Genomic DNA, 55744 nt, shown 5'->3' on the forward strand with positions numbered 1-55744 from the left:
TAGGTTCTGGCCGTCTTTGACAAAAAACGACACATGGGTAAAAAAAATTTTCAGCTCTATTACCAATGAAGCACTACAAAACACAGTCATTTGTGCCGGTTTTTAGTGCTTAGCCGAGATAATACACGTTTACGTTAACGAACGGCTAACTCATCAGACATTTCTGTGAGATTTAGAGAGATTTTACCCCTATTTCTTGTGCTAGGAAGATATTTGTTGCGAGAAAAGGTATAAATATTGGTAAAGTCAGTTGGATCGGCTGAGACCGGCGGCACGAAAACACCATTCAACCGCCATCAAAGCGGCCAGTTGGGCGATAGAGCCTGGGAAGAGTAGTGTGGAAGAACCGAGGAAATCGATGTCGTGCGAATTGTAGTACCAGCCGAGCTGGCGGCGAATCTCGTCCGGCGTGGGCGGAGGACGGCGGTCGCACTCACGCTGGTGCATATAGGCGCGAACCTGCTCCTTGCTGGGATGGGAAGTGGCTGTCATACCCATGGCTCCTTCGTGAGATGGCTAACAATATCGTATCATGTGCAGACTTGATTGATATAGCTCATACAAATTACGTTGCCATTTTGGCACAAACCCCACGGAAACGACTTGCATTAGTGTAATTTCCGTCCCGTCTTTACTTGTTTTTACATACTCCCATGACCTACGAAGAATTCCTCGACGAAGTAACGACGCTGCTCCACGAAATCTACGACCTCGACGACGCCGCCGCCATCAAGCTGGTGGTCGACGCCCAGGACGCCGAATATTTCGTGGCCCACGACAATGATCCGGAACTGCGCACGCCGGAACAGGCCCGCAAGGACGCCGTCGCCCTGCACGAAGCCAAGCAGAACAAAGTGCAAACCCAGAAGAAGCAACAACAGCGGGTGCAGCAGAAGAAACGCCCGCCGCGCGCCTGATCAGCCCTTCAACATCTGCGCCACGCTGACGTAGCGCAGCCGTACGCCCAGTTCGCGCTTGATGCGGCCGTTGCTCAGCCGCCGCGACTCCGACATGAACGACAGCAAGGCCGGCGTCACCACCTGCTGCAACGCCGCGCGCACCAGGCGCGGCGGGCGCGGCAGCTGGAAGGCGTCCGCCACCGCATCGAAATACTCCGCCATCTTCATATCGCTGTCGTCCACCGCGTGATACACCCGGTTGGGCAAGCCGCGGAACAGCGCGCGCGCGATGATGGCGGCCAGGTCGTCCGCATGGATGTGGTTGGTGTACACATCCTCCGCCGCGACCAGCGCCGGCGTGCCGGCCTGCAAGCGCTTCAACGGCAGGCGGTCGGCGGCATAAATTCCCGGTACCCGCAGGATCGACAAATGCGCGCCGGCGCGCCGCGCCCAGCCCCGCAACACCCGCTCGGCATCCACCCGGCGCAAGGCGCGCGCGTTGCGCGGCGCCACCGGACGGCTCTCGTCAAACAACACTCCGCCGCAATCTCCGTAGACGCCGGTGGTGCTGACATAAACCAGACGGGCGTGCTCAGGTAAAATGGCGGTCAGATTGCGCGTGCGGCGGTCCAGCGGCCCCTCGGCGGGCGGCGGCGCCAGGTGCACGACGTGGCTCGCCAGGCCGGACAGGCGCCGCAAAGTGGCAGGCTGGTCCAGGTCGACCACCAGCGGCACGGCGCCCAGCGCGCGCAATTCGGCGCAGCGCGACGGCTGGCTGGTGGTGGCGAACACGCGAAAGTGCGGACGCAACAGCGGCACCAGCCGCATGCCGACGTCGCCGCAGCCCACGATCAACAGCCGCGGCAGCTTGAATTTTTGGATAGTAAGTTTTTTCATTGAAGGATTGTATGACGTTTCAAATCACTGTACAGCCTAGCGGCCATCAATTCAGCTGCGAGGAAGACGAAACCGTGCTGGCCGCGGCCATGCGCGCCGGTGTCGGCCTGCCCTACGGCTGCAAGAATGGCGCATGCAGCTCCTGCAAAGGCAAAGTCATTTCCGGCGCGGTCACGCACAAGGCGCACCAGGAGCGCGCGCTGACCAAGGACGAGGAAGCGGCCGGTTACTCGCTGTTCTGCTGCGCCACCGCGCAGGGCGACCTGGTGATCGAGGCGCGCGAAGTGGCGGGCAGCGACGACTACCCGATCCGCAAGATGCCGTCGCGCGTGGCGACGCTGGAAAAACTGGCGCCCGACGTGATCGTCATGACCCTGCAACTGCCGGCCAACGAGACGCTGAAATTCCGCGCCGGCCAGTACATCGAATTCATGCTGCGCGACGGCAAGCGCCGCAGCTACAGCCTGGCTTCGCCGCCTGACCAGGATCAACCGCTGAGCCTGCACATCCGCCACATGCCGGGCGGCCTGTTCACCGACCAGGTGTTCAGCACCCTGAAGGAACGCGACATCCTGCGCTTCGAAGGCCCGATGGGCACCTTCTTCGTGCGCGAGGACAGCGACAAGCCGATGGTGCTGCTGGCCTCCGGCACCGGCTTCGCGCCGATCAAGGCCATCATCGAACACCTGCGCGCGCAGGATTCGCAGCGTCCGATGACCTTGTACTGGGGCGGCCGCCGCCCGCAGGACCTGTATATGGACGCGCTGTGCCGCCAATGGGAAGCGATCCTGCCGAACTTCACCTACGTGCCGGTGATCTCGGCCGCGCAGGAGGAAGACCACTGGAGCGGCCGCACCGGCTTCGTGCACGCCGCCGTCATGGCCGACCTGCCCGACCTGTCCGGCCACCAGGTGTATGCCTGCGGCGCGCCGATCGTGGTCGATTCCGCCAAGCGCGATTTCGTCGCGCAATGCCGTTTGCCGGAGGATGAATTCTACGCCGACGCCTTCACCACCGAAGCCGACATCAACAAGCCCTAACACCGGGAGCGGACAGGGATGCGGAGTCCCAAGGCTCTGCTCCCTGAAAGCTCAAATGACCGCCAGTCCCAGTTCCGCCAACGGCTTCAGCGTCCTGCGCCACCGCAATTTCGCCCTCTACCTGTCCTCCCGCACCCTCGCCACCCTGGCGGTCCAGATGCAAAACGTCGCCATCGGCTGGCAAGTCTATGCGATGACCCACAACCTGTTCGACCTCGGCCTGATCGGGCTGGCGCAGTTCGCGCCCTTCCTGCTGCTGATCCTGTTCGCCGGCCACGCCGCCGACCGCTACGACCGCCGCAACCTGATCGCGCTGACGATGGCCGCGCAACTGCTGTGCGGGCTGATGCTGCTGGCCTTCACCGTCGCCGGGCTCAGCGCCGTGTGGCCGGTGTTTGCCGTACTGGTGCTGTTCGGCAGCGCGCGCGCCTTCATGGGGCCGGCCACGCAAGCCATCCTGGTCAACCTGGTGCCGGCCGAGAGCTTCAGCAAGGCCGTGGCGCTGAGTTCGTCGAGCTTCCACGTCGCCGTCATCCTCGGCCCCACCTTGGGCGGCCTGCTCTACCTGGCCGGGCCGAAAACGGTGTATATGATTTCCTCGGCGCTGCTGGTGGCGGCGGTGGTGATGATGTCGCTGGTCAAATCCGTCAAGCAGCCCAGCAACCGCGAGCCGGCCACCTGGCACACCGTGCTGGAGGGGCTGCGCTTCGTCTGCTCCAAGCCGGTGGTGCTGGGGGCGATCTCGCTCGACCTGTTTGCCGTGCTGTTCGGCGGCGCCACCGCGCTGCTGCCGGCGCTGGCGCACGACGTGCTGCACGTCGGCCCGACCGGCCTCGGCATGCTGCGCACCGCGCCCGGCGCCGGCGCCGCCCTGTGCTCGATCGCGCTGGCCTTCTTCCCGATCACGCGCCGGGTCGGCCTGTGGATGCTGGGCGGGGTCGGCGTGTTCGGCGTCTGCACGCTGGTGCTGGGCGCCACCACCACCTTCGTGGTCGCGCTGGCGGCGCTGTTCCTGATGGGCGCCGGCGACATGATCAGCGTCTACGTGCGACACCTGCTGGTGCAGTACGAAACGCCGGATGCGATCCGCGGCCGCGTCAGCGCGGTGAACTCGGTGTTCATCGGCGCCTCCAACGAGCTGGGCGAATTTGAATCCGGCCTGACCGCCGGCTGGATGGGCCTGACGCGCGCGGTACTGTTCGGCGGCGCCGCCACGCTGGCCGTGACCGGCGCCTGGGCGGTGCTGTTCCCTGTACTGTCGCGCATGGACCGCTTCCCACACGAGGATAAACAATGAGCTTACGCGTACCGCTGCCCGGCATCATCCACAGCCGCCCGCACCTGAGTCTGGCGGTCGCGCTGGGCGCCATCGTCGGGCCACTGCTGCCGCCAAGCTGGCCATTGCTGGAGCGCCTGCTGACGGGCTGGAACATCGCCGTCTGGTCCTATCTGCTGATGATGGGCTGGATGATGGTGCGCGCCGACCAGCACGACATCAAGCGCGCCGCCTGCCGCCAGGATGAAAAGGGGCCGGTGATCCTGGCCACGCTGTCGGTGGCGATCCTGATCAGCCTGGCGGCCATCGTCTCGCAACTGTCGACGCTGAAGGAATTGAAGGCCAGCGACATGGCGCTGCACTACGGTTTCGTGGTGCTGACGCTGACCGGTTCCTGGTTCATGATCGGCGTGATGTTCTGTTCGCACTACGCCCATCTGTACTACATCAAGGATGACGGCGAACGGCCGCTGCAATTCCCGGACGAGAAGCTGGTGCCGAACTACTGGGATTTCCTGTACTTCTCGTTCACGATCTCGGTGGCGGTGCAGACCTCGGACGTGGCCGTGCGCAGCCGCGCCATGCGCCAGGTGGTGCTGGGGCAGTCGGTGCTGTGCTTCTTCTACAACCTGGCCATCCTTGGGTTGTCGATCAACATTGCCGCTTCGCTCATCAATGCGTAGCCCTTCGTGCGCTTCTTAACGAGAACATAAGGAGAAAAGGAGTAATATTGAATTGCAGTTCAACAAACAGGAGCAAGCTTATGCAAATCAATATCAATGCCGACAAAACCATCGACCGCCACGCCGGTCTGGATGAACATGTACATACGGTCGTGAGCAATGCCCTCCACCGCTTCGGCGAGCAGATCACCCGCGTCGAAGTCCACCTGAGCGACAACCTGACGCAAAAATCGGCCGACGGCGACAATCGCTGCCTGATGGAAGCCCGCGTCACCGGGTATCAACCGATCGCCGTCAGCGATCACGCCGCCACGCTGCACCAGGCCATCGGCGGTTCGGCGGACAAACTCAAACGCGCCATCGACAGCGCCCTGGGCCGCCTGCATGACAAAGACAAGCGTCACACCAACGGCACCGTAGCAGCCGAAGCCGAAGCCGACGACACCGAATAATTCTGCAATGGGCGGAGCTAGCGCCGTGCTAGCTCCCGCAAATATCCCAGTCCTTGCAGCGACCTGCTGCCATACCAGGACATCATCTCCCCATCGACCAGCAGCACCGGCTTGCCGATCTGCTTTTCCAGCGCATCCGCATGGGCTTCCGTGAAGCGATACGGTTCGCTCGACAGCAACACCCCGTCCACTTGCGCGATCAATTCCGACGACCATTCGAAGCGCGGATAGCGCTGTCCGCCCAGGTCCGGCACGCGCCAGCCGATTTCCTCCAGCATGCGGGCGATGTAGGTGTCCGGCGAGATCGTCATCCACGGGTCTTGCCAGATGCAGTACAACATGGTCTGCGGCCGGCCCGGCGGCATGGCGCGCAGCCGCGCATATTCCGCCTCGAACGCCGCGCACCAGTCGGCCGCCGCCTGCTCGCGGCAGAACACGCCGCCCAGCAGGCGCGCCAGCGCCAGATTGTCGCGCGGACGCAGCGGATGCGTGACGACGATGTTCGGAATGAATTCCGCCAGCAGCTCGACGGTCGGTTTTTCATTTTCGTCGATATTCACCACCAGATGGGTCGGCGCCAGCTTGCGGATTTTCTCGATATTCACATCCTTGGTGCCGCCGATCTTGGGTATGGCTTGCACCACCCCGGCCGGATGGATGCAGAAGCCGGTGCGGCCCACCAGCTGCCCGGCCAGCCCCAGCTCGCACAGCAGCTCGGTGATCGACGGCACCAGCGAGACGATGCGCGCGTTCGGATCGGCCTGGTGCGTCGTGCCGATCGCGTCGGTATATTCCATGTCGTCATCCAATCTAAGCAATGCGACATTGAAGCATCTGCGGATACAACGCGCAACAACTGCGGGATGAAATTTACACTGGATACAGGGCAGTTCAGCTATGATTACTGTGCTTGCCCATCAGCATCCTGAAAGACCATTTTGAAACAAATCAGCACATTCGGCGCCTCCCGCTACCAGATCAGCGACCTGCAGCTGCTGCGCAACGCCGACGACGACAGCGCCATCGCCAAACTGCTGGCGCCCTGCCCCGTGATGCAACTGGAAGCCGGGCAGGCGGTCACCGACTCCAGCCGCGCCCGCCTCTACATCGTGTTGCGCGGCGCGCTGTCGGTCGCCACCGACACCCGCACCGGCATGGCCGACGGCACCGTCAGCAAGATACTGCCGGGCGAAAGCGTGGGCGAACAGTCGGTATTGGACGAGGAAGCCAACCTGTCCAGCATCACCGCGCTGGAGCAGAGCGAGGTGCTGGTGATCGAGGCCGACATCGTCTGGAAGCTGATCGACGAATCGAATGTGCTGGCGCGTAACCTGCTGCGGCTGCTGTCCTTCCGTATCCGCGCCGCCAACGCGCAGCTGCGCCGGCGCCAGAAGCTGGGCGAGTTCTACCGCCAGCTGTCGATGATCGACGGCCTGACCGGCCTGTACAACCGCGCCTGGCTCAACGACCTGCTGCCGACCATGATCGCCACCGCGCAGGCCTCGCACGCGCCGCTGGCGCTGATCATGATCGACCTCGACCACTTCAAGAAATTCAACGACAGCCACGGCCACCTGGCCGGCGACCAGGCCTTGCGCACCGCCGCGCACGTGCTCAGCAGCGCGCTGCGGCCGACCGATTTCGCGGTGCGCTACGGTGGCGAGGAAATGATGGTGCTGTTGCCGGACACCAGCGACAAGGTGGCGGTGGCGGTGGCCGAGCGCCTGTGCGAACGCATGCAGCAGGCGGTGGTGTTTGCCGACATGCGCGTGGCGCTGCCGCAGATCACCGCCTCATTCGGCGTGGCGACGCTGCAGCCGGGCCAGGACGACCACGCGCTGATCGCCGCCGCCGACGGCGCGCTCTACCGCGCCAAGGACCTGGGCCGCAACCGCGTGGCCCATCACGAGGCGCAGGCCTGAACTGAGCGCGCCTGGCGGCCGATCAGCGCGCGGCCGGCCGGTCGGCGCCCAGCGTCAGCGTGGCCGACACCGCGTAGTGGTCGGACGCATAGCCTTTGCCGTCCTGCCCGTCGACGAGCACCTCGGCCCGCGCGACGCTGGCGTCGGGCGGCACCATGATGTAGTCGATGCGGCACTGGTTCGTTTCCTTGCCAAACGCGTGGAAGCTGCCGCTGTCGGCGCCGCCGTGCAGCGCGCGATAGCTGTCGCGCAGCGCCAGCGGCGCACCCGCCTGGCCGAGCAGGTGGCGCACCGCCGGCTCCTGCTCGCAGGCGTTCAGGTCGCCGGTGAGCACGACCGGGTCGCCCGGATGCTGGCGGGCCACGATCAGCCCGGCGAGCAAGCGCGCCGCGCGCTCGCGCTCCTCCGGCTTCAGCGGGAAATGGGTGTTGTAGACGTACAGGCCACGGCCGCTGGCGCGCTCGCGCAGATGCGCCCACGTCGCGATGCGCGGCCACTGCAGGCCCCAGTCGTTGGAGCCGACGACCTCCGGCGTGGACGACAACTGGAACGTGCCGTGGTCGGCCGCATCGAGATCCCAGCGCGCCTTGCGGTAAAAGATCTGCGTGCCCTCGCCGCCGCCATCGCTTTCGCGTCCGCGTCCCACGCTGGCGTAGTCGCCGAGCGCAAGCTTGAGGTCGGCGATCACCGCCGGCACCGCTTCCTGCACGCCCAGGAAATCCGGGTGCTGCCGGCGCACCAGCGCGGCCACGCGCGCCTTGCGGGATGCCCAGTCATGCGGCGCCGGATCGACGGGAACCCTGACGTTAAAGGACATCACGTCGATCGTCAGCGCCTGCGCGCAGCCGGCGCCATGCAAGCCTAACAAGGCGGCGAGGCAGGCGGAAAGCCGCAACAAGCGGATAGGTGTGTTGCGGCGCAAGGCTGTGGGCATGGCTACTTCCTCTTTCTGGGTGGGTGAGCGGCGTGCATCATGGCGTGAGCTCGTGCCGGTAGGGGATCGACGGCTGGGCGCCGGCGCGCGTGACGCACAGCGCGCTGGCGCTTTGGCCGAAGGCGGCCGCTTCGTCCAGCGTCCAGCCTTCGCACAGGGCGGTCGCGAGCGCGCCGATGAAGGTGTCGCCGGCCGCCGTGGTATCGACCGCGCTGACCGCGCGCGCATGCAGATGCCGTGGCCCCTGCTCGTCCAGCAGCACCACGCCCTTGTCGCTGAGCGTGATCAGCACGCGGCGCGCGCCGCGCGCGCGCAGCTGCTCGGCGGCCTGGCAGGCGCTGGCCACGTCGGCCACGTTGATTCCGGTCAGCAGGGTCGCTTCGCTTTCGTTGGGCACCAGGATATCGATGAGGGGCCAGAACCGATCGGGCAAGGCCTGCGCCGGCGCGGGGTTGAGCAGCACCGGCACGCCGGCGGCCGCGGCCAGCCGCATCGCCCGCAGCACCGCCGCCAGCGGCACTTCCAGCTGGACGATGAGCAGGGCCGCGCCGGCGATCGCCTCCCCGGCCGCGTCGACGTCGGCCGGGCACAGCAGGCCGTTCGCTCCGGCGGCGAGCACGATGCGGTTCTGGCCCCGGTCCTCGACCAGGATCACCGCCACGCCGGTCGCGGCCTCGGCTATCCTGCCGACATGGCGGATATCGACGCCGTCGGCAAGCAGGGTCTCGCACAGCGTATCGCCATAGCCGTCCCGGCCGGCCTGGCCGACCAGCGCGACCTGGCAGCCGAGACGGGCGCAGGCCACGGCCTGGTTGGCGCCCTTGCCGCCCGGCGAGGTCGTGTAGCCATGGCCTTGCAGCGTTTCGCCGGCCGCCGGCATGCGCGGCATGCGGAACACCAGGTCCATGTTGAGCGAGCCGACCACCACCACCGGTTTGCCGCCGGCGACGGCGGCAGGGATTTTATTCATGCGCCCCCTCTGGCCGCAGGTAGGGCGCGGTCGAGCAGCGGGCTTTCAGCTCGGCGGCCAGCACCACATGGCGCGGCGTGTCGCGATGCGCTTCCACCCGCTCCAGCAGCAGCTCGGCGGCCAGCGTGCCGATGGCCAGCTTGGGCTGCACCACGGTCGACAGCGGCGGCGCCGAATACGCCGCCAGCTCGATATCGTCGAAGCCGACGATGGACAGTTGCTCGGGAACGCGGACGCCGGCCTCGCGCGCGGCCGCCAGCGCGCCGATCGCCATCAGGTCGTTGCACACGAACACCGCGCTCGGCGCCGGCGTACACTGGAGCAGCTCCTGCATGGCCAGGTAGCCGCCGCCCGGCGTGAAGTCGCCGCGCACCAGGTCGCTGTCGAAGCGCTCGACGCCCGCCTCGGCCAGCGCCTGCTTCCAGCCCGCGTTGCGCTGCGAGCTGGGCGACAAGCCCGACGGGCCGCTGATGCAGGCGACGCGCGGATGGCCCAGTTCCAGCAAGTGGCGCGTGGCGATCAGGCCGCCGGCGACGTGATCGACCTCGACCAGGTCGCAGTTCAGGTCGGCCACCGCGCGGTCGAGCAGCACCAGCGGGATCTTCAGTTCGCCGATGGTGGCGCGGACCATCTCGTCGCTGCCGGCGACCACCAGGATCAGGCCGTCGACGCGCTTTTCGGCCAGCACCCGGATGTAGCTGGCCTGGCGCTCGGGATCGTCGTTGGAGTTGCAGACAATGACGTTGTAGCCGGCGGCGTAGCAGCGCTCCTCCACGCCCTGGATGATCTCGGCGAAGTACGGGTTGGAGTTATTCGGTATCACCATGCCGAAGGTCCGCGTGTTGTTGCTCTTCAAACTGCGGGCCACGGCGCTGGGCACATAGCCCAGGACACGAACCGCCTCCTCCACGCTTTCCCGCGTCTCCTTGCTGACGAAGCGGGTGCCGTTGACGACATGCGAGACGGTCGACACGGACACCCCGGCACGGAGTGCGACATCCTTGATATTGGCCATAGATTGCTGCTCACTTCCCTGCGAATAAATTGATTGGTCGGGCCGGCTCGTTACGGCCCCGGCCCCGGCGCTGCGGCTACTTGCCGGCGGCTTTACTCAAACGATAGGTGTCGAGCACGACCGCGAGAATGATCACCACGCCAGTGATCATCTGCCGCACGAAGTCGCCCACCTCGACCAGCACCAGGCCATTGGCCAGCACGCCGATGATGCAGGCTCCCAGCAAGGTGCCGATGATCGAGCCGCGGCCGCCGGCCAGGCTGGTGCCGCCGATGACGACGGCGGCGATGGCGTTGAGCTCGAAGCCCACGCCCAGGATCGGGCTGGCCACCGTCAGGCGCGTCATGTACAGCACGGCGGCCACGCCGACGGCGGCGCCGCAAATCGTAAAGGCCAGGATCTTATAACGAAAAATATCATGGCCCGCCAGGCGCACCGCTTCTTCGTTGTTGCCTATGGCGTAAATGATACGGCCGAACACGGTGCGCGTGAGCACCACCCAGGCCAAGCCCACCAGCGCCAGCGACACCAGGAACAGCGCCGGCATGCCGGCCACCGTGGCCGTGCCGAACTCGTTGAACAGGTCGGGGAATTCGTAGATGGAGCGGGCCTCGGTCCACTGCAGCGCGGCGCCGCGCGCGACGTACAGCATGCCCAGCGTGACGATGAAGGACGGCACGCCCCAGTGGCTCGACACGCTGCCGTTGATCAGCCCGCACACGGCGCCGACCGCGACGCTGGCCGCCACCGCCAGCGCGATGGCGGCGCCGACACTCAGGCCGTCGAGCTTGAGCACGGTTCCGGCCACGACCGCGCACAGGGCGATCAGCGAGCCGACCGACAAGTCGATGCCGCCGATCAGCACCACGAAGGTCATGCCGACCGCCAGGCAGATATTGATCGCGATCTGCGTGAAGATGTTGCTGACGTTGTCGGCCGTCAGGAACAGCGGCGACAGCATGGAGAACACGGCGATCAGGATCAGCAGCGCGAAGGCGATGCCCGATTCGCGCAACAGCCCGCGCAGGCGGGCCGGCAGCAGGCCGGCCGCGCTGGCAGGGATAGCCGCCGCCGGGAGGGCGGTGTCAGACGGTTTCGACATCAGGTTCTCCAGAGTTCATCAGTTCGCTGTAAGCCAGCTCAAGAATGCGGGTTTCGTCAAAGTCGGCGCGCGCCACCTCGCCCGCCACGGTGCCGCGCGACAGCACGATGATGCGGTCGGCGATCTCCATCAGCTCGGCCAGGTCGGACGATGCGACAACCAAGGCCTTGCCGCTGTCGGCGGCCGTCAGCAGCAGACGGTGGATCTCGGCGCGCGCCACCACGTCGACGCCGCGGGTGGGCTCGTCGAGCAGCAGCACCGCCGGCTCGCGCAACAGCCATTTTCCGAGCACGACCTTCTGTTGATTGCCGCCGGACAGGGTGCGCGGCGCCTGCTCGATGCCGCTCATGCGGATCTGCAGCGCGCGCGCCATGGCTTCGGCGGCCGCCGCCTCGCGCGAGCGTTGCAGCCAGCCGCCACGGGAACAATTGCCGAGCGTGGCCAGCGACAGGTTGGCACGGATCGGCAGGTCCAGCAACAGGCCTTCGTGGCGGCGGTCTTCCGTCACCAGGCAGATGCCCTGCGCGATGGCGTCGGCCGGGCTGCGCACCGTGACCGCCCGGCCGTCGCGCAGCAGCCGGCCGGCCGCCATCCGGTCGGCGCCGAAGATGGCGCGCAGGGTTTCGGTGCGGCCGCTGCCGACCAGGCCGGCGATGCCGACGATCTCGCCCTGCTGCACCGCGAAGTCGATGGCCTTGCCCGGCGCCTGGCCACGGAAGCGCAGGCCTTCCACGCGCAGGGCCGCCGCCGCACAGGGCGCAGCGTTGCGCGTGCGCGCCGGCAGCGCCGGCACGTCGCGCCCGGCCATCAGGTTGACCAGCTTGCGCGGCGTGACGGCGTCGATCGGCTCGGTGGTCACCGTGCGGCCGTTGCGCAGCACCGTCACGCGGTCGCAGACCGCGAACAATTCCTGCAAATGATGGGACACAAACAGGATCGCCACGCCGCTGTCGCGCAGCCGTACCATCAGCTCCAGCAGGCGCGTGCTTTCGCGCGCGGTCAGCGTCGCGGTCGGCTCGTCGAGCACGATGATGCGGCTGGAACCGGACAGCGCCTTGGCGATCTCGATCAACTGGCGTTGCGCGATGCCCAGCGTGTGGACGGTCTGCGTGGGCGAGACGTCCTCCAGCCCGACCAGGCTGAGCAGCTCGGTGGCGCGGCGGTTCAGCTGCTTGCGGTCGATCAGGCCCAGACGCGTGCGCGGCAGCGCCGCGAACTGCAGGTTTTCGGCCACCGTCAGGTGCTCCAGCATCAGCAACTCCTGATGCACGACGCGGATGCCGCGCTGGATGGCGTCGAGCGGACTGCGCGGGCGATACGCCGCGCCGGCAAGCGACATGGCGCCGCCGTCGGGCGCGATGGTGCCGCACAGCACCCGGATCAGGCTCGATTTGCCGGCGCCGTTCTCGCCGGCGAGCGCGTGTACGCTGCCGGCGTGCAGATCCAGGTCGACGTGGTCGAGCGCGATCACGCCGGAGTAGCGCTTGCTGATGCCGCGCAGGCGCAGCGCGGGAGCGCCGGCCGGCGCGCTCGGGCCGGCCGCGGCGATGGAAGCGTGCATGCCGGCCTACTTCAGGTCGGCGGCGGTGACCAGCGCGACCGGCGTCTTCACCCAGCCCTTGAGCGGCACGCCCGACTTGCGCGCCTTGAGGCCGAGGTCGATCGCGTTGGCCGCCATCTCGGCGCCGAACTGGTCCACGGTGGCCAGCATCTTGCCCGACTTGATCAGCGGCCGCACGGCCGGGATGTTGTCGAACCCGACCACCTTGATCTTGCCGCTCTTGCCGGCCGCGTCGATGGCCTTGACGATGCCGACCGCCATCGAATCGTTGGCCGCCATGACGCCCTTGACGTCGGGATGGGCGGTCAGGATGTTGGTGAACACCTGGTTGGCCTCGTCCGTGCCCCACATGGCGCTGCGCGAAGCGACCAGCTTGAGCTGGTATTGCGCGACCGAGTCCATGAACCCGGCCTTGCGCTGCCGGCCGTTGTCGGCGCCGGGATTGCCTTCGATGATCACCACCTTGTCGCCGGGCTTGAGCACCTTGCCCAAGGCGTCGCCGGCCAGCTTGGCGCCCTCGCGGTTGTCCGGTCCGATGAAGGCGAGCTCCAGCCCGGCCTTCCTCTTGGCGGCCTCGTCCAGGGCCACATCGATATTGATCACCATGATGCCGGCCTTGAGCGCCCTGGCCGCCGGCGCCACCATCGCGCGCGAGTCGGCCGGCGCGAGGACGATGAGGTTCATCTTTTGTATCGTCATGCTTTCGACGGCGACCACCTGGGAATCGACGTCGGTCTCATCCTTCATGCCGACCGCCTTCAGTTCGAAGTCGCCGCGCTTGGCCTGGTAGGCTTGCGCGCTGTCGGCCATGTTCTTGAAGAACTCGTTGGACAGGGATTTCATCACCAGGCCGACGCGCGGCTTTTCCTGCGCCAGCGCCGGCGACAGCGCCAACAGTGCCGCGGCGACGGCTACAACCATCTTGAATTTGCTAGGCAACACCTGACTTCTCCATCGAATAAAACCATCTGGCTGGCGGGACGCGCAAAAAAAGAAAACGTTTGCGCAAACGTTTTTATACATTATCCACTCGTCGATAAATTGTCAAGAAATTCACTGACACGCTCGCCAGTGTGCAAGTCCCCCATGTTTATATTGACAACTATAATTAGTTAAGCTACCTTGGCAAACGTTTGCGCAAACGTTTGCTTGGCAATTTCGTGACCGCGACAGGCTGATTCAACCACAATGATTTGACGGAGACTGGCAATGAGCGCAGGCGAAAAGAGCGATCCGAAGTGCGTATGGCGGCGTGGCATGGCTGATTGGCCGGCGCGCCGCTGGGGCGCCCCGCTGCTGGCGCTATGCGCGCTGCAGTTTGCCCATGCCGCCGAGCCCTTGCCGTTCGCGCTGCGCGAAAGCCAGCTCACCGGTCCGGCGCAAATGGACCTGGGCGAAGTGGACTGGCTGGCCCGCCTGAACAACTGGAAACGCGACAGCGCCGGCGCGCAGCCGGACTGGCTGGCGGCAATTCAGGCCTGGCGCGCGCAGCATCTGGCCGCGATCGCCTACGACGACGCCCAGTACCGCCGTCCGGAGCTGCAATGGACGCAAAAGAATTTCATCCAGACCCAGGCGATGGTGGAAGACCGCTATCTGTACGACCCCGTCACCCGGCGCTACACCGTGCAGCGCTTCCTGGATGACTTGAAGCGGCGCTACGGCGGCATCGACAGTGTGCTGCTGTGGCCGCTCTATCCGAACCTGGGCATCGATCACCGCAACCAGTGGGACCTGCTGCGCGACATGCCCGGCGGCACCGACGCCGTCCGCCAGATGGTGCGCGACTTCCACGACCAGGGCGTGCGCGTGCTGTTCCCGACGCTGCCGTGGGACGCCGGCTCGCGCGCTCCGGGCATGGCGCCGGCCGACGCCACCGCGCGGCTGATGGCCGAGATCGGCGCCGACGGCATCAACGGCGACACCATGAACGGCCTGCCGCAAAGCTACGCCGACGCCGCCGCCCGCACCGGCCATCCGCTGGTGCTGGAGCCGGAACTGTCGTTCAAGGACGACGCCATGCTGGCCAACAATCTGCACAGCTGGGCCTACTGGGACGGGGCCTTGGTGCCGCTGGTGAGCAAGTGGAAATGGCTGGAGCCGCGCCACATGGTGCACGTCAGCGACCGCTGGGCCACCGACCGCAGCAACACCTTCCAGGCGGCGTTCTTCAACGGCGTCGGCGTGCAAAGCTGGGAGAACGTCTGGGGCTGGTGGAACCAGATGACGCCGCGCGACGGCGAGGCCTTGCGCCGCATCGCCAGCATCTACCGCGCGCTGCCGGCGCTGCTGGTGAGCGCGCAATGGACGCCGCATGTGCCGACCCTGCACTACGGAATTTACGCCAGCCGCTTCCCCGGCGCCGGCCGCAGCCTGTGGACGCTGGTCAACCGCAACGAGTTCCAGCTCAACGAGGGCATCCTCAAGCTGGAGCATCGCGCCGGACAGCGCTATCTGGACCTGTGGAGCGGCCGCGAACTGCAGCCGCGCATCGCCGGCGGCCAGGCCGTGATCGACCTCCCGCTCGAAGCGCGCGGCTACGGCGCGGTGCTGCAGTTCGAGGGCGCCGCCATTCCAGCCGACCTCGCTGCGCTGCTGGAGACCATGCGCGGCCTGGCGCGGACGCCGCTGCAGGCGTACTCGGCCAACTGGACCTTCCTGCCGCAGAAGATCGTCCCGATTGCCGCCACCGCCCGCGCGGCCAGCGCGCCCGCCGGCATGGTGCGCGTGCCCGCCGGCAGCTTCGACTTCCGCGTGACCGGCATCGAGATCGAAGGCGAGAACCGCGCCGGCATGGACGTGCAATATCCGTGGGAAGACGCGCCGCGCCGCGGCCATTTCCGCCACATGCGGCTCGACGCCTTCCACATCGACCGCTACCCGGTCAGCAATCTCGACTTCAAGCGTTTCGTCGACAGCGCCGGCTACCGTCCCGCCGACGCCCACAACCTGCTGCGCCATTGGCAAGGCGGCGCGCCCCGCCCCGCCGAGGCGCACAGCCCGGTCACCTGGGTCTCGATCGAGGATGCCCGCGCCTACTGCCGCGCGGCCGGCAAGCGCCTGCCGCACGAATGGGAATGGCAATACGCGGCGCAGGGCAACGACGGCCGCCTCTACCCCTGGGGCAATGAATGGGATGCGGCACTGGTGCCGGCGCCCTCCTCGGCGCGCGACATGCCGCCGCTGCCGCCGTCCGGCCAGCATCCGAAGGGCGCCAGCCCGTTCGGCGTCGAGGACATGGTCGCCACCGTCTGGCAGTGGACCGAGGAGTTCGAGGACGAGCACACCCGCGCCGCGATCCTGCGCGGCGGCAGCTTCTACCAACCGGCCGGCTCGCACTGGTACTTCCCTCAGGCGCGCAAGCTCACCGAGCATGGCAAGTACCTGCTGATGGCGCCTTCCAAGGACCGCGCCGGCGCCCTGGGCTTCCGCTGCGCGCAGGACGCCGGCTGATTCTTTTTTTCGATCGGGAATTTTTTTACCAACCGCAAATCGACTCATTTCAATGAGCAGCGGTATTTTTCAGGGGACTACTCCAGACTAAATTGGAAAGCTTTCCATCACGGACGTGATCGCTGTCTTGATCAGGTCCGGAACTTATCGAACACCTCTTCACTATTCACGGAGTCTGCTTTGCAATCCATACCTACACAGGGCGCCCATCGCGGCGGCCAAGCCACTTTCAAGCTCAAGCCCATCGTCGCGGCCTGCGCCTCCACCCTGCTGCTATGCGGCGTGGCCGCTGCCCAAACAACGACGCCCGGGGTCAGCGCCGAACCGAGCGCCAGCAACACGGTCATCGTCAAGGGCTTGCGCCGCAGCCTGGAAGACTCGCTGACCATCAAGCGCGGCAACACCTCCATTGTCGAGGCGGTGTCGGCCGAGGATCTGGGCAAGCTGCCCGATTCGAGCATCGCCGAGGCGCTGGCCCGGCTGCCGGGCGTCACCGGCGAACGCGGCGGCGACGGCAACGTGGACCGGGTATCGGTGCGCGGCATGTCGCCGGAATTCTCCAGCACCCTGCTCAACGGGCGGGAAATGGTCAGCTCCGGCGAATCGCGCGCCGTCGAGCTGGATCAGTTTCCTTCCGAGCTGATCGGCGGCGCCGTGGTCTACAAGACGCCCGACGCCGCGCTGATCGGCCAGGGACTGGCCGGCACCATCGACCTGCACACGCGCCGCCCGCTGGCCACGCGCGGCCGGGAAGTCGCGCTCAATCTGCGCGCTGAAAAGAACTCGAACGGCACCCTCATCAAGGATGTGGTCGCCCCGATCGGCAACCGCTTCAGCGCCTCCTACATCGACCAGTTCGCCGACAACACCATCGGCGTGGCGATCGGCCTGGCCCGCCTCGACCGCGGCAGCCAGATCAAGCGTACCCAAACGGCCAACTTCCGCGACCAGATCGGCATCCCCATCGACGGCGCGCCGCCGCAGCAACAGCCGGCCAAGGGCTACGACCACGCGCTGCTGCCGCTGTTCTGGGACACCACGGCCAACACCAAGCGCAGCACGCGCACCGGCTTGATGGGCGTGCTGGAATACAAGCCCAACCGCGACCTGCACAGCACGCTCGACTTCTACTACTCGCGTTTCGACACCAAGGAAGTGGGCGTCTTCTTCCGCGAGAACATGTACAACGCCTACGGCGCGAGCGCCAACCGGATCAAGCTGACCAACGTCGGCACGACCCAGGTGGGCCGCAACACCTATGCCACCACCGGCACGGCCGACAACCTCAGCTTCGTGATCGGCAACGCGGAAACGCGCCGGCGCGACAAGATCGCCGCGCTGGGCTGGAACACCGAGCTCAAACTGGCCGACAAATGGAAAGGCATCGCCGACCTGAGCTACTCGCGCGACGCGCGCGACGAGGAATACGACGAAATCTACGGCGCGCCGTTCAACAAGGCCATCAACAACTGGCAGCGCAGCGCATTCAGCTGGAACATTCCATACGACGGCTCGGCGCAATCGTTCACGCCGGTCGATCCCAACACGTTCACGAACACCGTCCTCGGCGATGCGCATGGCTACCACACCAGCGACGCGCCGGCCTGGGCGGGCGGCGTGCGCACGCGGCCGCTGACCGATGCGCTCAAGACGCTGCGCCTGAGCGCCAAGCGCGAACTCGACGGCCCGTTCCGCAGCATCGACCTGGGCTTGAATGTCACCAAGCGCGACAAGGTCATCACCAACGGCGACACCCTGCTCCTGCTCGCTTCCGACGGCAAGGGCGGCTATGTGCGCGACGTACCCGCGGCGGCGGTGCGCGATCCGGTCGACATGTCGTGGGCGGGCCTGGGCTATGTGCCGCGCATCAGCGCACCGGACGTCATCGCCAGCGGCGTGGTGTCGAACAAGGATCTGTTCGGCGGCAAGGTGACCAACGACTACGGCGTGCACGAGCGCATCGCCACCGCCTACGCCAAGCTCGACCTCGACACCACGCTGGCCGGTTACGACATCCACGGCAACCTCGGCATGCAGGCCGTGCACTCGAAGCAGAACTCGGACGGCTTCGAATATCGCGGCAACAACGTCACGCCCGATCCGAAGCTGGTGTTCCCGCACGCGGGCGGCGCCAGCTACCGCAACTACCTGCCGAGCCTGAATCTGATCGCGGACCTGAAGAACGACTGGGTGTTCCGCTTCGGGCTGGCCAAGACGATGGCGCGGCCGAACATGCAACAGCTGCGCGCGGGCACCAGCACCCCGAGCATCATCGACAAGCCGGGCGACCACTACGGCGAATGGACCGGCGCTTCCGGCGGCAATCCGCAACTGCGGCCATGGCTGGCCAACGGCACCGACCTGTCGCTGGAAAAGTACATCGGCAAGCGCAGCTACCTGGCCGCCGCCGCGTTCCACAAGAAGCTGCTCAGCTATGTATTTGACGGCACCACCGAGCGCGACAACAGCTTCTTGCCACGGCCGTCGACGCTGCCCGCCGACATCGTGGTCCAGCGCAGCGGTTCGTACACGCGTCCGGTCAACGGCAGCGGCGGCGCCCTGCATGGCCTGGAACTGTCCGCCGCGCTGGGCGGCGAGTTGATCAGCAATACGCTCGACGGCTTCGGCATCATCCTTGGGGCGACCAGGCTGGGCAGCGATCTGCAGGACAAATCCGGCAACGAGGTCAAGCTCGACGGCTTGTCCGGCACCGCGTTCAACGCCACCGCCTACTATGAAAAGAACGGTTTCTCGGCGCGCGTGAGCGAACGCTACCGCTCCCCGTTCACGGCGACCTCGACCGATGTCTACCTGCAGAAGTTCATCAGCGCGCACTCCGCCGACCGGGTCGTGGACATGCAACTGGGCTACAACTTTGAGACCGGCCCCTACAAAGGCCTCTCGATCCTGGTCCAGGCCAACAACCTGCTCGACACCCAGGTCACCTACTACAGCAATGTGGGCGGCGGGCCGGACCCCGATCAGCTGCGTCCGCGCTACACCAACCGCTTCGGACGCCAGTTCCTGGTGGGCCTGAACTACAAGATGTAAATCGGCATTACCCGCATGCCCCGCCCCAGGGCGGGGTATTGCTGCGCACCACAGGCCCGCTCATGGCGGCGGGGCCGGCTGCGCCTTGTGCGCGGCGAAGAAGTCGGCATAGCCCGCCTGCACCAGCTCGTAGGTCTTGTCGATATTGCTGGCGACGTCGCCGTTCAGCACCTTCAGCCCGTCCAGCACCTCGCGCGCCTCCTTGAAACCTTGCTCCACGCCCTTTTTCAGCGTATCCATGAACTTGTTGAGCACCGCATCCCCCTCCTCGCCGGGGTGTTGCTGCTTGAAGGCTTCATAAAACGCCGTCGACAGCGATACAATGCGGCTCGCGGTGCCTTCCGGCGTATTATCCTGCGATACGGCGTTCTGGATGGCGTTGTCGCCGAAATCGTCCTTGAGCGCCTCGTTGATGCCGGTCAGCGCCGTTTTCAGCACCACCGACAAGGGATCGTTGGAAGAATTCAGCGATACCGTCAAGGAAGCTTGTACGATAGACACGTTCAGCTGCGCCTTGGCCTTGGCCAGGACGTTGACATTGCTTTCGTCCTTGGGCTGGACCGGCGTCGCCGCCGTGGTGCTGCCGGATGTTGCAGAGACGGGAGTGGCCATGATGTGGCTCCGGTTGGAATATCCTTTGATTATCGGCAGACTTAAGAATAACTGTAGCCCCCTTGACCGCAACTATGACCACACAGACCTTTCTCTGGCACGACTACGAAACCTTTGGCGCCCAGGCGCGCCGCGACCGCCCGGCGCAATTCGCCGCGATCCGCACCGACGCCGACCTGAACGAGATCGGCGATCCCATCATGTTGTATTGCAAGCCGGCCAACGATTTCCTGCCGGACCCGCAATCCTGCCTGATCACCGGCATCACGCCGCAGCAATGCCTGGAATGGGGCGTGCCCGAGCACAAGTTCGCCGCCACCATCGAGCAAGCCTTCGCCAAGCCGGGCACCATCGGCGTCGGCTACAACACCATCCGCTTCGACGACGAGATCACCCGCTTCATGTTCTGGCGCAACCTGATCGACCCGTACGCGCGCGAATGGCAAAACCAGTGCGGCCGCTGGGACTTGCTGGACGTGGTGCGCATGACCTACGCGCTGCGCCCGGAGGGCATGGAATGGCCCATGCGCGAGGACGGCAAGCCCAGCTTCAAGCTGGAGCACCTGGCCAAGGCCAACGGCCTGCTGCACGAGGCGGCGCACGATGCGCTGTCCGACGTCCGCGCCACCATCGCGCTGGCGCGCCTGATCAAGCAGAAACAACCCAAGCTGTTCGACTTCTGCCTGGCGCTGCACAAGAAAGACCGCGTGGCCGACGAGATCGGCATGCACCTGGCGCCGCAATTGCGCGCGCCGTTCCTGCACGTGTCCGGCATGTTCCCGGCCGAACGCGGCTGCATCGCGCTGGTGTGGCCGCTGGCCACGCATCCGACCAACAAGAACGAAGTGATCGTCTGGGATTGCACCTACGATCCGACCGAGTTGTTCACGCTGGACGCCGACACCATCCGCACCCGCATCTTCAGCCGCGCCGACGCGCTGCCGGAAGGCATGACGCGGCTGCCGGTCAAGAGCATCCACCTGAACAAGTCGCCGATGCTGGTGTCCAACCTGAAGACGCTGTCGCCGGCGATGGCGGCCAAGTGGGGCATCGACCTCGAGCAAGGCAAGGCTTACGCCGCGCTGGCCGCGGCCGGCCGCAACATGGATGTGGAATGGGAGCAGGTATTCCACCGTCCGGCCGGCGCCGAGCTGGATGTGGACGAGGATCTGTACAACGGCTTCGTCGGCAAGGACGACCGCCGCATGCTGGACTCGCTGCGCAAGGAAACGCCGGCCAGGCTGGCCACGTCATCGCCGTCGTTCAGCGATCCGCGCCTGCTGGAACTGCTGTTCCGCTACCGCGCGCGCAACTTCCCCGAGACCTTGTCCGAAGGCGAGATGGAACATTGGGAACAGCACCGCGCGGCGCGCTTCTACGACGGCGCCGGCGGTGCGCGCAGCATCGACCAGTTCTTCGGCGAGATCGACCATCTGCAACAGGATGCCGATGAGCGTGCCGAACACATACTGGCCGAGCTGTACGAGTACGTGGAGCTGATCGCTCCCGCGCACTAAGCAGGCTTAAGCGCGATGCTGGTTGATGGCGTCGCGCGTTTCCTGCGCCACGCGGCGCGCGGCGGCCGCGAAGTCTTCATTGGCCTTGGGCGCCGCGTACAGGATCGCCCGCGACGAGTTGATCATCATGCCGGTGCCGTTGTAGGTGCGGCCCGACTTGACGGTCGCTTCGATATCGCCGCCCTGCGCGCCGATGCCCGGCACCAGCAGCGGCATGTCGCCGACGATCGCCCTGACCTGCGCCAGTTCCTCCGGGAAGGTGGCGCCCACCACCAGCGCGCACTGGCCGTTGGCGTTCCACTTGTCCGCCACCAGGCGCGCCACGTGCTGATACAGCGGCTTGCCGTCGACGTTCAGGAACTGCAAGTCCGAACCGCCGGCGTTGGAGGTGCGGCACAGGATGATGACGCCGCGCTCGCTCCACTCCATATAGGGCTCCACCGAATCCGAACCCATGTAGGGATTGACGGTCACCGCGTCGGCGCCGTAGCGGTCGAACGCTTCGCGCGCGTACTGGCGCGCGGTGGCGCCGATGTCGCCGCGCTTGGCGTCCAGGATCACCGGAATGTGCGGATAATTGTCGCGCACGTAGTGGCAGATTTTCTCCAGCTGGTCTTCCGCGCTCAGCGCCGCGAAGTAGGCGATCTGCGGCTTGAACGAGCACGCCAGATCGGCGGTCGCGTCGATGATCTCGCGGCAGAAGCGGTAGATGCCTTGCGGGTCGTTGTGGAACTGGGCCGGCAGCTTGTCCATGTCCGGATCCAGGCCCACGCACAGCAGGGAGTCGTTGGCCGCCCAGGCGGCAGATAATTTATTGATGAAAGTCACGACGCACCCTTAGCTTTTGTTGCAAACCCTCTATTGTAACGTCCCCGCAGCAGCCTGTTAAAATTTGGCCCTCATTCCTTAGAAAGCGAATTCCTTTGACGTCCTCCCCGCCCTAAAGGACGGGGATTCCTACATCTAGCGTCGCACGTCCGCGACGGAGGATGTTTAACGCAGCATTGAGATCGCGATCATGTACGCAACCACAATCACTACATTGCCACTCTCTTACTCCAAGGCCTGCGATACCTTTCGGACTGGAATCGGGCAAGGCGCCGCAATTCGAACAGGTTTGGGAGGTAAATCGTTCATTCACTTCTTCGAACCATGCGCCATGCTTAACAGCCTTGTACGCCAGTTTGTTTCGGAAGGACGACCAGCCGGCATCGAGAACGGACTTCGCCATGCTGGTCTTGGCAAGTCCGGCGGCGCTCACATTGCCCACCGTGATGTAGTCGAACTCGCGCACCAGACGGCTCGACAATTTATGGTGAAAATCGTTTCTGCAATTGGCTATCTTGGCGTGGATCGCTCTCACTCGGCGCTTCTTGCGCGCACGCTGGGCGATAGCAAGTGCTCGTTCCATACCGCGGTAAATCCGCTGCGCTCCGATTTTCTCACCAGTAGACAGCGTCGCGAAGTCTTTCAGTCCAAGGTCAATTCCCACCCCTCGCACCGGCGCGCGCGCGTTAGCGGCCGTCGCATCAACTTCAATCGCGATGTTGAGGAACCAGTTGCCGCGACTGTCGCAGGAAAAATTCGTGCCGTCCTTGATCTTACCTTCCGGGAGCGGGCGACTGTTGAACACGCGAAACGTATTGCCGGCGAACCGGAACGCATCACCTTCGCGTTTCAGTTCGCGCCCCTTGAGCGGAACCCACCCGAGGTTTTTTTTGCCTCGGTAGCGCAAAAAAGGGCGCTTTTTCTGCGCTCTCGACTTGGCGTATTGCTCGCAAACCGCATTGATCGTGCCCGAGTGCAGGCCCAGTTCTTTGCTGCTGCCTTGCGTAAGCTTGTTCAGGTCGAAACCTGTGTGCCAACGACGACCAAACCGCAGCGCGTCTTTCTGCCTGTCGTTGCAAAAATTCCAGACGAAATTGCACGCCCGGCTTTGCTTGTTCAGCAAGCCGATCAACGACTTCACCCGGTAACGATAGACCAAAATCATACTGTGATTATATACAGTTATTTCAACCGAAGGGAGACCACTGGTACGCAGTCGGCTCCTTTCACGCCCCGCCCTGAAGGACGGGGTTTCTTGGAGCAAATCTGATGAAACTCACCAACAAAGTCGCCATTGTGACCGGCGCCACCCAAGGCATAGGCTTGGCTTGCGCGCAGCGCCTGGTGACCGAAGGCGCCAAGGTCATGCTGGTCGACATCAAGCCGGAAGGCGCTGCCGCCGCCGCCACGCTGGGCGCGCAGGCGCGCTTCTTCGCTGCCGACGTCAGCCAGAAATGCGACGTCGACGCCCTGGTGGCCGCCACCATGGCCGAGTTCGGCCGCATCGACATCCTGATCAACAACGCCGGCGTCACCCACGCCGCCGATTTCCTCGACCTGAACGAGGACGATTTCGACCGCGTGCTGCGCATCAACCTCAAGTCCATGTTCCTGTGCGGCCAGGCGGTCGCGCGCGAGATGGTCAAGCAGCAGAGCGGCTGCATCATCAACATGTCCAGCGTGAACGCCGAACTGGCGATCCCGAACCAGGTGCCGTACGTGGTGTCCAAGGGCGCGATCAACCAGCTGACCAAGGTCATGTCGCTCAACCTGGTCACGCACGGCATCCGCGTCAACGGCATCGGCCCCGGCACCATCCTGACCGAACTGGCCAAGCAGGCCGTGATGGCCAGCCCGGAAGCGCGCCACACCATCCTGTCGCGCACGCCGATGGGCCGTTGCGGCGAACCGGAGGAAGTGGCCTCGATCGCCGCCTTCCTGGCCAGCGACGACGCCAGCTACATGACCGGCCAGACGCTGTATGTGGACGGCGGCCGGCTGGCGCTGAACTACACGGTGCCGGTGAAATAAGGAGTTATACGCATTATTGATGTCTGGTATCTGAAACGACAATTAGACACATATCTTTCGCCCCCCCATAATTACACCTGTCTCCACTATTCTCCTCCAAGAAAATAGTTTTAAGCCCGCTTTAACCAGCGGGCTTTTTTTTTCCATGGGTGTGAATAAGCAGATGGCCCATTTCTTTTAGAATCAATTAGTTACCATCCAATTTGCTGCAACGCAGTAGAAAAATACGCACCTACGCCGGTGGGCGCCGCTTCGGGAATTTCCCCGGCCCTTGCCCGTGCGCTCCGCCAAAGAAAAAAGTTGAATTTCAACAGTTGCAAAAATTAAACCTATCCCCATAGTGTCTCTAGCTGATTAGCTGGGGCGCCAATTGCCAGGGCGTACTTACGAAGCAGCGGTCGTTGACACAGCTGATTTTCCTTAGGTGCAATTTGGCAAAACTACTTGGATTAGGGCACATATGACTACCCAGCAACAGTTTCTCGACATGCTCACGGAAATTGAACCATCCACTTCAACGGTAGCGTCGTGCTCAAGCGCGCACCGGACGTTGCGCGATGCCTTGGCAGACCATGAAGAGTTCGGGGACGTTCACGTCGAGACTTTCCTCTCGGGTTCATACATTCGCGACACGGCTATTCGTCCTGCAAAAGTTGATGGTGTGCTCCAGCGTCCCGACGTAGACATCATCGCGGTCACTGACCACACCGCCGACGATGAGCCGCAAGTTGTGTTGGACGCGGTGCAAAAGGCATTGGTCGATGCGGGTTACAAAACACTGACAGTGAATCGACGGTCCATCAACGTAAAGTTGGTGACGGTCGACATGGACGTGGTTCCAGTTATCGAGAACGGCGACTCGTACCTCATCCCCGACATCCACCTCAAGCAGTGGCTGCCAACTAATCCGCCGGCACACACGCAGTGGACCGTCGATGTAAATTCCGAGGCCGGCGGCAAGTTCAAGCCCCTCGTCAAGCTGTTCAAATGGTGGCGCCGCGTGCACTTGTCCAGTCTTAAACGACCGAAGGGCTTTATTCTGGAATGCCTCGTCGCCAAGCATATGTCCTACGGCGAGGCCAACTACGAGACCCTTTTTGTGACCTTGCTGGAAACCATCCGCGACGCCTACAGCGCTTACGCCACAGTCGGAATGGTGCCTTACTTGGATGACCCGGGAGTGCCGGGCAACAACGTCTTTTCCGCAGTGGCCGCCGAGGAATTCAGGACGTTCTACAACAAGGTCGAAGAGCACGCGACGCTAGCGCGTAAAGCAAAAGGCGAAACTGACCAGGACGAAGCGCTTAAACTGTGGCGGCAAGTCTTGGGCTCGCGCTTTCCGGCATCGGCCGCCCAACGGTCGACATCTGGCTTGGCAAATTCGCTGCTGCGGCCGGCTGTGGGTTTAGGCCTTACGTTTCCAGCGGCGGCCGTTGTTCCGAACAAACCAGGCGGCTTTGCTTAATGACCTTGGTAACTAGTCAAGCCAAGCGAATGGCGCGAGAGCGCCGTTTGTTGGATGAATTTGCGAGCTCGACGTCTACGTTCACGAAACAGGGCTGGTCTAAGACAGCTGCAGGCGAGCTTTGCCTTAAGTTTCGGTTGGAGCTGTCGATTTGCGGCTTTGAGGGAATGCTGGTGTATCCAGACCTGTTCCCCGATGTGCCCGCCTACATCCGGCCCCAGAAGTTCGGTGAAAGCTGGAGCAACCATCAATACCGCGGCTCTGGCGTACTTTGCCTACAATATGGCCCCGACAACTGGGCCCCATCCATTACAGGGGTTGACTTAGTTAGAAGCGCAAATACCCTACTGTGGAACGAGGTGCTTACCGCCATTCTTCCGGAACTTGAAGGCGTTCAATCGCGGCATAGCTCGACCTTTGGCAGCCACCTTCGCAGCTTCCCTCGTCGATTTATTGTGACGCCTGGCCTGCGCGCCATCTTGGCAGAGGGTGTGTCAACGAGTCCCATCATTCTTAAGGTAACGAATAAATTCAATGAGGGTTGCTCGGTATCGGTCGCGACCTCAACGGGAACCACGCCGGTTCCAATTGATGATGTACCCACGTGCTTGGCCACTGACCGTACTGGGTGGGCCGGGTGGGCAGTACTCGTCGATTCCGTGGATGCGTTTGACGTCAAGATAGACAATGCAACGCTAAAATCGAGTTTGGGGCCCGCTTGGCCGTCGACCGAAGACCTTGGCGACAGTATTCATTATCTGGTGCTGCATGACGCCAGTGGTGCCATACGCGCATTCCTACTCTGGGAGGGGAAAGAGCCCGGCATTTGGCATTGCCATACTGTCGACTTTGAGATAGACCAAGAACAACGACTACCCGCGGCTTTTGGTGTGCTGTCGGAAGTGCGAATCGCGATTGTCGGTCTGGGGTCTCTCGGCAGCAAGATTGCAGTCTCCCTAGCCCGTGCGGGGGTACGACGCTTCGCGCTGGTTGATGATGATGTTCTCGCCCCTCAAAACCTGGTGCGCAATGAACTCAATTGGTTAGATGTGGGGTTTTCCAAGGTCGGCGCCGTTGAACGTGAATTAAAGCGGGTCGCCCTAGGTGTCGAGGTGACGGCCTACGAATCCAACATCGCCGGCCAGGAGAATCCGCTGTTAGCCGCGAAAATGTGCAGCGACGTGGCAACCTGCACGCTAATCATTGACGCTACTGCGAACCCTCAAGCGTTCGTGGTGTTAGCTGCACTGAGCAAGCGAAGCAAGACCGCGATGGTGTGGGGCGAGGTATTCGCAGGCGGTGTCGGGGCACTCATGGCTCGTAGCCGGCCAATGCTGGACGCAGATGCGTTGAGCGTTCGGGCGCACATCAACGGCGTATTGGGGACCATGCAACCGGTGCCAGGGTGCCGGACCGCGAATTACGGCCTTGAGAATGGGAACGAAGTCTATATCGCTTCCGATGCAGACGTGTCAGCATTAGCTGCTGCGATGACCCAATTTAGCTTAGACGCCTTGTGCGAGCCCCAGGACTCGGCATACCCTGTTGCGGCCTATCTCATGGGCTACCGTAAATACTGGGAGTTTCAAGGTCCGTTCGACACGCTTCCGATTGATTGCTCTGGCGCGCTCAGACCTACCGACGAACTAGAACCGCTCACGAAAGCAGAAGTGGCTGACTTGGACGAGCTTAACAATGCGATGGAGGACGGCACCAGTGCTGCGGATAACGGTTCCCCATAACGTGCAAGACAGCTTACGTTCGGCTCTCTTAAAGGCAGGAAACCGAGAATGTGGTGGCGTGCTCATGGCCGAACACGTCGGTGTCAATCACTTTGTTGTTCGGGAGTTGACTGTGCAAAAGCCTGGTGGCATTGCGTCCTTCGTGCGCTCGCTGACCAATGCGGTGAAAGCCGTTCAGGCTTATTGTCGTGCCACTGGAAACAACTTCACCCGGTTTAACTACCTTGGCGAATGGCACAGCCATCCGCTCTTCAGCGTGCAACCAAGCTCGACAGACCATGCCACCATGCGGAGCCTGGCAACGGATATCACGGTTGGCGCTAACTTTGCAGTTTTGCTGATATTCAGACTAAACGCCGGCGTGCTCGAAGGTAGTGCCCACACATATCTGCCGGACGGCAGCATGCATCAATCCGTATTGGACCTGGAGACCCTGACATGACCGCAAGCCTTCTGGAAAAGGAATCGACCGGTGGAGCAATAGCACGCGTTGGCTTCGAGTATCAAGATGTCTACGTGCTAGAGCACCTCCCGGAATGGCTTGCTCAAGGCGCTTTTAGCCATGTGGTCAGTGAGGCCATCGGCGACATAGAGGTCTGCTATTTCAACCCGAACGGCGGGATTCTTCGAGTGATGTACGAGGCGAAGAATCACACGCTAACCGTCACGCAGTTTTGGGATGAGATAGCGAGATTCAAAGCAGTTTTTGAGACCTCGCCAAGCGAGTTTCCGAGGTTTACATTGGTCTGCCGAAACTACAACAGCAAGACAAGCCCGATTGTGTCCAAAATCGAACGGCTACGCGGCGTTGGCTCGTCTTACGAGTCCAACTCGCCCATTCTGGCAGCAGGCCGCAAAGAAATCCGCGAGTGGTCCCAAAAAAACGGGAACAAGGCAGACCTGGCTGAATTCGCACTCGACCATGTCGATTTCGTAACGTATGCATCGGAAGGCGCCGACCAGGCGTTTATAGGCCAGCTCAATGAAAAATTGCCAGCGCTTGACTTGACCGCAAGCCTGGCGGCCCGCCTTCGCGACCTCTACAAAGAACAGATTGCAAGATCTTCGTCAGGCCCCGTCTATCGGAAAGAGCTAGAAGCAGCACTTTGTAATTTGCGGGATGTCGAACGCCAGGTTTGGCTTAGCACACCTGTCCGGGTTCACCTACCAGCTGGTAGCGTTCCCTTTTATGAACTCGGGCTAGACGTCGGCGCATTCAACGGTAGTATGCGCGCAGCGAGAACCCTTGAGGATTGGCGCTCCCTTCTCGCAGCCGCCCAACGCATAGCAGAGTTTGTCACTGGAAGCACCCTTCGCCGCGGCATCGCCCTTGATGGAAAACAGCGGATGTCGACTTCTGGCATGCTCGGCTACGCCTTCGGCGCTACTCGAGGGTTTTCCTTGAACGTGGAGCACAACGGGAGTACGTATAAAACGGCCAGTCATGGCAGGAGCACGGGCACTTTCTTCATTGAGGAAGCGGTCTCAGGAGATGCCAATATTTCCGAAGGCATTGCCTGCATTGGTTTCCCTACTGCCGTGGGCGCCGACGTCGACTTGATTTCCTCTGGGGTGGCTGGAAAATTACCCCAGGTGCACCTTGAGAGTTCGCGGACAATCGCAAATATTGAAGATTTGAACTTGGCGGTTGCAGAATCCAAGGATGCGCTAGTGCGATTTCGCTCGCAAAACCAACTCTCTACACTGCACGTCTTCTTGAAAGCGCCGTCGGTATTCGCCATGGCGCTAGGGCACCGGCTCAACGGCGTGTGCGCAATCCAGCTCCACGACTGGGTGGATGGGCGATACCTCCCAACAGCATTGCTAGATTCGTAGCCATCAGTGGGGATGGAGCGTTGCCAGGCCGTGCCTGCCAAGGTGATGCGGAGCCTAGCTCGTTCGACGAGGAGCCATTTGAGTTCGGGAGGGATTCGGGTTCGCAATTTCGTGGCCCATGAATAAGACGATACCCCTGTACAGCGAACGAGCAAGACCAGTTTTTGATTGCAGCGCACCAACTTGAGTGGCTTTGACCCGAGTTCGAACTGCTTTGGCCATTTTTCTATTGACACCCTGTCCATTGTCACTACCGCGTCATATTCACTCCCTATACTGGTCACATCTTCAGTACATGCAACCGATAGGCATGACGGAAGAAAGGTGCACCGGGCTTCCGGTGCACCACTCCCTCTTCTTTGCGCTGCATGGTATTGTCCGGGTCATGATCAAGCTACTCTTTCTGACCAATTCCCACGCCCGACTACGCTACTGGACCGCCATCGTCCTGTACCTGCTGATCCTGATACTCGGCTCGCTGCCCGGCGCCCGCCAGGACATCGGCCAGGTGGCCTCGGGACTGCTACTGCACTCCATCGCCTACGCCGGCCTGACCTTCCTGGTGTTCACCGGCGGAACCGGCGGCTTGCGGTTACGCGCCGGCAAGGCCGTACTGACCATCGCCCTGATGGGCGCACTCGACGAACTCATACAAAGCTTCTTGCCCTACCGTCATGGTGCCGTGTCCGACTGGCTGGTCGACTGCAACGCCGCCGTGCTGACGGCGCTCTTCATGTGGGTCCTGTGGACCCGCTATCGCATCCAGCCGTCAAACTGATACTGCCGGCGCGTTCTCCAGGCGCGCCCATCGCCAGCTCCACGTCCAAACGCATCTGCTGCAATTGCTCCGCCTTGGCCACGCGTACCAGTTCGTGCAATGAATGCGTTAATAAATGCCGGCAGCGCGGGTCCGGCGCGTCTCCACAAGTTGAATTGATTAAATCTTCGATAATAGTGTCTGTCACGCGTGTCAACATATCGATATCCTTTAAAGTGATACCCAACAATTATTGCGTGCGAGTAGCATCACTCAATTGATGTATATCAACTGGCGCAGAATGGAGAGGAACAAAACCGGGCGCCCGGCCTCTGAATCAAATGGCTAGCCGTTTTGATTAATCGACCGTGGGGAGAATGTGATGAATATGACCAGAAACGCGACCATCGCGCTGTTTATCGTGACGCTGGCTGCTTGCGCCTCGGACCGCAGCAACGAACCGGGCGCGAGCAGCAGCACCAGCAACTACCCGTCCGATGGCAGCAGTCCCGGCACAACCAGCACCACCACCAGCCAGAGCAGCACTACCGGCACCATGACCAGCAGCAGCCCCGGCGCCCAGGCCTCCTACGGCGTGGTGCAAGCGATCGACCAGATGCAGCGCCAGGATGTGGGCGTGGGCGCGGTGGGCGCGGCGGCGGCCGGCGGCAGCGTCGGCTTGCCAACCGACAAGGTCTACCGCGTCACCGTGCGCATGGACGACGGCAGCAGCCAGCTGGTGGTGGTCGACTCCATGCCCAGCTACAAGATCGGCGACCGCGTACGCTACAACAACGGCGCGCTGACCAACTACTAATAGAGCTGTTCGACCTGGTAGCCGCGCTTCCTGAGCAGCTGCGGCAAGCCGTCCTCGCCCATCAGGTGCAGCAGGCCGACGCCGACAAAGGCGGCCTGCTCCTGCTGCAGGATGCGCTCGATGTTATTGGCCATTTCGGGATTGCGCTTGCCCAGCAGTACGCGGTTCATGAAGCCGGCGGAGATCGTGTCGCCGCTGGTGGCGGATTGCCACGCCGCGCGGATGGCGGGCGCGTCGGCCGCGTTCCAGGCCTCGATCAGCGCGGTGGATTTCTTCAGCGAAGCGCCGTCGGTCAGGTCCGCCAGGTTTTCCAGCAGATACTGCTCTTGCTGCCGCTCATCCAGCATATCGAACAGGCTCAGCTGGTAATCGGCGCTTTCCAGCTCGCGCACCGCCTTGTCCTGGCTCTTGGCGGCCGCCAGCAGCGCGTACTCGACCGCCTGGCTGCGCTGGTAGCCATGCACCTCCATCTCGGCGCCGACCAGCAGGTTGGCGATCAGCCAGGGCTTGTAGTGCTGCACCGATTGCAGCGACATGCCGGCCCGCGCCAGCGCCTGCACCGTCAGGCGCAGCGCGGCCGGCGACAGATGGCGCTGGACCGTGTCGCCGTCCGGGTAGCGGCCATGGCGCGCCAGCGCCAGCTGGAACGGCACATCCTGGCGGATATCGAGCTCGATCACCAGCGCCCGGGAATCGAGCAGCGCGCGCGACGCCACCGGATCCAGCGGGTAAAACCCGTCCTTGCCGACATGGATGGTGCCGAACAAATAGCTGGTCTTGCCATCGTGCGTGACCCGGTACAGCTGGCCGCGATGCGCGACCGAAGCCGGCTCGTTCAGCCCGGCGGCAAACAGCGCCTGGCAGCTGGCCAGCAATAGCGTAAATAGAATGGCAATTTTCTTCGGCATGAGTTTTCCCCGCGATAGCGGGCATGCCATCGAAAGAATGAAAATGTAATAAGGGAGTAGTAATGCGATGCGCTTTACTGTTTCCTATGGTAAATCAGGAAAATGCGCGGTGAGGTATTTTTTTAAAACTTCCGGCTAATCTGCAACGAAATAAACACACTAAATATCAGGTGTTTAATAAAAATACTGTTTAAATGATTAGATATTATTGATTTAACACGCCATATACCCCCACTCGGTCCAAGGGCTTCATTGATTATTGCCCGGGCGGCCAGATATAGACCCCATGATTCCATTTTCCATCCTCGACCTCTCCCCGATCGCCGAAGGCAGCACGCCCTCCGCATCGTTCCGCAACACGCTGGACCTGGCGCAGCACGGCGAACGCTGGGGCTACCAGCGCTACTGGCTGGCCGAGCACCACGGCATGCCCGGCATCGCCAGCGCCGCCACCGCCGTGGTCATGGCCCATGTGGCCGGCGGCACCTCGACCATCCGGGTCGGCGCCGGCGGCATCATGCTGCCCAACCACGCGCCGCTGGTGATCGCCGAGCAGTTCGGCACGCTGGAGGCGCTGTTCCCCGGCCGTATCGACCTCGGCCTGGGCCGCGCGCCCGGTTCCGACCAGACCACCGCGCGCGCCCTGCGCCGCAACCTGGACAGCGACGCCGACGCCTTCCCGCAAGACGTGCTCGAACTGCAAGACTACCTGTCCGACACGCCGCGCCAGCGCGTGCTGGCCGTGCCCGGCAAAGGCGCCAAGGTACCGCTGTGGATCTTGGGTTCCAGCACCTTCGGCGCGCAGTTGGCCGCGCACATGGGCCTGCCGTTCGCCTTCGCCTCGCATTTCGCGCCGCAGATGATGCTGCAGGCGATCGCCCTCTACCGCGGCAACTTCCAGCCGTCGGCGCAGTTGTCCAAGCCGCACGTCATGCTCGGCTTCAACGTGTTCGCCGCCGACAGCGACGAGGAGGCGCACTACCGCGCCACCTCGATGCAGCAAGCCTTCGTCAACCTGCGCAGCGGCCGTCCGGCGCGCCTGCCGCCGCCGCAGGCCGGTTATTTGCAAGCGCTGGGGCCGCAGGAACGGGCGCTGCTCGATTCCGTGCTGTCCTGCTCGGCCATCGGCGCGCCGGACACGGTGCGCCGCCAGCTGCAGGAATTCATCGCCCGCACCGGCGCCGACGAGCTGATGATCACCTCGCAGATCTTCGACCACGCGCAGCGCCTGCGCTCCTATGAAATCACGGCCGAGGTGCGGCAGGGACTTCCGCCCGGCCGGTAGGGAAAACTACCCGAGCTCAGCAGCAATTTGTGATCGCCGGTAAAATTGCGACCTGCAAATTGAAGGAGCACCCGTGAGCCAGTCCCACGCCCAGCAAGACATTTCCCCAGGCATGGTCTGGCTGTTCGCCATCGCGACCGGACTCATCGTCGCCAACCTGTACTACGCGCAAACGCTGATCGGCCCGATCAGCCGCGCCACCGGGCTCGACCCCGGCGCCGCCGGCCTGATCGTCACGCTGACGCAGATCGGCTACTGCCTCGGCCTGCTGTTCATCGTGCCGCTGGGCGACCTCGTGGAAAACCGCCGCCTGATCTTCATCGCCCTGCTGGTGACGGCGGCCGCCCTGCTGGCGGCCTCGTTCACGCGCAGCGCGCCCCTGTTCCTGCTGGCGGCCTTCTGCATAGGGTTGGGTTCGGTGGCGGCGCAGATCGTGGTGCCGTTCGCCGCCCACATGGCGCGGCCGGAAAAGCGCGGCCAGACCGTCGGCACGGTGATGAGCGGCCTGCTGATGGGCATCATGCTGGCGCGTCCCGTGGCCAGCCTGGTGGCCGACGCGCTGAGCTGGCACGCCATCTTCGTCATCTCCGCCATCGGCACCACGGCGCTGGCCTTCCTGCTGCGCGCGCGGCTGCCGCAGCGCCATCCGGGTTCCGGCCTGCACTACTTTGAATTGCTGGCTTCGATGTGGCATCTGCTCAAGAGCACGCCCATCCTGCGCCGCCGCGCCGCCTACCAGGCCTGCATGTTCGGCGCCTTCAGCCTGTTCTGGACCTGCGTCTCGCTGGAATTGACCGGCCCGCGCTTCGAGCTGAGCCAGACCGGCGTCGCCATCTTCGCGCTGGTCGGCGTGGCGGGCGCGATCGCCTCGCCGATCGCCGGCCGCCGCGCCGACCGGGGCAAGAGCCGCTCCACCACCGCCATCGCGCTGACGCTGGGTGCGCTGGCCTTCGCCCTGCCGCTGCTGATCCATTCCAGCCGCGTGGTCGACCTGGGCGTGCTGGTGCTGACCTCGATCGTGCTGGACATGGGCGTCTCGGCCAACTTGGTGACGGGGCAGCGGGCCATCTTCGCGCTGCCGGCCGAAATCCGCAGCCGCCTGAACGGCCTCTACATGGCCCTGTTCTTCATGGGAGGCGCACTGGGATCCTCGCTGGGAGGCTGGATGTTTGCCGCGCACGGCTGGACCGGCGTGCTGTGGGCCGGCCTCGCCTTCCCCCTGACCGCCCTGTGCGTGTTCGCCACCGAATAATATCGGGGTCAAGTCTGACATTCGGACACGGCCTCTGCCGTAGCAGCAAAGCTACGGCAGAGGCCGTGTCCGAATGTCAGACTTGACCCCAGGTTTAATGCGACCAGAGCCGAACCTGGCCCTGCAGCGAAACGGTGCCGTTGATGTTGAGGCTGCCCAGGTTGCCGGTGACCGGCGCGTTCGGATCCATCTGCACGCTCAGCGATTCGAAACCGAAGTTGGTGTAGCGTACATAGCCCGGCAAGCCGATGGCGATGTAGTCGCCGCCGCCGTCGGAGCGCGTCTGCACGCCCAGGCTGACGGCGAACATGTCCACCATGCCGCGCACATTCTTGAACACGATGTAGCGGTTCTGCCCGTCCCCATTGAAGCCCAGCGACAGGCGGCTGTCGCTGACCGCCCCCACCAAGGTCGGATCGTTGAGCGAAATGTGCGCGGCGAAGCTGATGCCGTCCTGGCCGCTGACCTGCGACAGCTCCCGGTCGTCGAGCGCCTGCAACGGCCCGCCCTGCGCCACGCCGGCCGCCAACAGCAGCGATAAGAACAGGGCGCGCGCCATCAGTGCTTGAACTTTATGTCGAGATACTGGATCTGGATCGAGCCGATCCGCGACGATCCCAGGTCCACCGTCGCCTGCCCGGGACTGACGAAGGAAATATTGTCGACCACGATGCCGCCCGCCGGCGCCACGCCGTTGCCATAGCGCGCATCCGGCCAGTCGATGCCGATGTGCAGGCGCGGCCCGGTCTCGTCGGTCAGCGCATTGATCACCGCCGGCTGCGACGCCACATTGGCCAGCATCCACGGCGTGTTGTTGAACACGCCGTTGCCGTCGACGCCGCCGATATGCACGCCGCTCAACACCATCGCCTCGCTGGCGTCGGTGCGGCCGCGCGGCTGGAACGACAGCTGGCCGATATCCATCCGCAGCGCGGCGCCGAAGGCCACGCCGTCGTTGACCTGCGGCGTGGAGAACTGCAGGCCGCCGCCGGAGAACACCAGGTCCTTGATCACCACGCTGCCCTGCTCGCGCGTGACGCCATCCGCCGCCACGCCCCAATCGTAGGCGGTCTGCCAGCGCTGGTCGGCATTGGTATTCAAGGGAAACGCGATATTGATGACATCGGCCAGGCCGGGCGCGCCGGCCACGATGTCGAGCTTGAAGGGATCGGAAAACGGCAGCGGATTGTCGCTGCGCGAGGCGCTGAATTTTTCCACGTACAGGCTGGAACCGATCGGCGTGGTGTAGGTCACGCGCGCATCGCCGCTCATGGCGAAACCGTTCAGGTCGAAGCTGACGCCGTCGCGCCCGCGCACCGACGACAGCGCCGCGTCGGTCAAGGCCTCCATCGCCGGCGCCGGCGCGCACACGACGGCCAACACCATCAAGCAGCAAACGCGCGCGGCCATCTTCAGCGGCCCTTCGGCAGATTCGGCGGCACCAGGCCGCTGGTGTTCAGCGCCTGCAGCTTGTCGCGCCAGTTCAGCCAGATGCCGGCCTGCGCCGCATCGGATGCCGGCACCCCGGCGGCGCTGGGAAATTGCACGCCGGTCTTCAACACGGCGATCCAGAAATCGCGGCTCGGTCCGGCGGCGTCGCCGGCCGTCACGCCGCCCAGCTGCGCCAGCGACAAGCAAGGCGCGCTGCAGCCGCCGTCCCAGCGCTTGCCGCCCAGGGTATCGGTGTGGGAGTCGAGCAGCAGCGCGCTGCCGTCGGCCGCCAGGCCGCTGACCTTCATCGAGCCCGACAGGCTGTTGATCTTCAGGCCGATATCGCCGCTGATGCCCTCAAAGCCGAAGCGCATGCCGACCGCCTCGCGCGAGGCGCCGTCGGCCGCGTTCTTGTAGACGAATTCGAAATAGGGATTGCTGATGTGGACCAGGCGCTGCGCCTCGCTGCCGTCGCTGCGGCCGAACTGCAGCAGGCCGATGTCGAGGTCGGCGCCGGTGCCGTTGCGGGCGGCGTAAGTGTATTCGCCCAGGCGCATATTGCGCAGGTTGGCGCTCAGCGTGATGTCGGCGTCCAGCGCGATCTTGCTGAAGTCGAAACCGCCCAGGCTGGTGTTGGTCAGCGCGACCAGGCCTTGTCCGCGCGTATTGGACAATTCTTCTTCGCTCAGGGCTTGCATCTGGGCCGAGGCCGTCAGCGTGCAGCAGGCCAAGGCCGCGCACAGCCATAGCGAACGCAGGAAATAGAGGGGGCTCATGATGTGGGAACGACAGCCGCTGGCGCGGCTGCCGTTGCTCGACTGATTAGTGAGCGAAGATCCAGACGGTGGTGCCGCGCATGTCGATCTGGTTCATCGCTACCGAACCGAACGATGCTGCGTTGTTGCCCATCTTGATCGCGTCGACCGACACGTTCAGGTAGTGGCCGTCAGCAACCACGCTCGCCGGGATGGCGATCTGGACGACGTCGCCGCCGGTCGCTGGGTTGTAGAACGTGCCTGGGTTGGTCACGCCGGCGGCGGCGGCAGCGGCCAGGAAGGAGTTTTTCGACAGGATGTCGATGTTAGCGGCGATCAGGCCGTTAACTTTGATGCCGTTGAAGCTGACCGAACCGCCACCCAGGCCGTTCGCGTCCAGCGCATCGGTGTCGGTGTAGACGAACGAGTCAATCTTGATGTTCAGGTTGGCAGCGATCGACACGCCGTCCTGGCCGCTGACGGTGCTCAGCTCTGCGTCTTGAATCGGGGTCATGGCCGATGCCGAGAAGGCCAGGGTTGCCAGGGCTGCGGCTGCTGCGGTTTTGATGAATTGCATGTGATTGTCTCCGTGAGGTTTTGGTCTAGGTATTTGTGTTTTTTTCAATGCTACGTAACCATCTTAGGGCTACGCTGTCGCCACCGTCCAGCATGCCGCGCTGACTTGTCAGGCCAAGCTACAGACCCGGCGAGCCAGCGCGGACAAGCCTGGATTAGTGCGCGAAGATCCAGACGGTGGTGCCGCGCATGTCGATCTGGTTCATCGCTACCGAACCGAACGATGCTGCGTTGTTGCCCATCTTGATCGCGTCGACCGACACGTTCAGGTAGTGGCCGTCAGCAACCACGCTCGCCGGGATGGCGATCTGGACGACGTCGCCGCCGGTCGCTGGGTTGTAGAACGTGCCTGGGTTGGTCACGCCGGCGGCGGCGGCAGCGGCCAGGAAGGAGTTTTTCGACAGGATGTCGATGTTAGCGGCGATCAGGCCGTTAACTTTGATGCCGTTGAAGCTGACCGAACCGCCACCCAGGCCGTTGGCGTCGAGTGCGTCGGTGTCGGTGTAGACGAAGGAGTCAATCTTGATGTTCAGATTGGCAGCGATCGACACGCCGTCCTGGCCGCTGACGGTGCTCAGTTCCGCGTCCTGGATCGGGGTCATGGCCGATGCCGAGAAGGCCAGGGTTGCCAGGGCTGCTGCGATTGCGGTTTTAACGATTTGCATTTTTTATCTCCGAGTTGTGTTTGAAATTTTTTGTCCGGGCTCACGTCCGGCAGGCTGGTCCTTGGCTCCGGGTAGGAGCCGCGGCGCACTGTCTGGTGCCGTGAAAATCTTAATATTTGACTATTAATTGAGTCCATCATATGAGTCGCGCCCGACGCCGGTCCAGCATGTCGCACTGACTTGCAAAGCCAACGACTTGGCCCTGAGAGCCATGCAGAGTGAGGACGCGGAGTGTGGTCGTTGTTGCACGCTTGTTGTCAAATAGTTGCGACAAACGCCACCCCGGGTAGCATAAGTTCGGCCCGGATCATCTAGAGTCACAGCTCTAAAAAAACAGATGCTCGGTTTTGGCAAAGCATGCGTTAATTAATTACTAGAAAAGAAAGACGAGTTGTCGCCTTAATAAAGCACGACCGTTCTAATTACAAATACTGGAGACAAGATGAACCCAACAACGGGGCGCCCGACGCCTCTGGGCGCAGCCTACGCCCGCACTTTGCGCCAGCCTTGCCGCCAGCATGTTGATCGCGCGCGTCCGGGCACGCTCCCCCGCATGCCGCGCGCCGCACGCGAGGGCTGACGCCATGCTGATGATATTGTTGACCGTGATCGCCGCCGTCATCGGCGGCGCCGGCGTCATGTCCCGCCACGAGCCGCAAGACCGTCCCAAAGGCCAGTACGAGATGCCGCAAGCCAGGCTGGGCGGCGGCGCCTACGTGCAATCGGTGACCATGGAGCCGTTCTCCGAACTCAAATACAAGCACATCGTGCGCCAGGCCTTCGACTTCAGCTGCGGCTCGGCCGCGCTGGTCACCATCCTCAACTACCACCTGGGCGTGATGGTCAACGAACAGCAAGCCATGGAAGGCATGCTCGACAAGGGCGAGAAGGAAAAAATCATCGAACGGCGCGGCTTCTCGCTGCTGGACATGAAGCGCTACGTCGGCTCGCTGGGCATGTCCGGCGCCGGCTTCAAGGCCGAGATCAAGGACTTGAAGACGCTCAACGAACCGGCCATCGTGCCGATCGACTACGCCGGCTCCAAACACTTCGTGGTGCTGCGCGGCATCCGCGACGGCGTGGTCTACATCGCCGACCCGTCCGCCGGCAACATCGTGTTCTCGGTCGAAGAGTTCGCCCGCTGGTGGGACAAGAACACCCTGTTCATCATCTCCCCGGCCAAGGGCCAACCAGCGCCGGCGCAGCTGGCGCTGACCGACCAGGAACTGGGCGTGACCGATATGGACCGCGTCACCGGCAAGGGCCGGCAGGACGGCCTGTCCAACTCGGCCCAGCAGTTGCTGCGCGCCGTCAACTCAGGCGCCGCCGGCACCTGGATGCATCGCAATTAACCCTCAGCAGCGCCACCACTCTTCAAGGATGACCAAGATGATTTTCCGTACCCTGCCTATCGCCGCAGCCATTGCCGCCACCCTGCTGGCGCTGCCCGCTGTGGCGCAACAGACACCCCCTGCGGCGGCCGCCCCGGCCAGCGCCGACGCCGCCCGCGACGCCCTGGCCAAGAAGGAAGGCGAAGGCGACCAGAGCGCGCTGCTGAAGCAGACCCTGACCGCCGTCGACAAGCAGTACTCGATGATCCGCCGCAACCAGCTGTCCGTCACCTACGACCTGAGCTACACCTACGTCGGCGAGGAGCGCATCGTCACCGACCTGGCCAACGGCAGCACCACCCTGTTCAACATCGAGAACACCAGCTCGCACAGCGTCACCAACACCTTCTCGGCCGACTACGGCCTGCTCGACAACGTCACCGGCAACCTCACCCTGCCGCTGATCTCGCGCTACTCGGACAACAACCTGTCGAACGGCGTCTCCAACTCGCTGGGCGACATCCTGCTGGGCGCGCGCTGGCAGCCGTTCGAGGCGCGCCGCGACACCCCCAACCTGACCGTGACCAGCAATGTGCGCCTGCCGACCGGCCGCAGCCCGTTCAAGATCATCGCCGGCAGCGGCGAGGCGACCGGCAGCGGCGTCGGCGCCTTCACGGCCGGCCTCAGCGTCAACAAGATCGTCGACCCGGTCGCACTGTTCGGCTCGCTGAACTTCACCGCCAGCCTGCCGGCCAAGCACCTGTGGCAAGTCAACGGCACCCGCGTGCTGACCCGCGTGCAGCCGGGCAGCACCATCGGCTTCGGCATGGGCTTCGCGTACGCGCTGTCGTACGGCATTTCCACCACGATCTCCTTCCAGGAAGCGATCTCGGCCGGCTCCAAGCTGCGCTTCGCCGACGGCCTGGAAGCCAAGACCCATATGCAGACCTCCAGCATCCTCAACCTGGGCCTGGGCTACCGCGTCTCGCCCAAGACCACGGTCAATATGTCGGTCGGCATCGGCCTGACGCCGGACTCGCCGAACATGACGGTGAGCATGAACCTGCCGCTGAACTTCTGACCGGCGTAGCGATCCATGAGCCCGTCCAGTCCAGTCCACGCGCGCCGCCGCGCCACCGCCGCCGCCGCCGCGGCGCTGTGCGCGACGCTGTGCCCGCTGTCGGCGCAGGCCGCGCTGACCGAGAACCTGACCACCAGCGTGGTCGCCATGGCGCTCGGCAACGCCGTGACCGCCGATCCGCCCGGCGTCGCCTCGATCCACTTCAACCCCGCCGGCCTGGCGCGGCTGAGCGGCGACGGCGAGAGCATCCACAACTTCGTGGCCTCGATCCGCACCGCGGCCAGCTTCACGCCGGGGCCGAACTTCGACATCGGCGGCTGGAAGGACGACCCGATCTCCAACACCCGCACCGGCCCGGTGCGCCAGGTGATGTACGTGCCCGGCTACGGCATGCCCGGCTGGCGCCTGCCGGCGGTGGCCGTGCCCGGCGTCGGCATGTACTGGAACAAGGCCGGCTCGCCGTGGACCTTCGCCACCGACAGCTATATGTCGCAGGCGATGAGCCTGGACCGCACCACCGATCCCAACGACCCCGGCCAGTACCAGGGCCGGCAGGAACAGATCCAGCGCCTGGTCTACCTGTCGCCGTCGGTCGGCTACAAGTTTTCGGAAACGCTGCGCTTCGGCATCGCCATCCCGATCGCCCACGCCGCCTTCGTGGTCGACACCAATATGCGCTTCCCCAACGAGCTGCTGGGCGTGTTCGGCCAGCTGCAAAAAGGCTGGTGCCCGGAAGACGGCGGCAACATCATCGACGTGTTCGGCTTCGGCGTGTGCGGCGGCGGCAAGGAAGGCATGGTCAGCCCGTTCAAGAAGGCCGCCAACATGCGGCTGGAACTGACCGCCCCGTTCGACCCGACCATCAACCTCGGCGTGCTGTGGGAACCACGGCCGTGGCTGGCGCTGGGCGCGGTCTACCAGGGCGGCTCCAAGACCCACTACACCGGCAGCTACCAGTTCGACACCGCGCCGATGCTGCGCAACTTCGTGCGCGGCATGAACGCCTCGCTGCTGGGGCCGATCGCCGGCGCCGTGCTGGGCTTCCCGAGCTCGATCCCGGCCACGCAGAAGGGCAATATGAGCGCCATCATCCCCTTCCCCTCGCACCTGCAGGTGGGGATCAAGCTCAAGCCCGTCCGCTACGCCCAGCTCAACGTCGACGCCAGCTACGCCCGCTGGAGCGAATGGGACGCGCTGCGCTTCCAGTTCGACCAGAGCGTCAAGCTGCTGGAAGTGGCGCGGCTGTACGGCATTCCGGATTCGACCAAGCTGGTCATCCCGCGCGGCTACAAGAGCGTGGTCAACCTGGCCTACGGCCTGCAGCTGTTCCCGACGGAAAAGCTGGCGCTGCGCTTCGGCTTCGAGCCGCGCAAGACCTCGATCCCGAACAACAAGATCGACCTGCTGGCGCCGCTGCCCAACACCAAGCTGCTGAGCGCCGGCCTGAGCTACCGGATCAGCAAGAACATGGAAGTCAGCGTCACCGGTTCCTACCTGACCGGCAAGTTCGAGGTGCCGGCCAACACCGACTGCAATATGAACTGCAACAACTTCCTGAACATCATCTACAACCCGTATGCCGGCCAGAACGTCAAGGGCGACATCCACGTGCGCTATTTTGGTTTTGAAATCAACAAGCGTTTCTGATTTTTTAAGGAGCACAATATGACGACACCCATCACTACCCATTGCAAGCGCGGCCTGATGCTGCTGGCGCTGGCCTCGGCCTGCGCCCATGCCGCCCCGGTGCCGCCGGCCAAGCAGGCGCTGGTCGACAAGGTGCTGAAGCTGTGGAACCCGGACAACATCGGCCAGCAGATGCTGCAGGCGCCGGTGGGCGACGCGGTGCAACAGGCGCGCGCCATGCTGCAAGGGCGCGCCGCGCCGGAGAAGCGCGACGCCGCCATGAACGACATCGTCGGCGACGCCAAGCAGTTCATGGCCGAGGCCACGCCGATCACCAAGGGCAGCGCCGACAAGCTGATTCCGACCACCATCGCCCCGCTGCTGGCCGAGCGCTACACCGAGGACGAACTCAAACAGCTGATCGCCATCCTCGAATCGCCGGTCAAGAAAAAGTTCGAAGCGATGCTGCCGGAAATGCAGAAGACGCTGGGCGAAGGCGTGGCCGCCGACACCCGCGCCGTCATCGACCCGAAACTGCAAGGCCTGAAGGAAAAAATCGGCCTGCGTCTGCGCGCCGCGGTCACGCCATGACCTACTCCTCCGCCCTGCATCTGGTGCGCGGCGTCAAATCGCGCCTGACCCATTCCGGCGTGGAAGCGGAAGCGCTGTTCGCGCAAGCCGGACTGGACGAAGGAGACGGCCTCGCCTGCGACGCCCTCACGCTGTCCGACAAACTGAGCCACCTGTGGGAACTGGTGGTGGAAAAATCCGGCGATCCGCTGATCGGCCTGAAGATCTCCTCGCCGCACCGGCTCGGCTGGCTGGGCGTGATGGGCCACATCATGTTGGTGTCGCCGACGGTGCAAAGTTCGATCGAGCGCTGCCACGGTCACACCCGGGTCGGCCTGCTGCTGCCCGGCGCCCGCCGCGACGTGCCGCGGCAGCGCTACGACTTCGTCTGGTGCGTGCTGCTGCGTTCGCTGCGCTGCGCCGCCGGCCGCGACGACATCGCCCCGGTGGTGGTCGAATACACCTTCCCGAAGCCGGCCAACGCCCACGTGTATGAAGAGACGTTCGGCTGCCCGGTCAAATTCTCGATGCCGCACAACGTCATGGAGTTTTCCGACACCGACCTGGTGATGGCGCTGCCGGCCAATCCGCCGCTGGTGCCGGGCAGCGGCGAACGGGTGCTGGCCACGCTGGCGCGCGCCGAGCCGCCGACCTTCAGCGCCAAGGTGCAGGGCCTGCTGGCCAGCCTGCTGCCGAAAGGCCCGCCGCACCGCGACGACGTCGCCGCCCAGCTGATGATGAGCGAACGCACCCTGCAGCGCCGGCTGGCCGAGGAAGGCACCAGCTTCACCAACCTGGTCGACGACACCCGGCGCGAGCTGGCGCGGCAATCGCTCAATTGCGGCGAGCTGTCGCTGAAGATGCTCAGCTTCCAGCTGGGTTTTTCGGAACCGAGCGCGTTTTACCGGGCCTGCAAGCGCTGGTTCGGCATGGCGCCGTCGGACATCGTGCACATGGCGCATCAACCGGGCCCCGAGCCCGAGGCTATGCACGCCACCACGCCGCGCAAATCGGCCTAACAACAAAAAAGGAGACGGGGCTATGGGATGGTTATCGAATAATCAAAGCAAATCGATGCTGGGTCAGCTGCTGGTCAAGCAGAAGCTGATCACCGAAGAACAGCTGGCCAACGCGATCGAGCTGCAACGCACCACCGGCCAGCGGCTGGGCGACATCTTCGCCGAGCTGAACCTGATCACCCAGCAGCACATCGAAGAAGCGCTGCGCAAACAGCGCCGCCTGCGGATGGCGGCGGCCATCGCCACCTCGCTGCTGGCGCCGATGGAAACCTACGCCGCGCAGGCGCTGCCGTCGCTGGCGGTGGGCACGCCGGTGGTGCTGAGCAAGGACCAGCGCGGCCTGCAGATCAAGGAGCGGCCGGGCCTGCAAGCCTTGAGCGAAGAAGAACTGGGCGAGACCTCGGCGCAAGGCCTCAGCGACGAGCTGCTGCAAGTGGTCAAGCAGGCCAAGCACAACGGGCTGGAAGTGGTGGGCGACATGGCCAAGCTGCTCAATCCGGTGCTGGGTTTCCTGGAGGCGGACACCAGCATGAAAAACGTCGTCTACGATCCGAGCAAGGCCACCGCCACCATCAACAAAGACGGCTCATTGACCTTGAACCTGCCCTCCTCGATCGGCGAGCTCAACTTCAACAACATCCGCGTCAAAGGCACCGAAGGCGCCAGCTTCGGCAGCATCTCGATCAAGGGCATCGATCTGACCGGCACCTCGATCACGCTGGCCTTCCGTCACTGAATCAAGGCGCTGGCCTTCAGTTGCGCCAGTATGGAATCGGTCAGTTCGCGGCTGACCGATTCGCAATATTATTTACACCCTCAAATCACCGGCGCATCGACACAACCGCCGATTTAATGGCGCACCATATCGCGTCTTTTTCCAACAAAAAATGCTGACCCGGTTCATGATGACCACGTTCCTGGTAATACACGGCAAAGCCTGTTTCGACGGGCACGCAGTACCAGCCATCCAAAATTCTTCTCTCCCAGTGCAGCCAGTCCGACTTTGAATAAAAGCTGCGCAACCTGGACTCTAACCCTGGCACCATTTCCCCCAATTTATCCAACACATCTATCATCTGGTTCAGCAAATACGACATTTCAAATTCATCCCCGTCTTCAAGCACATTGCAAACCATGTCCGCAGCAAAGGCAGGATCGCGACGGTACAACTCAGCCATTGCCTCCTCATGTGGTCGGTCCCTCATATTCCACCCCTTTGCCGCCAGTCTTTCCAGTTATCACAGGCTCGAACAATATCGCCTGCCTGCGTGGACTTCGCGCCACCAAGCAACAGCAATATGACGTCATTGCCGGACAGCGCATAGTAAACACGATATCCAGCGCCTACATCGACCCGCAATTCCCACACGCCATCGCGACAATATCGATGATCTCCAAAGTTGCCTCTGATCAGACGATCTATACGCCGGTTCACACTTATCTTGGCTTTTCGGTCGCGAAGACTATCGAGCCACTCGCTGACCTCATCGCGGCCTGCGCGCGACGTGTAGTGTCGGATTCGATAGTTCATTTTTATTGATAGCACCAGAAGTGTCAATCAACAAAAATCTACCGTGCATGGCGTACCAAGCTTATGTACTGAATCAATCAAAGCAAAAAAAACAGCCCGGAGGCTGCTTTGTGTGCGCTTAACGCACGGCGAGAGCTGCAAACGTTTTACTTGGCGTTGCGCGGTTTGGCGAAGGCGTCGCCGGCTTTCCATTCCGGCAGCTTGGCGCCGTTGGCGATCAGGCGGCCCAGGTTCAGCGTGTATTGCGCCGTCTGCACCATGCCCGACAAGTCCCAGCTCGCATCGTACTCATCGCTCACTTGATGGTAGCGCGGGCCGTAGGCGTCGGCCTTGACTTTCGAACCGGCCGGGTCCTTGATGTACTCGCGGCCCGATTCGATCGAGAACGCCGGCACGCCGTTCTTGGCGAAGTTGAAGTGGTCGCTGCGGAAGTAGCCGCCCGCCAGGTCAGGTTCCGCTTCGGCGATGTGCATGCCCATCGCCTTGGCGGCCGTCTCGGCCAGCTTGCCCAGTTCGGTGCGCTCGCTGCCTTGGGTGCCGATGTCGCGTGTGGCGCCGACGAAGTTCAGGCTGTCCAGGTTCAGGTTGGCGGCGGTCTTGGCCAGCGGCCACAGCGGCGACGCGGCGTAGGCCGCGCTGCCCAGCAGGCCCTGCTCTTCGGCAGCCACCCACAGGAACATCTGGCTGCGCTTGGCCGGTGCGCGCACCGCTTCCTGCGCCATCGCCAGCAAGGCCGCCGAACCGGAAGCATTGTCGACCGCGCCGTTGAAAATCGTATCGGCCTTGGCCTCTCCGGCATCGCCTTGCTTGCCCAGGTGATCCCAATGCGCGCTATAAATCACCGCCTCGTCCTTCAGCTTCGGATCCGTGCCCGGCACCACGGCCGCCACGTTGAACTGCTCGACCTTGCGCACGGCCGCTTTCATTTCGCCGTTCAGCTTGGCGGACAACGGAACCGGCTTGAAATCCTTGCGTTCCGCCGAGGTGCGCAGCGCATCGATATCCTGGCCGGCCGCCTTGAACAGCGCGCGGGCCGTGTCGTCGGTCATCCAGCCCTGCAGCTGCGTGCCCAGCGTGCCCGGCGAACCCTGCGGGTTCGCCGCCAGCTGGAAACGCTCCACGCCCGACCAGCTGTTCTGGATCACGCTCCAGCCGTACGACGCGGTCGGCGTGGTGTGTATCAGCAGCACGCCAGCGGCGCCCTGGCGGCGCGCTTCCTCAAACTTGTAGGTCCAGCGGCCATAGTAGGTCAGGCCCTTGCCGTTGAAACGGTTGGGCTGCTCGGCGGTCGGCTGCGGGTCGTTGACCATCATGACCAGGATCTTTCCCTTCAAGTCCACGCCCTTGTAATCATTCCACTGCTCGTCCGGCGCGGTGATGCCGTAGCCGACGAACACCAGGTCCGCATTGAAGCTGTGCGACGCGGTCGCATCGCCCGGCGCGAACACCCAATCCTTGCCAAAGCTGATCGGCAGCGCCTGGCCGCCCGCTTCCAGTTTCAGCGTGCTCTCGGCCGGCTGCGTCTTGACGCCGGCGATCTGCACCGACTGGCGATAGCTGCTGCCATTGCCCGGCTTCAGGCCCAGCGCCAGCGCTTGCGTTTCCAGATAAGCAACAGTCAGGTCGGCGCCGCGCTGGCCGGTGCCGCGGCCTTCCAGCACATCGCTGGCGAGGAAGGCCAGGTGGGCGCGCAGCGGAGCTTCCTTCACGGCGGCGTTTTTGGCGCTGTCGGCGTGGGCAGGGAATGCCAGCGCCAGGCTGATGGCCAAGGCGGAGGCAACAAAGGAGGGGGTCATTTTTTGCATGATTTCCTGGAGACGTAAAAGGTGGTCGCGGTCCATTGAATTTGCCGCGCGTACATTGTATGCGATCGCCACGTTAAAATGGCGGCATGACTGTCCGCCCTCCCTACCTCGGCCGCTTCGCCCCCTCGCCCACCGGCCCCCTGCATATCGGCTCGCTGGTGGCCGCCATGGCCAGCTACCTGGACGCCAAAGTCCACCACGGCCAGTGGCTGGTGCGCATCGAAGACGTCGACGGCGACCGCAACGTGGCCGGCGCCGACCAACACATCCTGGCCTCCTTGCAACGCTGCGGCATGCTCTGGGACGGCGACGTCACTTGGCAAAGCCGCCGCACCGAGCTGTACCAGCAAGCCCTGCGGCAGCTGGGCGAACTGGTCTACCCCTGCGGCTGCTCGCGCAAGGAAATCGCCGACTCGCAACTGAGCCTGACCGGCCGCCAGGCGCAGGCGCTGATCTACCCCGGCACCTGCCGCCACGGCCTCGCCCCCGGCAAGAGCGCCCGCGCGCTGCGCCTCAAGGTGCCGCAATCGCCACATTGCGTGCTGCGCTTCGACGACCGCTGGGCCGGCCCCGTCAGCCAGGACCTGACCGACGACGTCGGCGACTTCGTCATCAAGCGCGCCGACGGCTTCTGGGCCTACCAGCTGGCCGTGGTGGTCGACGACGGCGCCCAGGGCATCACCGACATCGTGCGCGGCGCCGACCTGCTCGACTCCACGCCGCGCCAGCTCTACCTGCAACAGGTACTGGGCCTGCCGCGCCCGAGCTACCTGCACGTGCCGGTGGTGACCAACGACCTGGGCGAGAAACTGTCCAAGCAGACCGGCGCCATGGCCTTCGACAACGGCGCCGCCCCGCAACAGCTGTTGCGGGGCGCCATGCTGCCGGCCGCCCGCCACCTCGGCATGGATCTGCAAACGGACAATATAGCGGCCTTCTGGCGCGCCGCCGTGCCCGCATGGGCGCAAGTTCTGCGGAATCTGCCGAATCCGCGCTAGACTCGATATCGATCAACACCGGCACTGGCGCGCACAATGCCAGCCGGCTTTTCCTCTACACTGAAGCCATGGAAGTCGAACTCAAACTACTGCTCTCGCCCGCCGACAACGACCAGCTGCTGCAACACCCGCTGATCGCCGCCCATGCGCGCGCGCCGCTGCGCTCGCAGCAACTGTCGGCCCGCTACTTCGACACGCCGGACCTGCACCTGCTGCGCCACGGCGCCGGCCTGCGCGTGCGCAAGATCGACGGCGCCTGGATACAAACCATGAAAGCCGGCGGCAGCGTGCAAAGCGGCCTGCACCGGCGCAACGAGTGGGAAGGCCCGCTCGACCGTCCATGGCCGCGCCTGGGCAAGCTGCGCAAGCTGATCGGCGACCACCAGCAATGGCTGGACGTGCTGGCCGCCGGCGACCTGAAAGACCGGCTGGAACCGCTGTTCGTCGTGACGGTGCAGCGCCACAGCTGGGACCTGGACGTCGACGGCAACCACATCGAACTGGTGCTCGACCACGGCCACATCGAACGCCACGGCCACCAGGTGCCGGTCAACGAAATCGAACTGGAACTGAAAGACGGCGACCCGGCCAGCCTGTTCGCCTTCGCCCTGCAGCTGCAGCAGCAGATCCCCATGCGCCTCAGCAACACCAACAAGGCCGAGCGCGGCTACATGCTGTGCCGCCAGACCGGCACCGTGCCCTACCGCGCGCAAAGCCTGTCGCTGGAGCCGGACGCCACCGCCGCCGACGCCCGCCTGGCCATCCTCAACAACTGCCTGCAACACATCCAGCGCAACGAAAACGCCGTCATCGAAGGCGACGACGCGGAAACGTTGCACCAGATGCGGGTCGGCGTGCGCCGCCTGCGCTCGGCGCTGAAGCTGTTCGAAGCGAGCGCGCCCTGCCCGCCCGCGTTGCAGGAAGACGTCGGCTGGCTGGGCAAGGAACTGGGCGCGGCGCGCGACTGGGATGTGTTGCTGGCGTCCACGCTGACGCATATCCAGGCCAACCCAGGCGGCCGCAACAGCGTGCTGGACCTGCAAGCGTTGGCGCTCAAAACCGCCCACGCCAAACGGCGCGAAGCGGCGCAAGCCCTGCTCTCGCAGCGTTACACGCGTCTGCTGCTGACATTGGGGTTGTGGATGCAGCTGCCGGCCGAGGGCCTGGACGAACCGGCGATCGACTTCGCCAGCCGCACCATGAAGCGCCTGCACAAGAAGCTGCTGAAACGCTCGCAACGCATGGACGACAGCGCACCGGAGAGCATCCACCACACGCGCATCGCCGCCAAGCGGGCCCGCTACGCGCTGGAGTTCTTCCACTCGTTGCACAGCGGCAAGGCACCGCGCAACTATCTGAAAACGCTGTCCGCCACGCAGGAAGAACTGGGGCGGCACAACGATCTGGTGGTGGCCGACCGGCTGTTGCGGGAACTGGGCCAGCAGCACGACGCGGCCGTTGCAACCGTCCAATTCGCGCGCGGCTACCTGCAAGCGCTGCAAGCCACGCAGCCGGCCGACCTGGCGACGATCTGCGCCGACCTGCACGCCCTGCGGCTGCCGTAGCGGCCTGGCTTATCGGCCTGGCTTAGCGCGCCACCGGCCGGTGCCTGGATTCCACCGTCCAGGTCAACGCACCGGGGCACCGCGCATGCTGTACCGCCGCCAACGCCGCATCGGCGTCCGCATCGGCCTGTTCATACTGCTTGACGCCGGCGATCTTGAAATGCAGCAGCGGCGTGGCGGAACTGGCCGTCTTGGACAGCATCGGATAGAAACCACGCTCCGCCAGTATCTTGCGGCACGGCTCGATGTCCCGCATCTGGTCCGACTCCAGCTCGATCTTGAGCAGCCAGTTGACCGCATAGCCGCGCGCGGCTTCCTCGGGCACCGGCCGCATCAGGTCCGACGGCACGGTGGCGGCGGCAGCCATCAGCGGAGCGCTCAACAACAAGGCGGTAGCAATCTGACGCAACATCGAAAATCCTCGGGAGACGTTAAAGCCTCATGGTATCAGGATCGGATACAAGCTGCCGACCAGCAGCAGCGCCATGATGAGATTGAAGATGCGCACCGAACGCGCATCCTGCAGCACGCGCCGCATCGCCACCCCAAACACCGCCCACGAGCCGACGCAGAAGATCCCGATCACGCCGAACACGCCGGACAGCAGCGCCACATCGAGCACCTTGAAGCCAGGCGGCAGATAAGTGGTGAGCGCGCCTATCGCCATCACCCAGGCCTTGGGATTAATCCACTGGAAAGCCGCCGCGCCGGCAAAGCTCATCGGCCTGGACAGCGCGGCCTGCTCCGCGCTCATCGGCGCCGCGTGCGCCAGCTTCCACGCCAGCCACAGCAAGTACAGCGCACCGCCGTACTTCAGGATCAGCTGCAACATCGGCACCTGCTCGAACACCGCGTGCAGGCCCAGGCCGGTGGCGAAGATCATGAACGTGAAGCCGCAGCAAATGCCGAACAGATGCGGCAGCGAGCGCGTAAAACCATAGTTCAGGCCCGAGGCCAGCATCATGGCGTTGTTCGGGCCCGGCGTGATGGTCGTGATGGCGGCAAAGGCACAAAGAGGGAACAACAGATCGGGTGACATGGGCGTATCCGGTGGCTGGCAGGAGCCCCCATTGTAGGGAAAGTGTGCCTAACTGTACCAGTACACTTTCGCAAACAGTTCCTTAAGGTGTATTGGTCGTTTGGCCGGTACGATACGCGCCGTTCCAGACCCGGTTGGCAGGCGGTGAATTCAACCTGCCTGCGCGACGGACGCGACAGCCGGCTTTGCATGCGTCCTGACCAGCAGCGAGTCTGGCGGCAATTCGAGCGTGGGCAATGGCAGCTGCACCAGACGGGTGGCGGCGGCGGCCGTCAAGCCCAGCCCCATCAGAATGTGCGTGGTGGCCTGCTCAGGAAAATGCGCCGGCACCGGACGGCCGACGATGCTGCAGACGGCCGCCAGGGCGATACCGGCAACGACATCGAGCCCCATCGCCACCTCGGCAATCTTGAATCGGCCAGCCAGCATTCCCTCTTCGAGGTGTCGCGGGATATATTCGAACACGAGGTTGCTTGGACGTGCGCCATGTATCCCGGTTCGGGCCACGAATCCAGCAAAGGTCGGATAGGCCTGCACCGCATGCAGGTACAAGCGCAATCCCTGCGCCAGACGCTCCGCCGGATCCTTGATGGTGCCCACCACCGCTTCGATCATCTGCATCAATTCATTGCCGAGCTCCTCGACGACGGCGGCCAGCAGTTCCGCATTGGTCTTGAAGTAGTAATAAAAAGTGCCGCGCGATACGCTGGCGGCGACGATCACGTCGTCAATCACCACTTCTTCCAGGCCTCGCTCGGCAAACAGCTTGAGCGCGCTTTCAATCAAGTGCCGGCGCATTTTTTGTCTGCGCTCGGCGCCAACACGGACGCGGTGATCATCTTGCTTCATATGGATTGGGTACGCCATTCTGTAGTTGTTCGGACAGCCACCTCGTTGCGCCAGCAGGCCGGGCGCGCCAAAGTCCAGTATTGTCCCACAGATCCCCCCCAATTTCCGACCTCCCCCACTCGGCGCGACCTCGATCAGTGCAGCTGGCGCCCGTGCCCGCCACAATGTCGCCGAAACTTAATTCGACAAAAACATCAATTTGACAAAAATGTCGATATTGGGATATTGTTCGATGCGGGCGAGCACTGTCGGTCGCCACCATAGGAGACGATGCAGAATGAAAAACGAACTTGAATTGCCACAGTTGGCAACAAGAAAAGTCCAGGTCGGAGGCCGCAGCATTCAGTTGGCCGAGGCCGGGCACGGCCCCACGGTGCTGATGCTGCATGGCGGCGGGCCCGGCGCTTCCGGAGTTTCCAACTACACCAGGAACATCGCCGCGCTGGCGCAAAATTTCCGTGTGCTGATCCCCGACATGCCGGGCTACGGCCAGTCCACCAAGGGCATCAACCGCAGCGACCCCTTCGGCGACCTGGCCGACAGCATGGTCGGCCTGCTGGACGCCCTGCAGATCGCCAACACCCACTTGATCGGCAATTCGCTCGGCGGCGCCTGCGCCTTGCGGCTCGCGCTCGACCATCCCGAGCGTGCCGCCCGGCTGGTGCTGATGGGGCCAGGCGGCGTCAACACCACGCGTTCCCTGCCCACTGCGGGTCTGAACCGCCTGCTCGATTACTACAACGGTGGCGGCCCCAGCATAGAGAAGCTGACCCGCTTCATCCGCGGCGACCTGGTCTACGATGACAGCCAGGTCAGCGCCGCCGTGATCGCCGAGCGCTACCGCGCCAGCATCGATCCGGCAGTGGTTGCGGCACCGCCGCTACGCCGTCCCAAGGGCTGGCCCAATTTCCGCAAACTCGATTTCACTCGCGACCCGCGCCTGCAAGCGTGCGACACGCCGACTTTGGTACTGTGGGGAGCAGAAGACAAAGTCAACCGGCCGTCCGGCGCCCGCTCGCTACAGCAACGCATGCGCCGCTGCGATGTCCACTTGTTCAGCGAAACGGGGCACTGGGTGCAGTGGGAGCGCGCCGCCCAGTTCAACGCCGTCACCACCGCCTTCCTGTTGGAACATGGCGCCGTTCCACGGAGGCAGGCATGAGCGCCGCCGATTCCGAGCCTGGCGCGCTGTTCAACGCGGTGCAGATCGCCTACCTTGTGGTCGAGTCCGCCCGACTAAACGACTGGCGCCGGTTTGGCGTCGAGGCGCTGGGCATGGAGTTGGCTCATCACGGCGACGATTTGCTGGCGCTGCGCATGGACCGCCACCAGCGCCGTCTGATCGTGCAGGCCGGCGCGGCGGAAGACGTGGTCGCGATCGGCTGGCAACTGCGCGACCAGGCGGCCCTCGACGAGGTACTGGCGCGGCTGCGTCGGCACCGGATCGCCGTCACGCCATCCACCACGGCGCAGGCGCGCACGCGCGGCGTTGTCGCATACTGGCAATGCACCGGCCCCAAGGGACTGCAGATCGAATTGTTTATCACGCCGCTGTTGCATGACGCCCCCTTGCGCATGCTCACCAGCGCCTTCGTCACCGGCGAGTCCGGCATGGGCCATGTGGCGCTCACCTCGCGCCAGCCGGAGGCCATGCTGGCGTTCTGGCAGCAGATCTTCGACGCCCGCCACAGCGACGACATCGTGGCCCACATCAGCGGACTGACGCTCGACATCCGCTTCCTGCGCCTCAACCCCCGCCACCACTCGATCGCCGTGGCCTGCACCCGCGGCAGGCGCATGGATCCCATCCGCACCCGCATCCAGCATTTCAACGTACAGGCGGCCACGCTGGACGACCTGAGCGCGGCCTATGTGCGCTGCCGCGAGCTGGGCTACGTCATCGCACTGGGCATGGGCCAGCACACCAACGACAAGGAACTGTCGTTCTATGTGCGCACGCCGTCGGGCTTTGAAATCGAGTTCGGCTGGCAACCGATCGTCGTCGACGAGCACCATTGGCAACCCGCAATCCACCAGGGCATCAGCATCTGGGGCCACCGGCCGCAGCAAACCTGGTCCGACAAACTGGGAGACCTGGCGCGCGCCCTGGGCTCCCTGGCGGGCAAGGAATTCATGCCCAATGGCTTTTGACGCGCCCTATTCTTTTTGGAGACAACAACATGAATGTCGAACCCGACGCCACGTTCGAATACGACGTGGTCATTTCCGGCCTGGGGCCGACCGGCCTGACCCTGGCTCATCTCCTGGGGCAGCGGGGCCGCAGCGTGCTGATCCTGGAACGCGAGCCGCAATTCTATGGCAATGCCCGCGCCGTCTATACGGACGATGAATGCATGCGCATCTTCCAGGATGCGAACCTGGGCCAGGAGCTGGCGCAGGACATGCTGCTCGACATGCCATTCCAGTGGGTGCTGCCCGATGGCAGCGTGCTGAACCAGTATCGCCATCTGGCCCGGTCCAACGGCTGGCCGATCTGCAACCTGTTCTATCAACCCTTGCTGGAAGAAAAAATGGCGGCGCTGCTGGCGCGCTACCCCTCGGTGCGCTTGCGGCGCGGGCGCGAAGTGACCCGCAGCGCGCAGGATGGCCAAGCGGTGCAGGTGTTTCATCTGGCCAGCCTGAGCCAGCACCACTGCACGCCGACGCCACCCGTTGGCGCCGCCCCGCCGCCGCAGTCTGGCGAACAGATGGTGAGGGCCAAGTATTTCGTCGCCTGCGAAGGTGGCCGCAGCGTGACGCGCACCCAACTCGGCATCCAGATGACGGGGCAGAGCTTCCCCAATCCATGGCTGGTGGTCGACATCAAGGAAAAACCCGGTGAAGACTGCCTGCGCCACCTGCCCTACTTCAATTTCTACTGCGACCCGGCCTGCCCCACCGTCAGCTGCCGCCAGCCGAACGGTCATCATCGCTTCGAGTTCATGCTGATGCCAAGCCAAAGCAAGGAATACATGGAGGATATGGCCACCGTCCGCACCTACCTGTCGCAATACATCGACGTCGACAAGGTCACCATCCTGCGCCGCCTGGTCTACACCTTCAACGCCCTGATCGCCAAGGAATGGCGCCGTGGCCGCATCTTGCTGGCCGGCGACGCGGCCCATATGACGCCACAATTCATCGGCCAGGGCATGAACGCCGGCGTGCGCGACGCCTACAATCTGGCCTGGAAACTGGACGCCGTGTTGACCGGCAAGGCGGGCGAGCAGTTGCTCGACACCTACCAGAGCGAACGGATGCCGCACGCCAAGTCGATGATCGACATGTCGGTCCTGATGAAAGACTTTGTCTCCGTATCGAACCCCATCAAGGCCATGCTGCGCAACAAGCTGGTGCGGCTGATCCAGCGCACGCCGGGTTTGCGCGACCTGCTCAGGGAAGCCAGGTTCAAGCCGCAGCCGGTCTATCCTCAAGGCCGCTATTTCGGCCTGGCGCGCCGCAGGCGCAACGGCCCGGAGGGACGCCTGATGCCTCAGCCAATGGTGTTGACCCGCAACGGCAAACAGCTGCTGCTGGATACGGCAACGGGCCGCGACTACGCCCTGATCGGCGCCGGCGTCGATCCGCGCACGCATCTCCAAGCCGCCGACCTGCACCTGCTCGATGCGCTCGGCACCCGCTACGTGGCGCTCTACCCGCACGGCGGCCGGCCGCAGGGCGAAGTACCCCGCAGCAGCCCGGCAGGCCTGGTGGAACTGGAAGACTTGAGCGGCCATGGCGTCGCCTGGTTTGAACGCAGCGGCATCGGCAAGAGCGCGGTGGCCCTGGTCCGCCCGGACAGGTTCGCCTTCGGCATGGTCAACGCAATCGCGGTCGGCCAACTGGTGACCGGACTGCGCGCGCAGTTGGGGCAGCCATCCCAGCTCGACGTCAGGGAGGCGGCATGAACGCCGCCGTCTGCCATGCCACGACGCTGGACCAGGCCGCAGCCGCGCTGGCCCGGGCCCGCCGCGACGGCCAAACCATCGCGCCGGTCTCCGTCAGCCATCGTGTCACGGGGCTGGAACAGGCTTATGCCGTGGCGGCCGTCAACACGGCTGCCCGGCTGGCGCAGGGCGCGCGCATCGTCGGCAGCAAGATCGGCCTGACCTCGCTCGCCGTGCAGCAGCAATTGGGAGTCGACCAGCCCGACTTCGGCGTGCTGTTCGACGACATGGAGTATCTCGACGGCGATGCGATTCCTGCTTCCCGGCTGCTGCAGCCCAAGGCCGAAGTGGAAGTCGCCTTCATCATCGGCGCATCCATGACCGGGGCCGCCCCCAGCTGGTGCGAGTTCGTCCAAGCGGTCGCCTATGCGCTGCCGGCGATCGAGATCGTGGACAGTGCCATCACCGGCTGGAACATCAAACTGGAAGATACGGTGGCCGACAACGCCTCCTGCGGCGTCTATGTACTGGGCCAGCAGCCCATCGCGCTGGGTCAGACTTCCCTTGCCGAGGCGGCCATGCACTTCTACCGCAACGGCCAGCTGGTATCGACCGGTTCCGGCGCGGCTTGCCTCGGCCATCCCTTGCGCGCCGCCTACTGGCTGGCGTGCACCATGGCCCGCCTGGGCCATCCCTTGCAAGCCGGTCAGC

The 55744-nt window shown here is 63.9% G+C and carries 54 protein-coding genes (1 of these 54 running past the window's edge); 30 read left to right on the forward strand and 24 right to left on the reverse strand.

Annotated elements, in window-relative coordinates; all coding sequences use genetic code 11:
- Nucleotides 1-246: 246 nt before the first annotated feature.
- Nucleotides 247-492 carry a hypothetical protein gene (locus AC1RMD_RS18240; protein ID WP_492928096.1) on the reverse strand — a complete coding sequence of 82 codons (246 nt, stop codon included), beginning with the start codon at nucleotides 490-492 and terminating at the stop codon, nucleotides 247-249.
- 161 nt (nucleotides 493-653) lie between these two features.
- Here AC1RMD_RS18240 and AC1RMD_RS18245 point away from each other — a divergent pair, with 161 nt between their 5' ends.
- A complete protein-coding gene (locus AC1RMD_RS18245; RefSeq protein ID WP_020705386.1) occupies nucleotides 654-917 on the forward strand; it encodes a hypothetical protein in 264 nt (87 codons plus the stop codon).
- On the opposite strand, the gene AC1RMD_RS18250 is transcribed toward AC1RMD_RS18245, so the two are convergent.
- Nucleotides 918-1796: an SDR family oxidoreductase gene (locus tag AC1RMD_RS18250; RefSeq protein ID WP_492928097.1), complete on the reverse strand. Its 879-nt coding sequence runs from the start codon at nucleotides 1794-1796 to the stop codon at nucleotides 918-920. It abuts the gene before it with no gap.
- An 11-nt stretch (nucleotides 1797-1807) separates the two neighbouring features.
- On the opposite strand from AC1RMD_RS18250, the gene AC1RMD_RS18255 reads away from it, so the two are divergent.
- The 4 genes from AC1RMD_RS18255 (at nucleotide 1808) to AC1RMD_RS18270 (ending at nucleotide 5247) form a co-directional block, all read left to right on the forward strand.
- Complete coding sequence (locus AC1RMD_RS18255) at nucleotides 1808-2836, forward strand: CDP-6-deoxy-delta-3,4-glucoseen reductase (protein ID WP_492928098.1); 1029 nt, start codon at nucleotides 1808-1810, stop codon at nucleotides 2834-2836.
- 55 nt (nucleotides 2837-2891) lie between these two features.
- The gene (locus AC1RMD_RS18260; RefSeq protein WP_492928099.1) at nucleotides 2892-4133 is read left to right on the forward strand and encodes an MFS transporter; all 1242 of its coding nucleotides are present in this window, start codon (nucleotides 2892-2894) and stop codon (nucleotides 4131-4133) included.
- Nucleotides 4130-4795, forward strand: a complete 666-nt coding sequence (locus tag AC1RMD_RS18265) for a DUF1345 domain-containing protein (RefSeq protein ID WP_492928100.1) — start codon at nucleotides 4130-4132, stop codon at nucleotides 4793-4795. The genes AC1RMD_RS18260 and AC1RMD_RS18265 overlap by 4 nt, the downstream gene beginning before the upstream one ends.
- An 80-nt stretch (nucleotides 4796-4875) precedes the next feature.
- Nucleotides 4876-5247, forward strand: a complete 372-nt coding sequence (locus tag AC1RMD_RS18270) for an HPF/RaiA family ribosome-associated protein (RefSeq protein ID WP_492928101.1) — start codon at nucleotides 4876-4878, stop codon at nucleotides 5245-5247.
- Nucleotides 5248-5264: 17 nt separating this feature from the next.
- Here the strand turns inward: AC1RMD_RS18270 and AC1RMD_RS18275 are convergent, their stop codons facing one another.
- On the reverse strand, nucleotides 5265-6044 hold the full coding sequence (locus AC1RMD_RS18275) for a helical backbone metal receptor (RefSeq protein WP_492928102.1): 780 nt from the start codon (nucleotides 6042-6044) through the stop codon (nucleotides 5265-5267).
- Nucleotides 6045-6185: 141 nt separating this feature from the next.
- Here AC1RMD_RS18275 and AC1RMD_RS18280 point away from each other — a divergent pair, with 141 nt between their 5' ends.
- Complete coding sequence (locus AC1RMD_RS18280) at nucleotides 6186-7169, forward strand: GGDEF domain-containing protein (protein ID WP_492928103.1); 984 nt, start codon at nucleotides 6186-6188, stop codon at nucleotides 7167-7169.
- 22 nt (nucleotides 7170-7191) lie between these two features.
- Here AC1RMD_RS18280 and AC1RMD_RS18285 read toward each other — a convergent pair whose 3' ends face one another.
- The 6 genes from AC1RMD_RS18285 to AC1RMD_RS18310 form a co-directional block, all read right to left on the reverse strand.
- A complete protein-coding gene (locus tag AC1RMD_RS18285; RefSeq protein WP_492928104.1) occupies nucleotides 7192-8103 on the reverse strand; it encodes an endonuclease/exonuclease/phosphatase family protein in 912 nt (303 codons plus the stop codon).
- A 37-nt stretch (nucleotides 8104-8140) separates the two neighbouring features.
- Nucleotides 8141-9073, reverse strand: coding sequence for a ribokinase (gene rbsK / locus AC1RMD_RS18290; protein ID WP_492928105.1), 933 nt, complete (start codon nucleotides 9071-9073; stop codon nucleotides 8141-8143).
- Nucleotides 9066-10088 carry a LacI family DNA-binding transcriptional regulator gene (locus AC1RMD_RS18295; RefSeq protein WP_492928106.1) on the reverse strand — a complete coding sequence of 341 codons (1023 nt, stop codon included), beginning with the start codon at nucleotides 10086-10088 and terminating at the stop codon, nucleotides 9066-9068. Before AC1RMD_RS18295 ends, rbsK begins: the two co-directional genes overlap by 8 nt.
- A gap of 76 nt (nucleotides 10089-10164) precedes the next feature.
- On the reverse strand, nucleotides 10165-11190 hold the full coding sequence (locus AC1RMD_RS18300) for an ABC transporter permease (protein WP_492928107.1): 1026 nt from the start codon (nucleotides 11188-11190) through the stop codon (nucleotides 10165-10167).
- A complete protein-coding gene (locus AC1RMD_RS18305; RefSeq protein WP_492928108.1) occupies nucleotides 11174-12751 on the reverse strand; it encodes a sugar ABC transporter ATP-binding protein in 1578 nt (525 codons plus the stop codon). Before AC1RMD_RS18305 ends, AC1RMD_RS18300 begins: the two co-directional genes overlap by 17 nt.
- A gap of 6 nt (nucleotides 12752-12757) precedes the next feature.
- A complete protein-coding gene (locus AC1RMD_RS18310) occupies nucleotides 12758-13672 on the reverse strand; it encodes a sugar ABC transporter substrate-binding protein (protein ID WP_492928109.1) in 915 nt (304 codons plus the stop codon).
- A gap of 288 nt (nucleotides 13673-13960) precedes the next feature.
- Between AC1RMD_RS18310 and AC1RMD_RS18315 the strand changes: the two genes are divergently transcribed.
- Together AC1RMD_RS18315 and AC1RMD_RS18320 are read left to right on the forward strand one after the other, a co-directional pair.
- On the forward strand, nucleotides 13961-16204 hold the full coding sequence (locus AC1RMD_RS18315; RefSeq protein WP_492928110.1) for a formylglycine-generating enzyme family protein: 2244 nt from the start codon (nucleotides 13961-13963) through the stop codon (nucleotides 16202-16204).
- A 180-nt stretch (nucleotides 16205-16384) separates the two neighbouring features.
- Nucleotides 16385-19255: a TonB-dependent receptor gene (locus tag AC1RMD_RS18320; RefSeq protein ID WP_492928111.1), complete on the forward strand. Its 2871-nt coding sequence runs from the start codon at nucleotides 16385-16387 to the stop codon at nucleotides 19253-19255.
- Between the two features lie 60 nt (nucleotides 19256-19315).
- On the opposite strand, the gene AC1RMD_RS18325 is transcribed toward AC1RMD_RS18320, so the two are convergent.
- Nucleotides 19316-19867 (reverse strand): DUF5610 domain-containing protein, encoded by a 552-nt coding sequence (locus AC1RMD_RS18325; protein WP_492928112.1) that lies wholly within the window; start codon nucleotides 19865-19867, stop codon nucleotides 19316-19318.
- A gap of 74 nt (nucleotides 19868-19941) precedes the next feature.
- Here AC1RMD_RS18325 and sbcB point away from each other — a divergent pair, with 74 nt between their 5' ends.
- Nucleotides 19942-21384 (forward strand): exodeoxyribonuclease I, encoded by a 1443-nt coding sequence (gene sbcB / locus AC1RMD_RS18330; protein ID WP_492928113.1) that lies wholly within the window; start codon nucleotides 19942-19944, stop codon nucleotides 21382-21384.
- 6 nt (nucleotides 21385-21390) lie between these two features.
- Here the strand turns inward: sbcB and pyrF are convergent, their stop codons facing one another.
- The gene (gene pyrF / locus AC1RMD_RS18335) at nucleotides 21391-22212 is read right to left on the reverse strand and encodes an orotidine-5'-phosphate decarboxylase (RefSeq protein WP_492928114.1); all 822 of its coding nucleotides are present in this window, start codon (nucleotides 22210-22212) and stop codon (nucleotides 21391-21393) included.
- A gap of 112 nt (nucleotides 22213-22324) precedes the next feature.
- On the reverse strand, nucleotides 22325-23377 hold the full coding sequence (locus AC1RMD_RS18340) for an RNA-guided endonuclease InsQ/TnpB family protein (RefSeq protein WP_492928115.1): 1053 nt from the start codon (nucleotides 23375-23377) through the stop codon (nucleotides 22325-22327).
- 104 nt (nucleotides 23378-23481) lie between these two features.
- Between AC1RMD_RS18340 and AC1RMD_RS18345 the strand changes: the two genes are divergently transcribed.
- The 7 genes from AC1RMD_RS18345 (at nucleotide 23482) to AC1RMD_RS18375 (ending at nucleotide 30860) form a co-directional block, all read left to right on the forward strand.
- A complete protein-coding gene (locus AC1RMD_RS18345; protein WP_492928116.1) occupies nucleotides 23482-24243 on the forward strand; it encodes an SDR family NAD(P)-dependent oxidoreductase in 762 nt (253 codons plus the stop codon).
- 460 nt (nucleotides 24244-24703) lie between these two features.
- Nucleotides 24704-25708 carry an SMODS domain-containing nucleotidyltransferase gene (locus tag AC1RMD_RS18350; protein WP_492928117.1) on the forward strand — a complete coding sequence of 335 codons (1005 nt, stop codon included), beginning with the start codon at nucleotides 24704-24706 and terminating at the stop codon, nucleotides 25706-25708.
- Nucleotides 25708-27450: a ThiF family adenylyltransferase gene (locus AC1RMD_RS18355; protein WP_492928118.1), complete on the forward strand. Its 1743-nt coding sequence runs from the start codon at nucleotides 25708-25710 to the stop codon at nucleotides 27448-27450. Before AC1RMD_RS18350 ends, AC1RMD_RS18355 begins: the two co-directional genes overlap by 1 nt.
- The gene (locus AC1RMD_RS18360; RefSeq protein ID WP_492928119.1) at nucleotides 27404-27892 is read left to right on the forward strand and encodes a Mov34/MPN/PAD-1 family protein; all 489 of its coding nucleotides are present in this window, start codon (nucleotides 27404-27406) and stop codon (nucleotides 27890-27892) included. The genes AC1RMD_RS18355 and AC1RMD_RS18360 overlap by 47 nt, the downstream gene beginning before the upstream one ends.
- Entirely contained in the window at nucleotides 27889-29286 is a 1398-nt protein-coding gene (gene cap4, locus AC1RMD_RS18365; protein WP_492928120.1) for a CD-NTase-associated endodeoxyribonuclease Cap4, read from the forward strand. Before AC1RMD_RS18360 ends, cap4 begins: the two co-directional genes overlap by 4 nt.
- A gap of 385 nt (nucleotides 29287-29671) precedes the next feature.
- Nucleotides 29672-30064: a VanZ family protein gene (locus AC1RMD_RS18370; protein ID WP_492928121.1), complete on the forward strand. Its 393-nt coding sequence runs from the start codon at nucleotides 29672-29674 to the stop codon at nucleotides 30062-30064.
- Nucleotides 30065-30425: 361 nt separating this feature from the next.
- Nucleotides 30426-30860 carry a hypothetical protein gene (locus AC1RMD_RS18375; protein ID WP_492928122.1) on the forward strand — a complete coding sequence of 145 codons (435 nt, stop codon included), beginning with the start codon at nucleotides 30426-30428 and terminating at the stop codon, nucleotides 30858-30860.
- On the opposite strand, the gene AC1RMD_RS18380 is transcribed toward AC1RMD_RS18375, so the two are convergent.
- Nucleotides 30857-31768, reverse strand: a complete 912-nt coding sequence (locus AC1RMD_RS18380; protein ID WP_492928123.1) for a TraB/GumN family protein — start codon at nucleotides 31766-31768, stop codon at nucleotides 30857-30859. The genes AC1RMD_RS18375 and AC1RMD_RS18380 overlap by 4 nt on opposite strands.
- A gap of 286 nt (nucleotides 31769-32054) precedes the next feature.
- Here AC1RMD_RS18380 and AC1RMD_RS18385 point away from each other — a divergent pair, with 286 nt between their 5' ends.
- Together AC1RMD_RS18385 and AC1RMD_RS18390 are read left to right on the forward strand one after the other, a co-directional pair.
- On the forward strand, nucleotides 32055-33053 hold the full coding sequence (locus AC1RMD_RS18385; protein ID WP_492928124.1) for an LLM class flavin-dependent oxidoreductase: 999 nt from the start codon (nucleotides 32055-32057) through the stop codon (nucleotides 33051-33053).
- Between the two features lie 112 nt (nucleotides 33054-33165).
- Nucleotides 33166-34305: an MFS transporter gene (locus AC1RMD_RS18390; protein ID WP_492928197.1), complete on the forward strand. Its 1140-nt coding sequence runs from the start codon at nucleotides 33166-33168 to the stop codon at nucleotides 34303-34305.
- Nucleotides 34306-34399: 94 nt separating this feature from the next.
- Here AC1RMD_RS18390 and AC1RMD_RS18395 read toward each other — a convergent pair whose 3' ends face one another.
- The 5 genes from AC1RMD_RS18395 to AC1RMD_RS18415 form a co-directional block, all read right to left on the reverse strand.
- Entirely contained in the window at nucleotides 34400-34864 is a 465-nt protein-coding gene (locus AC1RMD_RS18395) for a hypothetical protein (RefSeq protein ID WP_492928125.1), read from the reverse strand.
- Nucleotides 34864-35691 (reverse strand): hypothetical protein, encoded by an 828-nt coding sequence (locus tag AC1RMD_RS18400; RefSeq protein WP_492928126.1) that lies wholly within the window; start codon nucleotides 35689-35691, stop codon nucleotides 34864-34866. Before AC1RMD_RS18400 ends, AC1RMD_RS18395 begins: the two co-directional genes overlap by 1 nt.
- A gap of 26 nt (nucleotides 35692-35717) precedes the next feature.
- A complete protein-coding gene (locus AC1RMD_RS18405; RefSeq protein ID WP_492928127.1) occupies nucleotides 35718-36512 on the reverse strand; it encodes a hypothetical protein in 795 nt (264 codons plus the stop codon).
- A gap of 46 nt (nucleotides 36513-36558) precedes the next feature.
- Nucleotides 36559-37068, reverse strand: a complete 510-nt coding sequence (locus tag AC1RMD_RS18410; RefSeq protein ID WP_492928128.1) for a DUF6160 family protein — start codon at nucleotides 37066-37068, stop codon at nucleotides 36559-36561.
- A 154-nt stretch (nucleotides 37069-37222) separates the two neighbouring features.
- Nucleotides 37223-37732: a DUF6160 family protein gene (locus AC1RMD_RS18415; protein WP_492928129.1), complete on the reverse strand. Its 510-nt coding sequence runs from the start codon at nucleotides 37730-37732 to the stop codon at nucleotides 37223-37225.
- A gap of 584 nt (nucleotides 37733-38316) precedes the next feature.
- On the opposite strand from AC1RMD_RS18415, the gene AC1RMD_RS18420 reads away from it, so the two are divergent.
- From AC1RMD_RS18420 to AC1RMD_RS18445, 6 genes are read left to right on the forward strand one after another with little or no spacing between them, the layout of a single operon-like run.
- Nucleotides 38317-39084, forward strand: a complete 768-nt coding sequence (locus AC1RMD_RS18420) for a C39 family peptidase (RefSeq protein ID WP_492928130.1) — start codon at nucleotides 38317-38319, stop codon at nucleotides 39082-39084.
- A gap of 37 nt (nucleotides 39085-39121) precedes the next feature.
- A complete protein-coding gene (locus tag AC1RMD_RS18425) occupies nucleotides 39122-40144 on the forward strand; it encodes a transporter (RefSeq protein WP_492928131.1) in 1023 nt (340 codons plus the stop codon).
- A gap of 15 nt (nucleotides 40145-40159) precedes the next feature.
- Entirely contained in the window at nucleotides 40160-41791 is a 1632-nt protein-coding gene (locus AC1RMD_RS18430) for an OmpP1/FadL family transporter (protein ID WP_492928132.1), read from the forward strand.
- 18 nt (nucleotides 41792-41809) lie between these two features.
- Nucleotides 41810-42361: a DUF2059 domain-containing protein gene (locus tag AC1RMD_RS18435; RefSeq protein ID WP_492928133.1), complete on the forward strand. Its 552-nt coding sequence runs from the start codon at nucleotides 41810-41812 to the stop codon at nucleotides 42359-42361.
- Nucleotides 42358-43359: an AraC family transcriptional regulator gene (locus tag AC1RMD_RS18440; RefSeq protein WP_492928134.1), complete on the forward strand. Its 1002-nt coding sequence runs from the start codon at nucleotides 42358-42360 to the stop codon at nucleotides 43357-43359. The genes AC1RMD_RS18435 and AC1RMD_RS18440 overlap by 4 nt, the downstream gene beginning before the upstream one ends.
- A gap of 22 nt (nucleotides 43360-43381) precedes the next feature.
- Complete coding sequence (locus AC1RMD_RS18445; protein ID WP_492928135.1) at nucleotides 43382-44095, forward strand: cyclic di-GMP-binding domain-containing protein, MshE-related; 714 nt, start codon at nucleotides 43382-43384, stop codon at nucleotides 44093-44095.
- A gap of 85 nt (nucleotides 44096-44180) precedes the next feature.
- Here AC1RMD_RS18445 and AC1RMD_RS18450 read toward each other — a convergent pair whose 3' ends face one another.
- The 3 genes from AC1RMD_RS18450 to AC1RMD_RS18460 all read right to left on the reverse strand — a co-directional run bounded on the left by AC1RMD_RS18450 (nucleotide 44181) and on the right by AC1RMD_RS18460 (nucleotide 46695).
- Nucleotides 44181-44537 carry a hypothetical protein gene (locus AC1RMD_RS18450; protein WP_492928136.1) on the reverse strand — a complete coding sequence of 119 codons (357 nt, stop codon included), beginning with the start codon at nucleotides 44535-44537 and terminating at the stop codon, nucleotides 44181-44183.
- Nucleotides 44538-44560: 23 nt separating this feature from the next.
- Nucleotides 44561-44890, reverse strand: coding sequence for a type II toxin-antitoxin system RelE/ParE family toxin (locus tag AC1RMD_RS18455; protein ID WP_492928137.1), 330 nt, complete (start codon nucleotides 44888-44890; stop codon nucleotides 44561-44563).
- Between the two features lie 146 nt (nucleotides 44891-45036).
- Nucleotides 45037-46695, reverse strand: a complete 1659-nt coding sequence (locus AC1RMD_RS18460) for a M28 family peptidase (RefSeq protein ID WP_492928138.1) — start codon at nucleotides 46693-46695, stop codon at nucleotides 45037-45039.
- An 86-nt stretch (nucleotides 46696-46781) separates the two neighbouring features.
- Here AC1RMD_RS18460 and gluQRS point away from each other — a divergent pair, with 86 nt between their 5' ends.
- Nucleotides 46782-47693, forward strand: a complete 912-nt coding sequence (gene gluQRS / locus AC1RMD_RS18465; protein ID WP_492928139.1) for a tRNA glutamyl-Q(34) synthetase GluQRS — start codon at nucleotides 46782-46784, stop codon at nucleotides 47691-47693.
- Between the two features lie 68 nt (nucleotides 47694-47761).
- The gene (locus tag AC1RMD_RS18470) at nucleotides 47762-49258 is read left to right on the forward strand and encodes a CYTH and CHAD domain-containing protein (protein WP_492928140.1); all 1497 of its coding nucleotides are present in this window, start codon (nucleotides 47762-47764) and stop codon (nucleotides 49256-49258) included.
- 22 nt (nucleotides 49259-49280) lie between these two features.
- Here AC1RMD_RS18470 and AC1RMD_RS18475 read toward each other — a convergent pair whose 3' ends face one another.
- The 3 genes from AC1RMD_RS18475 to AC1RMD_RS18485 all read right to left on the reverse strand — a co-directional run bounded on the left by AC1RMD_RS18475 (nucleotide 49281) and on the right by AC1RMD_RS18485 (nucleotide 51146).
- Nucleotides 49281-49670 carry a hypothetical protein gene (locus AC1RMD_RS18475; RefSeq protein ID WP_492928141.1) on the reverse strand — a complete coding sequence of 130 codons (390 nt, stop codon included), beginning with the start codon at nucleotides 49668-49670 and terminating at the stop codon, nucleotides 49281-49283.
- A 27-nt stretch (nucleotides 49671-49697) separates the two neighbouring features.
- Entirely contained in the window at nucleotides 49698-50297 is a 600-nt protein-coding gene (locus AC1RMD_RS18480) for a LysE family translocator (RefSeq protein WP_492928142.1), read from the reverse strand.
- A 150-nt stretch (nucleotides 50298-50447) separates the two neighbouring features.
- Nucleotides 50448-51146, reverse strand: coding sequence for a TetR/AcrR family transcriptional regulator (locus AC1RMD_RS18485; protein WP_492928143.1), 699 nt, complete (start codon nucleotides 51144-51146; stop codon nucleotides 50448-50450).
- Between the two features lie 277 nt (nucleotides 51147-51423).
- On the opposite strand from AC1RMD_RS18485, the gene AC1RMD_RS18490 reads away from it, so the two are divergent.
- The 4 genes in view from AC1RMD_RS18490 to AC1RMD_RS18505 are tightly spaced (at most 29 nt apart) and all read left to right on the forward strand, a layout consistent with a single transcriptional unit that may run on beyond the window.
- Nucleotides 51424-52308, forward strand: a complete 885-nt coding sequence (locus tag AC1RMD_RS18490; RefSeq protein ID WP_492928144.1) for an alpha/beta fold hydrolase — start codon at nucleotides 51424-51426, stop codon at nucleotides 52306-52308.
- Nucleotides 52305-53297 (forward strand): VOC family protein, encoded by a 993-nt coding sequence (locus AC1RMD_RS18495; RefSeq protein ID WP_492928145.1) that lies wholly within the window; start codon nucleotides 52305-52307, stop codon nucleotides 53295-53297. Before AC1RMD_RS18490 ends, AC1RMD_RS18495 begins: the two co-directional genes overlap by 4 nt.
- A 29-nt stretch (nucleotides 53298-53326) precedes the next feature.
- A complete protein-coding gene (gene mhpA, locus AC1RMD_RS18500) occupies nucleotides 53327-55054 on the forward strand; it encodes a bifunctional 3-(3-hydroxy-phenyl)propionate/3-hydroxycinnamic acid hydroxylase MhpA (RefSeq protein ID WP_492928146.1) in 1728 nt (575 codons plus the stop codon).
- Nucleotides 55051-55744, forward strand: partial view of a 2-keto-4-pentenoate hydratase gene (locus tag AC1RMD_RS18505; protein ID WP_492928147.1) — the 5' portion only. The gene runs 104 nt beyond the window's last position; the window shows 694 of its 798 coding nt (coding positions 1-694); it begins with the start codon at nucleotides 55051-55053; its stop codon lies off the right edge, out of view. Before mhpA ends, AC1RMD_RS18505 begins: the two co-directional genes overlap by 4 nt.

The organism is Duganella sp. GW822-FHT06D06 (genome assembly GCF_058799615.1).

Coding starts and splice junctions, on each gene's coding strand:
- AC1RMD_RS18285 (WP_492928104.1), bottom strand. CDS start 8,103: ATGCCCACAGCCTTGCGCCGCAACACACCTATCCGCTTGTTGCGGCTT.
- AC1RMD_RS18455 (WP_492928137.1), bottom strand. CDS start 44,890: ATGAACTATCGAATCCGACACTACACGTCGCGCGCAGGCCGCGATGAG.
- sbcB (WP_492928113.1), top strand. CDS start 19,942: ATGACCACACAGACCTTTCTCTGGCACGACTACGAAACCTTTGGCGCC.
- AC1RMD_RS18400 (WP_492928126.1), bottom strand. CDS start 35,691: ATGGTGTTGGCCGTCGTGTGCGCGCCGGCGCCGGCGATGGAGGCCTTG.
- AC1RMD_RS18460 (WP_492928138.1), bottom strand. CDS start 46,695: ATGCAAAAAATGACCCCCTCCTTTGTTGCCTCCGCCTTGGCCATCAGC.
- AC1RMD_RS18310 (WP_492928109.1), bottom strand. CDS start 13,672: ATGGTTGTAGCCGTCGCCGCGGCACTGTTGGCGCTGTCGCCGGCGCTG.
- AC1RMD_RS18385 (WP_492928124.1), top strand. CDS start 32,055: ATGATTCCATTTTCCATCCTCGACCTCTCCCCGATCGCCGAAGGCAGC.
- AC1RMD_RS18260 (WP_492928099.1), top strand. CDS start 2,892: ATGACCGCCAGTCCCAGTTCCGCCAACGGCTTCAGCGTCCTGCGCCAC.
- AC1RMD_RS18245 (WP_020705386.1), top strand. CDS start 654: ATGACCTACGAAGAATTCCTCGACGAAGTAACGACGCTGCTCCACGAA.
- AC1RMD_RS18305 (WP_492928108.1), bottom strand. CDS start 12,751: ATGCACGCTTCCATCGCCGCGGCCGGCCCGAGCGCGCCGGCCGGCGCT.
- AC1RMD_RS18255 (WP_492928098.1), top strand. CDS start 1,808: ATGACGTTTCAAATCACTGTACAGCCTAGCGGCCATCAATTCAGCTGC.
- AC1RMD_RS18410 (WP_492928128.1), bottom strand. CDS start 37,068: ATGCAATTCATCAAAACCGCAGCAGCCGCAGCCCTGGCAACCCTGGCC.
- AC1RMD_RS18380 (WP_492928123.1), bottom strand. CDS start 31,768: ATGCCGAAGAAAATTGCCATTCTATTTACGCTATTGCTGGCCAGCTGC.
- AC1RMD_RS18445 (WP_492928135.1), top strand. CDS start 43,382: ATGGGATGGTTATCGAATAATCAAAGCAAATCGATGCTGGGTCAGCTG.
- AC1RMD_RS18265 (WP_492928100.1), top strand. CDS start 4,130: ATGAGCTTACGCGTACCGCTGCCCGGCATCATCCACAGCCGCCCGCAC.
- AC1RMD_RS18390 (WP_492928197.1), top strand. CDS start 33,166: ATGGTCTGGCTGTTCGCCATCGCGACCGGACTCATCGTCGCCAACCTG.
- AC1RMD_RS18360 (WP_492928119.1), top strand. CDS start 27,404: ATGCGATGGAGGACGGCACCAGTGCTGCGGATAACGGTTCCCCATAAC.
- AC1RMD_RS18430 (WP_492928132.1), top strand. CDS start 40,160: ATGAGCCCGTCCAGTCCAGTCCACGCGCGCCGCCGCGCCACCGCCGCC.
- AC1RMD_RS18250 (WP_492928097.1), bottom strand. CDS start 1,796: ATGAAAAAACTTACTATCCAAAAATTCAAGCTGCCGCGGCTGTTGATC.
- cap4 (WP_492928120.1), top strand. CDS start 27,889: ATGACCGCAAGCCTTCTGGAAAAGGAATCGACCGGTGGAGCAATAGCA.
- AC1RMD_RS18375 (WP_492928122.1), top strand. CDS start 30,426: ATGAATATGACCAGAAACGCGACCATCGCGCTGTTTATCGTGACGCTG.
- AC1RMD_RS18435 (WP_492928133.1), top strand. CDS start 41,810: ATGACGACACCCATCACTACCCATTGCAAGCGCGGCCTGATGCTGCTG.
- AC1RMD_RS18440 (WP_492928134.1), top strand. CDS start 42,358: ATGACCTACTCCTCCGCCCTGCATCTGGTGCGCGGCGTCAAATCGCGC.
- AC1RMD_RS18370 (WP_492928121.1), top strand. CDS start 29,672: ATGATCAAGCTACTCTTTCTGACCAATTCCCACGCCCGACTACGCTAC.
- AC1RMD_RS18450 (WP_492928136.1), bottom strand. CDS start 44,537: ATGGCTGAGTTGTACCGTCGCGATCCTGCCTTTGCTGCGGACATGGTT.
- AC1RMD_RS18415 (WP_492928129.1), bottom strand. CDS start 37,732: ATGCAAATCGTTAAAACCGCAATCGCAGCAGCCCTGGCAACCCTGGCC.
- AC1RMD_RS18395 (WP_492928125.1), bottom strand. CDS start 34,864: ATGGCGCGCGCCCTGTTCTTATCGCTGCTGTTGGCGGCCGGCGTGGCG.
- AC1RMD_RS18295 (WP_492928106.1), bottom strand. CDS start 10,088: ATGGCCAATATCAAGGATGTCGCACTCCGTGCCGGGGTGTCCGTGTCG.
- gluQRS (WP_492928139.1), top strand. CDS start 46,782: ATGACTGTCCGCCCTCCCTACCTCGGCCGCTTCGCCCCCTCGCCCACC.
- AC1RMD_RS18240 (WP_492928096.1), bottom strand. CDS start 492: ATGACAGCCACTTCCCATCCCAGCAAGGAGCAGGTTCGCGCCTATATG.
- AC1RMD_RS18470 (WP_492928140.1), top strand. CDS start 47,762: ATGGAAGTCGAACTCAAACTACTGCTCTCGCCCGCCGACAACGACCAG.
- AC1RMD_RS18490 (WP_492928144.1), top strand. CDS start 51,424: ATGAAAAACGAACTTGAATTGCCACAGTTGGCAACAAGAAAAGTCCAG.
- AC1RMD_RS18480 (WP_492928142.1), bottom strand. CDS start 50,297: ATGTCACCCGATCTGTTGTTCCCTCTTTGTGCCTTTGCCGCCATCACG.
- AC1RMD_RS18300 (WP_492928107.1), bottom strand. CDS start 11,190: ATGTCGAAACCGTCTGACACCGCCCTCCCGGCGGCGGCTATCCCTGCC.
- AC1RMD_RS18340 (WP_492928115.1), bottom strand. CDS start 23,377: ATGATTTTGGTCTATCGTTACCGGGTGAAGTCGTTGATCGGCTTGCTG.
- AC1RMD_RS18355 (WP_492928118.1), top strand. CDS start 25,708: ATGACCTTGGTAACTAGTCAAGCCAAGCGAATGGCGCGAGAGCGCCGT.
- AC1RMD_RS18325 (WP_492928112.1), bottom strand. CDS start 19,867: ATGGCCACTCCCGTCTCTGCAACATCCGGCAGCACCACGGCGGCGACG.
- AC1RMD_RS18485 (WP_492928143.1), bottom strand. CDS start 51,146: ATGAAGCAAGATGATCACCGCGTCCGTGTTGGCGCCGAGCGCAGACAA.
- AC1RMD_RS18405 (WP_492928127.1), bottom strand. CDS start 36,512: ATGAGCCCCCTCTATTTCCTGCGTTCGCTATGGCTGTGCGCGGCCTTG.
- AC1RMD_RS18315 (WP_492928110.1), top strand. CDS start 13,961: ATGAGCGCAGGCGAAAAGAGCGATCCGAAGTGCGTATGGCGGCGTGGC.
- AC1RMD_RS18350 (WP_492928117.1), top strand. CDS start 24,704: ATGACTACCCAGCAACAGTTTCTCGACATGCTCACGGAAATTGAACCA.
- AC1RMD_RS18270 (WP_492928101.1), top strand. CDS start 4,876: ATGCAAATCAATATCAATGCCGACAAAACCATCGACCGCCACGCCGGT.
- AC1RMD_RS18420 (WP_492928130.1), top strand. CDS start 38,317: ATGCTGATGATATTGTTGACCGTGATCGCCGCCGTCATCGGCGGCGCC.
- AC1RMD_RS18495 (WP_492928145.1), top strand. CDS start 52,305: ATGAGCGCCGCCGATTCCGAGCCTGGCGCGCTGTTCAACGCGGTGCAG.
- AC1RMD_RS18475 (WP_492928141.1), bottom strand. CDS start 49,670: ATGTTGCGTCAGATTGCTACCGCCTTGTTGTTGAGCGCTCCGCTGATG.
- AC1RMD_RS18425 (WP_492928131.1), top strand. CDS start 39,122: ATGATTTTCCGTACCCTGCCTATCGCCGCAGCCATTGCCGCCACCCTG.
- AC1RMD_RS18275 (WP_492928102.1), bottom strand. CDS start 6,044: ATGGAATATACCGACGCGATCGGCACGACGCACCAGGCCGATCCGAAC.
- AC1RMD_RS18345 (WP_492928116.1), top strand. CDS start 23,482: ATGAAACTCACCAACAAAGTCGCCATTGTGACCGGCGCCACCCAAGGC.
- rbsK (WP_492928105.1), bottom strand. CDS start 9,073: ATGAATAAAATCCCTGCCGCCGTCGCCGGCGGCAAACCGGTGGTGGTG.
- mhpA (WP_492928146.1), top strand. CDS start 53,327: ATGAATGTCGAACCCGACGCCACGTTCGAATACGACGTGGTCATTTCC.